Annotated in this window: 49 protein-coding genes and 3 pseudogenes (1 of these 52 running past the window's edge); 24 read left to right on the forward strand and 28 right to left on the reverse strand. The window is 69.7% G+C overall.

Annotated elements, in window-relative coordinates:
• From I4J89_RS34025 to I4J89_RS34045, 5 genes and pseudogenes are all read right to left on the reverse strand, one after another.
• On the reverse strand, positions 1 to 382 hold a 382-nt coding region (locus I4J89_RS34025), incomplete at its 3' end, for an IS110 family transposase (protein ID WP_196418390.1).
• Between the two features lie 252 nt (positions 383 to 634).
• Positions 635 to 1,416 (reverse strand): annotated as a pseudogene (locus I4J89_RS34030) (transposase family protein).
• A gap of 287 nt (positions 1,417 to 1,703) precedes the next feature.
• Positions 1,704 to 2,198 (reverse strand): hypothetical protein, encoded by a 495-nt coding sequence (locus I4J89_RS34035; RefSeq protein ID WP_196418258.1) that lies wholly within the window; start codon positions 2,196 to 2,198, stop codon positions 1,704 to 1,706.
• A 167-nt stretch (positions 2,199 to 2,365) separates the two neighbouring features.
• Complete coding sequence (locus I4J89_RS34040; protein WP_196418259.1) at positions 2,366 to 2,977, reverse strand: hypothetical protein; 612 nt, start codon at positions 2,975 to 2,977, stop codon at positions 2,366 to 2,368.
• Positions 2,978 to 3,405: 428 nt separating this feature from the next.
• Positions 3,406 to 3,837 carry an LIC_13387 family protein gene (locus I4J89_RS34045; protein WP_196418260.1) on the reverse strand — a complete coding sequence of 144 codons (432 nt, stop codon included), beginning with the start codon at positions 3,835 to 3,837 and terminating at the stop codon, positions 3,406 to 3,408.
• A gap of 68 nt (positions 3,838 to 3,905) precedes the next feature.
• Here I4J89_RS34045 and I4J89_RS34050 point away from each other — a divergent pair, with 68 nt between their 5' ends.
• Both I4J89_RS34050 and I4J89_RS34055 read left to right on the forward strand, forming a co-directional pair.
• On the forward strand, positions 3,906 to 4,478 hold the full coding sequence (locus I4J89_RS34050) for a TetR/AcrR family transcriptional regulator (protein ID WP_196418261.1): 573 nt from the start codon (positions 3,906 to 3,908) through the stop codon (positions 4,476 to 4,478).
• A gap of 316 nt (positions 4,479 to 4,794) precedes the next feature.
• Positions 4,795 to 5,358, forward strand: a complete 564-nt coding sequence (locus I4J89_RS34055; protein ID WP_196418262.1) for a dihydrofolate reductase family protein — start codon at positions 4,795 to 4,797, stop codon at positions 5,356 to 5,358.
• A 48-nt stretch (positions 5,359 to 5,406) separates the two neighbouring features.
• Here I4J89_RS34055 and I4J89_RS34060 read toward each other — a convergent pair whose 3' ends face one another.
• Positions 5,407 to 6,027 (reverse strand): molybdopterin-dependent oxidoreductase, encoded by a 621-nt coding sequence (locus I4J89_RS34060; RefSeq protein ID WP_196418263.1) that lies wholly within the window; start codon positions 6,025 to 6,027, stop codon positions 5,407 to 5,409.
• 236 nt (positions 6,028 to 6,263) lie between these two features.
• Entirely contained in the window at positions 6,264 to 6,539 is a 276-nt protein-coding gene (locus I4J89_RS34065; RefSeq protein ID WP_196418264.1) for a hypothetical protein, read from the reverse strand.
• A gap of 482 nt (positions 6,540 to 7,021) precedes the next feature.
• Between I4J89_RS34065 and I4J89_RS34070 the strand changes: the two genes are divergently transcribed.
• Complete coding sequence (locus I4J89_RS34070; RefSeq protein WP_196418265.1) at positions 7,022 to 7,561, forward strand: histidine kinase; 540 nt, start codon at positions 7,022 to 7,024, stop codon at positions 7,559 to 7,561.
• Positions 7,562 to 7,829: 268 nt separating this feature from the next.
• Positions 7,830 to 8,078, forward strand: a complete 249-nt coding sequence (locus I4J89_RS34075; protein WP_309238580.1) for a response regulator transcription factor — start codon at positions 7,830 to 7,832, stop codon at positions 8,076 to 8,078.
• A gap of 17 nt (positions 8,079 to 8,095) precedes the next feature.
• On the opposite strand, the gene I4J89_RS34080 is transcribed toward I4J89_RS34075, so the two are convergent.
• Positions 8,096 to 9,367: an MFS transporter gene (locus tag I4J89_RS34080; protein WP_196418266.1), complete on the reverse strand. Its 1,272-nt coding sequence runs from the start codon at positions 9,365 to 9,367 to the stop codon at positions 8,096 to 8,098.
• Between the two features lie 124 nt (positions 9,368 to 9,491).
• On the opposite strand from I4J89_RS34080, the gene I4J89_RS34085 reads away from it, so the two are divergent.
• From I4J89_RS34085 to I4J89_RS34095, 3 genes are all read left to right on the forward strand, one after another.
• A complete protein-coding gene (locus I4J89_RS34085; RefSeq protein WP_196418267.1) occupies positions 9,492 to 10,850 on the forward strand; it encodes an aminotransferase-like domain-containing protein in 1,359 nt (452 codons plus the stop codon).
• Between the two features lie 224 nt (positions 10,851 to 11,074).
• Complete coding sequence (locus tag I4J89_RS34090) at positions 11,075 to 11,842, forward strand: SAM-dependent methyltransferase (protein ID WP_309238581.1); 768 nt, start codon at positions 11,075 to 11,077, stop codon at positions 11,840 to 11,842.
• Between the two features lie 307 nt (positions 11,843 to 12,149).
• A complete protein-coding gene (locus tag I4J89_RS34095; RefSeq protein WP_196418269.1) occupies positions 12,150 to 13,121 on the forward strand; it encodes an aldo/keto reductase in 972 nt (323 codons plus the stop codon).
• 22 nt (positions 13,122 to 13,143) lie between these two features.
• On the opposite strand, the gene I4J89_RS34100 is transcribed toward I4J89_RS34095, so the two are convergent.
• The 4 genes from I4J89_RS34100 to I4J89_RS34115 all read right to left on the reverse strand — a co-directional run bounded on the left by I4J89_RS34100 (position 13,144) and on the right by I4J89_RS34115 (position 17,267).
• On the reverse strand, positions 13,144 to 13,869 hold the full coding sequence (locus tag I4J89_RS34100; protein WP_196418270.1) for an SDR family NAD(P)-dependent oxidoreductase: 726 nt from the start codon (positions 13,867 to 13,869) through the stop codon (positions 13,144 to 13,146).
• A gap of 274 nt (positions 13,870 to 14,143) precedes the next feature.
• Positions 14,144 to 15,499, reverse strand: coding sequence for a Pup--protein ligase (pafA, locus tag I4J89_RS34105; RefSeq protein ID WP_196418271.1), 1,356 nt, complete (start codon positions 15,497 to 15,499; stop codon positions 14,144 to 14,146).
• Positions 15,500 to 15,543: 44 nt separating this feature from the next.
• Positions 15,544 to 16,143 (reverse strand): TetR family transcriptional regulator, encoded by a 600-nt coding sequence (locus tag I4J89_RS34110; RefSeq protein ID WP_196418272.1) that lies wholly within the window; start codon positions 16,141 to 16,143, stop codon positions 15,544 to 15,546.
• Positions 16,144 to 16,256: 113 nt separating this feature from the next.
• Positions 16,257 to 17,267, reverse strand: coding sequence for a DUF4034 domain-containing protein (locus I4J89_RS34115; protein WP_196418273.1), 1,011 nt, complete (start codon positions 17,265 to 17,267; stop codon positions 16,257 to 16,259).
• A gap of 84 nt (positions 17,268 to 17,351) precedes the next feature.
• On the opposite strand from I4J89_RS34115, the gene I4J89_RS34120 reads away from it, so the two are divergent.
• Positions 17,352 to 19,718 carry an acylase gene (locus I4J89_RS34120; protein WP_196418274.1) on the forward strand — a complete coding sequence of 789 codons (2,367 nt, stop codon included), beginning with the start codon at positions 17,352 to 17,354 and terminating at the stop codon, positions 19,716 to 19,718.
• 100 nt (positions 19,719 to 19,818) lie between these two features.
• Positions 19,819 to 20,094 (forward strand): hypothetical protein, encoded by a 276-nt coding sequence (locus I4J89_RS34125; RefSeq protein WP_196418275.1) that lies wholly within the window; start codon positions 19,819 to 19,821, stop codon positions 20,092 to 20,094.
• Between the two features lie 7 nt (positions 20,095 to 20,101).
• Here the strand turns inward: I4J89_RS34125 and I4J89_RS51045 are convergent, their stop codons facing one another.
• Positions 20,102 to 20,689 (reverse strand): TetR/AcrR family transcriptional regulator, encoded by a 588-nt coding sequence (locus I4J89_RS51045; RefSeq protein ID WP_196418276.1) that lies wholly within the window; start codon positions 20,687 to 20,689, stop codon positions 20,102 to 20,104.
• A gap of 76 nt (positions 20,690 to 20,765) precedes the next feature.
• Between I4J89_RS51045 and I4J89_RS34135 the strand changes: the two genes are divergently transcribed.
• Both I4J89_RS34135 and I4J89_RS34140 read left to right on the forward strand, forming a co-directional pair.
• Complete coding sequence (locus I4J89_RS34135) at positions 20,766 to 21,173, forward strand: nuclear transport factor 2 family protein (RefSeq protein ID WP_196418277.1); 408 nt, start codon at positions 20,766 to 20,768, stop codon at positions 21,171 to 21,173.
• 18 nt (positions 21,174 to 21,191) lie between these two features.
• Positions 21,192 to 21,731: an ATP-binding protein gene (locus I4J89_RS34140; RefSeq protein ID WP_196418391.1), complete on the forward strand. Its 540-nt coding sequence runs from the start codon at positions 21,192 to 21,194 to the stop codon at positions 21,729 to 21,731.
• Positions 21,732 to 21,929: 198 nt separating this feature from the next.
• Here I4J89_RS34140 and I4J89_RS34145 read toward each other — a convergent pair whose 3' ends face one another.
• From I4J89_RS34145 to I4J89_RS34165, 6 genes and pseudogenes are all read right to left on the reverse strand, one after another.
• A complete protein-coding gene (locus I4J89_RS34145) occupies positions 21,930 to 24,518 on the reverse strand; it encodes an alpha-L-rhamnosidase (protein ID WP_196418278.1) in 2,589 nt (862 codons plus the stop codon).
• 25 nt (positions 24,519 to 24,543) lie between these two features.
• A pseudogene (locus I4J89_RS34150) lies at positions 24,544 to 24,918 on the reverse strand (family 1 glycosylhydrolase); the annotation flags it as partial.
• Between the two features lie 67 nt (positions 24,919 to 24,985).
• Positions 24,986 to 25,093, reverse strand: a pseudogene (locus I4J89_RS52045) (family 1 glycosylhydrolase); the annotation flags it as partial.
• Positions 25,093 to 25,938, reverse strand: a complete 846-nt coding sequence (locus I4J89_RS34155) for a carbohydrate ABC transporter permease (protein ID WP_309238582.1) — start codon at positions 25,936 to 25,938, stop codon at positions 25,093 to 25,095. The pseudogene I4J89_RS52045 and the gene I4J89_RS34155, both read right to left, overlap by 1 nt.
• The gene (locus tag I4J89_RS34160; protein WP_196418280.1) at positions 25,935 to 26,858 is read right to left on the reverse strand and encodes a carbohydrate ABC transporter permease; all 924 of its coding nucleotides are present in this window, start codon (positions 26,856 to 26,858) and stop codon (positions 25,935 to 25,937) included. Before I4J89_RS34160 ends, I4J89_RS34155 begins: the two co-directional genes overlap by 4 nt.
• A 70-nt stretch (positions 26,859 to 26,928) precedes the next feature.
• Entirely contained in the window at positions 26,929 to 28,245 is a 1,317-nt protein-coding gene (locus tag I4J89_RS34165; protein WP_196418281.1) for an ABC transporter substrate-binding protein, read from the reverse strand.
• A 232-nt stretch (positions 28,246 to 28,477) separates the two neighbouring features.
• Between I4J89_RS34165 and I4J89_RS34170 the strand changes: the two genes are divergently transcribed.
• Positions 28,478 to 29,563: a LacI family DNA-binding transcriptional regulator gene (locus I4J89_RS34170; protein WP_196418282.1), complete on the forward strand. Its 1,086-nt coding sequence runs from the start codon at positions 28,478 to 28,480 to the stop codon at positions 29,561 to 29,563.
• 205 nt (positions 29,564 to 29,768) lie between these two features.
• Entirely contained in the window at positions 29,769 to 32,702 is a 2,934-nt protein-coding gene (locus I4J89_RS34175; RefSeq protein ID WP_196418283.1) for a pectate lyase-like domain-containing protein, read from the forward strand.
• 57 nt (positions 32,703 to 32,759) lie between these two features.
• On the opposite strand, the gene I4J89_RS34180 is transcribed toward I4J89_RS34175, so the two are convergent.
• A complete protein-coding gene (locus I4J89_RS34180) occupies positions 32,760 to 32,999 on the reverse strand; it encodes a hypothetical protein (RefSeq protein WP_196418284.1) in 240 nt (79 codons plus the stop codon).
• A gap of 115 nt (positions 33,000 to 33,114) precedes the next feature.
• Between I4J89_RS34180 and I4J89_RS34185 the strand changes: the two genes are divergently transcribed.
• Together I4J89_RS34185 and I4J89_RS34190 are read left to right on the forward strand one after the other, a co-directional pair.
• A complete protein-coding gene (locus tag I4J89_RS34185; RefSeq protein ID WP_196418285.1) occupies positions 33,115 to 34,779 on the forward strand; it encodes an MFS transporter in 1,665 nt (554 codons plus the stop codon).
• Entirely contained in the window at positions 34,776 to 35,777 is a 1,002-nt protein-coding gene (locus I4J89_RS34190) for an RNA polymerase subunit sigma-70 (RefSeq protein WP_309238583.1), read from the forward strand. The genes I4J89_RS34185 and I4J89_RS34190 overlap by 4 nt, the downstream gene beginning before the upstream one ends.
• A gap of 6 nt (positions 35,778 to 35,783) precedes the next feature.
• On the opposite strand, the gene I4J89_RS34195 is transcribed toward I4J89_RS34190, so the two are convergent.
• Positions 35,784 to 36,770, reverse strand: coding sequence for a LacI family DNA-binding transcriptional regulator (locus I4J89_RS34195; protein ID WP_196418286.1), 987 nt, complete (start codon positions 36,768 to 36,770; stop codon positions 35,784 to 35,786).
• Positions 36,771 to 36,868: 98 nt separating this feature from the next.
• On the opposite strand from I4J89_RS34195, the gene I4J89_RS34200 reads away from it, so the two are divergent.
• The 8 genes from I4J89_RS34200 to I4J89_RS34235 all read left to right on the forward strand — a co-directional run bounded on the left by I4J89_RS34200 (position 36,869) and on the right by I4J89_RS34235 (position 48,006).
• The gene (locus tag I4J89_RS34200) at positions 36,869 to 38,224 is read left to right on the forward strand and encodes an extracellular solute-binding protein (protein ID WP_196418287.1); all 1,356 of its coding nucleotides are present in this window, start codon (positions 36,869 to 36,871) and stop codon (positions 38,222 to 38,224) included.
• Positions 38,225 to 38,227: 3 nt separating this feature from the next.
• Positions 38,228 to 39,148 carry a carbohydrate ABC transporter permease gene (locus I4J89_RS50140; protein ID WP_196418288.1) on the forward strand — a complete coding sequence of 307 codons (921 nt, stop codon included), beginning with the start codon at positions 38,228 to 38,230 and terminating at the stop codon, positions 39,146 to 39,148.
• Position 39,149: 1 nt separating this feature from the next.
• On the forward strand, positions 39,150 to 39,962 hold the full coding sequence (locus tag I4J89_RS34210) for a carbohydrate ABC transporter permease (RefSeq protein WP_196418289.1): 813 nt from the start codon (positions 39,150 to 39,152) through the stop codon (positions 39,960 to 39,962).
• A gap of 11 nt (positions 39,963 to 39,973) precedes the next feature.
• Positions 39,974 to 44,068 (forward strand): glycoside hydrolase family 38 N-terminal domain-containing protein, encoded by a 4,095-nt coding sequence (locus I4J89_RS34215; protein ID WP_196418290.1) that lies wholly within the window; start codon positions 39,974 to 39,976, stop codon positions 44,066 to 44,068.
• Positions 44,065 to 44,631 (forward strand): DUF7158 domain-containing protein, encoded by a 567-nt coding sequence (locus I4J89_RS34220; RefSeq protein WP_196418291.1) that lies wholly within the window; start codon positions 44,065 to 44,067, stop codon positions 44,629 to 44,631. Before I4J89_RS34215 ends, I4J89_RS34220 begins: the two co-directional genes overlap by 4 nt.
• A 32-nt stretch (positions 44,632 to 44,663) precedes the next feature.
• Positions 44,664 to 45,101 carry a hypothetical protein gene (locus tag I4J89_RS34225; RefSeq protein ID WP_309238584.1) on the forward strand — a complete coding sequence of 146 codons (438 nt, stop codon included), beginning with the start codon at positions 44,664 to 44,666 and terminating at the stop codon, positions 45,099 to 45,101.
• Between the two features lie 53 nt (positions 45,102 to 45,154).
• Positions 45,155 to 46,798, forward strand: coding sequence for a glycoside hydrolase family 9 protein (locus tag I4J89_RS34230; protein WP_196418292.1), 1,644 nt, complete (start codon positions 45,155 to 45,157; stop codon positions 46,796 to 46,798).
• Positions 46,799 to 47,136: 338 nt separating this feature from the next.
• Complete coding sequence (locus I4J89_RS34235; RefSeq protein ID WP_196418293.1) at positions 47,137 to 48,006, forward strand: alpha/beta fold hydrolase; 870 nt, start codon at positions 47,137 to 47,139, stop codon at positions 48,004 to 48,006.
• 93 nt (positions 48,007 to 48,099) lie between these two features.
• On the opposite strand, the gene I4J89_RS34240 is transcribed toward I4J89_RS34235, so the two are convergent.
• From I4J89_RS34240 to I4J89_RS34260, 5 genes are all read right to left on the reverse strand, one after another.
• Entirely contained in the window at positions 48,100 to 48,960 is an 861-nt protein-coding gene (locus I4J89_RS34240) for a hypothetical protein (protein WP_196418294.1), read from the reverse strand.
• Between the two features lie 9 nt (positions 48,961 to 48,969).
• A complete protein-coding gene (locus I4J89_RS34245) occupies positions 48,970 to 49,470 on the reverse strand; it encodes an RNA polymerase sigma factor (protein WP_196418295.1) in 501 nt (166 codons plus the stop codon).
• Positions 49,471 to 49,541: 71 nt separating this feature from the next.
• Entirely contained in the window at positions 49,542 to 50,600 is a 1,059-nt protein-coding gene (locus I4J89_RS50145; protein ID WP_196418296.1) for a HAMP domain-containing sensor histidine kinase, read from the reverse strand.
• Complete coding sequence (locus I4J89_RS34255) at positions 50,597 to 51,265, reverse strand: response regulator transcription factor (protein WP_196418297.1); 669 nt, start codon at positions 51,263 to 51,265, stop codon at positions 50,597 to 50,599. Before I4J89_RS34255 ends, I4J89_RS50145 begins: the two co-directional genes overlap by 4 nt.
• 19 nt (positions 51,266 to 51,284) lie before the next feature.
• Positions 51,285 to 52,934: a serine hydrolase domain-containing protein gene (locus I4J89_RS34260; protein WP_196418298.1), complete on the reverse strand. Its 1,650-nt coding sequence runs from the start codon at positions 52,932 to 52,934 to the stop codon at positions 51,285 to 51,287.
• A gap of 122 nt (positions 52,935 to 53,056) precedes the next feature.
• Here I4J89_RS34260 and I4J89_RS34265 point away from each other — a divergent pair, with 122 nt between their 5' ends.
• On the forward strand, positions 53,057 to 53,644 hold the full coding sequence (locus I4J89_RS34265; protein WP_196418299.1) for a TIGR03086 family metal-binding protein: 588 nt from the start codon (positions 53,057 to 53,059) through the stop codon (positions 53,642 to 53,644).
• Here I4J89_RS34265 and I4J89_RS34270 read toward each other — a convergent pair.
• Both I4J89_RS34270 and I4J89_RS34275 read right to left on the reverse strand, forming a co-directional pair.
• Entirely contained in the window at positions 53,602 to 56,976 is a 3,375-nt protein-coding gene (locus I4J89_RS34270; protein ID WP_196418300.1) for a neuraminidase-like domain-containing protein, read from the reverse strand. The two genes, I4J89_RS34265 and I4J89_RS34270, sit on opposite strands and share 43 nt — an antisense overlap.
• A gap of 287 nt (positions 56,977 to 57,263) precedes the next feature.
• Positions 57,264 to 57,671, reverse strand: the 3' portion of a protein-coding gene (locus I4J89_RS34275) for a class I SAM-dependent methyltransferase (protein WP_196418301.1). The gene runs 360 nt beyond the window's last position; only the last 408 of its 768 coding nucleotides appear in the window; the start codon falls outside the window, past its right edge; the stop codon is at positions 57,264 to 57,266.

Genomic DNA, 57,671 nt, shown 5'->3' on the forward strand with positions numbered 1-57,671 from the left:
GGTGATGAGCGTGATCCAGGCGCACGATCTCGGCCAGCACGTGTGCATCACCTTGATCCGATTTCGCCCCGGAGACGGAATGCCGTTCGCGGTAGCGCGCCACGGACAGCGGGTTGATCGCGAACACGTGATAGCCGGCCACCAGCAATGCCTGTACCCACGGACCGTGGTCCGTCTCGATGCCAACCCGTACCCGGGCCGCGGCCTGGACCGGGTCGAGATCACTCCACTCGGCGGGCATGTGCTCAGCGATCAACGCATGCAGCCGGGCGATGCCGTCGAGTCCTTCCGGCAACCGCTTACGAACCAGCCGCTTGCCGTGCTCGTCGACCAGCTCGACATCATGGTGATCTTCGGCCCAGTCGTCTCCCAGGAACAACACTGCACCCTCCTCCCCGATGGACACATCCCGTCGAGTCGGCAGCGCGGAAGAGACCCCAGCGATCTAATGGTCAAGTGCTCACCACGCACGCAGCCGGGGCACGTCATCCCATCAGTTGTCCAGTCTCCTCACGACCGGCAGGCGCACAGTCTGCCGCAAGGCCTTCAAGGCCCGATCCGAAGAGTGCTGACCCACCGGCCGCTACCGGAGCCATCCTGCATCAGCAGGCTGACAGAACCCATTGAGCCTTTTTCATCCTGCGTAGCGGGTGGCTTCGACGTGGTGCAGGACGAGGATGGCCTGCACGATCGCGGTGGCCCGGCGTGGGCAGCAGCGCAGCTTGGCCAGGATCTTCCAGGTCTTGAGCGTGGCGACCGCGCGCTCACCGCGGGCGCGGATCTTCGCGTGCGCCCGGTTGACCGCCCGCTGCCGGCGTGACAACTTCGGCCGGAATCGCCGCCGCTTAACGGTGTGCGCACGCTGCCGCCGGCACCTTGGTAGCCCTTGTCCGCGAAGGTCATCACGTCGGCGCTGGTCAGCGCGTCGATGATGCCGTGGGTACGGGCGGCGGTCAGGTCGTGCGTCGAGCCGGGCAGAGCGGCCGAGGCCCAGACGAGACGTCCGGTCGCGTCGGCGATGACCTGCACGTTGACGCCGTGACGGCGGTGCTTGCCGGAGTAGTACGGTCTTTGGCCGGCGACCCGGTCGATCGGGATCAGCGTGCCGTCCAGGATTGCGTACGCCAGCTGCCGGATGCGCCGCATCGCGCTGTCGAGGTCGTCGGCGACCGCGCTGAGCAGGGCGATCACTTCCTGGACGTAGCGCCAGGCGGTCGCTATCCCGATCTCGAAGCCAGCGGCGAGGCGGGTGTAGGTGTCGCCGTTGCGCAAGTGGGCCAGGGCGAGCAGGGCCTGCCGACCCGGGTTCAGTCGCCTCCATCGGGATTTGCGCTGCTGGCGGTGGCCGCGGATGCGATCGGCGAGGTGGTTCAGGGTCCGGCTGGACAACGAGATCGTGGCAGGGTAGGACAGCATGGCGAGGCTCCCGGTCGGGGCATCGGGTTTTGGTCGATTTGCTGTCCTACCTGGAGCCTCGCCCTCATCGATCACCGACCCGGTCGACCCCCCGCTGACCTGCAAGATCAGGTTGGAAAAGGCTCATTAGATCCGGATGCGTGCCGAGTTCAAAAGTGCCATAGCCGCCTCTTCCTCCGGCACTAGCAGGACTACTTCAGCGCAGGAAGATCGTGGTCTGGACCTCGGGCAGCGTGCGTCACGAGCGCAATCAGCGGCAGAAGTGCGCACATCATTCGTACTGCGGATCATTTATTCGGTGTCGTGTCAGGTGCGGCAGGGATTTTGTCACCCTTCGTGAAATACTTACCGAGGTCAGGAAAATCGAGCGGCTTCTCGCCGACGATCGTCTGAAATATCGGCGTCCGCACCATCTCCCGAGCGACGGGCGGCCACCCTTCGTCGTCCGGATCCGGAAAACGATCGCCCACGCGCAAGGCATGGTCAACAGCCCCAGCCATCTGGTCGGCCACGATGAGCGCGCGATCGAGGTCCTCCCCAGCGAGGTCTACAGGTTTCCGCGCGAAAATGTACGGCCTGAGTTCCGGCCTCTGGAAAAGCATGGCCAGGCCGGCGTCGTAACGCTCATTAGCGTGGTGCAGTGCGTCATATCTGCTGTACAAGTTGGAGATGTGTATCTGCCGCTGTAGCTTTCTTGTTTGCGACGATGCGTAGTAAATCGCGAAAATCACCCCAGCCAGGCTGATTATCTGGGCGACATCTTTGATCAGTGTCATGGCCATCCAATTATCGCTGCTAGAGAGCAGCGACGATATCGCCCGCCGTCAACCCGGCGATCGAATAGTGATCAACGAAGGTCGCACTCATCTCGGCTAGATCCGGTCGCAGCCAGGATCAGCTGATTACTGAAGGCGACCGCCAGAGGTGCTGCGATCGCGGCGGTTGCAGGTTAGCGTTTACGCCATTCCCGACGGTCGACCAGGGGACGCGCCAGAGCTGGCCGGTTCGCCGCACCGATATCGCTCAACGCCCTGCGCATGATCTCTTCCGCGTCCTCAGACAGTTCCTGGGCACCCAGCATCGGCAGCATCAGCAGCAGCCGCTGCGCCCAGGTCTGCCGCTTGTCCGGCAGCGCCGCCGCGGCGAGCAGCTCCGCCCAGGTCATCGCAGAGGTAAACCCATGGCCCTCGACGGAGGCGACCACCTCCGCCGCCCGGCCAGGCCGCTCCTGCACGAAGTCCAGCGCCCGCTCGTCCTCGTACTTCCGGTACACGATCCGCAGCCATTCTTGTGCGCCCAGCCGCACCGAGACGACCGGCCAGCGATCCAGGTCGTTAAGGACGGTCCACAGGGCGTTGCGGTCGTTGGCCGACACCTCGAACGCGGCCTCCGCCGCCGGGTAGGCACTCAGCGGGTCCGACAGGTAGTGCACCCAGAATGCCGGCAGCCGCACCAGGGCATCCGCGGCGTACACGATCGCGTCCCGCTTGACCTCATAGTCAGGCGGAATCGGGACGGTGTAACCGGGAATCGTGAACGCAGGTCCGACGGTCAGCGACATAGCCGCATTCAACACGACACCGGATCGGGGTCGTCCGTGCCCGGACGTGCATCGACGCCCCGAAGTCACCACTCGCCGGGCACGAGGTGTCGGGCCCACGCAGCGACGAGCCACACGACAAGTACCTCGTGGAATAGCCCGGCGCCGAATTCGTCGCCGCTTTCGTGCGTAGTATCGCCGTGCCCGCGTTGGCAAGGACGGCATTGAGTCTTCTGGCCTGGCCTACGCACTACTTTCGCCATGAGCGAGTTTCGCCACCTTGTCAGGTGGCAACGCTCTGTCACGGCCACGTCGTCGGCGAGTGGTCGCGCCTGCGGCCGGGTGCGGGCCCCCGCTAACGGCGGAGCGCCGATGGGTTCCCTGGGCTCGGTGTCTGGTTGCGGGAACGTCAAAAACGCGTCACACCGGGCGCATTGATATGGTCCGGCTCAGCGGGCGTGGGCCGCGCGGTCCCCGCGAACCAGCGCGATCCCGAACGCCACACTGGCCACCGAGAACAGCACGATCGGCGGCGATGGCAGTAGCGCCCCTGCCAGTCCGAGCATCACCACGGAGGCGACCAAGCCGATCAGGACCGCGGGCCGAGCCTGTCCCGCGGACGACGCGAGCCGCCCGACGTACAGAAGCAGCACCCCGACCGCCACGATCGCCACTCCCATCGCCAGGCTGATGCCCTGAATCACTTCGTAGCTGGTCCGCGAGATCCCGCCGAGTTCCATGACGTGGTCCCGGAGCACAGCGTCGACACGCTCCCCGTCAAGCTCCGGGGACAGCCGCATCGCGATGTCCAAGAGGCTGTGTCCCGCCCCGCAGACGATCCACGACCAGGCTCCGATGCGGGACGCGAGGGTTAACTGCATGGCGAGGCTCCGTAACTGCCGGCGACAATACAGGTGTAGTAAACACTACGGGTGTAGCATCCAGCTACATGAGCACCCGTGACCCCGATCGCAAGCAGTCCCTGACCGACGCCGCCTTCGGCATCGTCGGCGAGAAGGGCCTGCGGGCGCTCACCCACCGGGCCGCCGACGAGGCCGCCGGCCTACCCGCCGGCACGTGCAGCTACCACTACCCCACCCGCCAGGCGCTTCTGGCTGCGGTCCTGCACCGGATCGCCGACCTCGACCGGGCCGATCTCGACGCGGCGCTCGCCGGTCGCACGGTCACCGACTTCGACGCCGCCGCCCTGGTCGAAGACGGCACCCAGATGCTCGCCCACTGGCTCGGTCCCGCCCGAGCCCGCAGCCGGGCCAGAATGCTGCTGATGCTCGACCCGCAGACCCGCGCACTGACCACGGCAACCACCGCGGCGATCGCCGCCGACTTGGAAACCCTGGCCACCGCCGTCTTCGGTGACCCCGAACACGGCAGCATGCTGATGGCACTCGTCGACGGCATCCTCGTCGACGAACTCACCCACGGCCGCGAGCCCGTCGACACCGAACGGCTCCGCGCCCGGTTCAGTGCGATCGTCGGGCTGGCCCTCCGCCCGGCGCCCTGACCAGCGCACCGTCGTCCCAACCTCATCGCCGGACCAGGGCCATCAGGGTCCGCGGCAACGTGCAGCCGCCTCGGGCGGGTAGCTACGGTGCGTCATTGCCCTTCGGGTGGCGGGCACGGCCGGCACCCTCGACGAGCACGGGTGCTTCACGGGCGCGGAGCGGCGGAGTCTGAGGACGTTTCCGGCACGGTGTCGGATCTGCCGCAGGTCGTTCGTAGAACTGGGTGAGGGCAGTCGTTTTCTCCTCCCGAGACAAGGGAGTCGTGAGACGGCCCGATACTTGACCTGGTTCGATCGACCATCGAGAGGTAACGGCATGGCCAAGCTCATCTACGTGACGAACGTATCGATTGACGGCTACATCGAGGACGAACGCGGCGCCTTCGACTGGCGCCCCATGGACGACGAGTTGTTCGCGCTCTACACCGACATCCTGCGGCCTGTGGGCACGTTTCTCTACGGGCGGCGCCTCTACGAGGCGATGGCCGTCTGGGAGACCGACGCCGCTCTGGCCGCGCAGTCCGACCTCACGGCCGACTTCGCGAGCGCCTGGCAGGCGGCGAGCAAGGTTGTCTACTCCACGACCCTCGCCACGGTGTCAACTGCCGACACCCGACTCGAACGCCGTTTCGACCCCGCCGCGGTACACGAGCTGAAGGCCACGGCCAGCAGCGATCTCACCGTAGGAGGTGCGAACCTCGCGGCGCAGGCTTTCAAGGCCGGGCTGGTCGACGAGTGCCAGCTGTTCATCTGGCCCGTTGCCGTCGGCGGGGGCAAACCAGGGCTGCCGACCGGCATGCGCACCGACCTTGAGCTCCTCGATGAGCGCCGATTCCGAAACGGCGTCGTAAACCTCCGCTACCGCCCTCTCAAACAATGACCGACAACCCTGAGGCACCCGCTCATCGGCAAAGGTGTCTCGGCACTGCTAACTGACGCGCCGACGGTTCAGCGTCCACTCGGCCAGGTACGCGGTCGGGGCGATCGTCAGCCGGTATGGCACTCGTACCACCGAACTTGGCAGGTGCGGGTGCCGTTCCTCGAGAGCAACGCGGGCCCGGAGATGTTCTTTGGACATGACCCGGGGCTCCTCGGCGCGAAAGTCGATGGCGATGAGGTGCTTGACACTTTTGTAGCCGTACTGGCTCGGCGACACGAGCCGCAGGGGAGCACCGTGCCGCTCGTCGAGGGGAGCCCCGTTGAGATGGGTCGCCAGGAGCACGTTGTCGGCGATGGCGTCCTCCCAGAGAAGGGCGGCCTTGCGGCGATCGCCCGCTCGGGCCACCAGGTAGGGCGTCGGTGCGTCGACTATCCCGACCGAGGCGAGGACCTCTCGCAGCGGCACGCCGGTCCATACCAGCCCGGTGACCGACCACGTCGTGACGCAGTGGAAGTCGGCCGTACATTCGCGGGGGCCGAGCGCCTGCAGGTCAGCGGCACCGAGAGTGGCGACCAGCTCGCCCTGGTTCCTGATCTCCAGCTTGGGCTCGATCGGCATGGTGGGCGGCGGGATGTGGGGCAGGTCGGTGAACCGGGGCATCTCTGTCATGAGGCGTTGCCCCGGCGGCAGTCCAGCGGCACGCCGCGGCCAGTAACGCATCATGCAGCACCCCCTCGGTCAATGGCGCCGACGTGTCCGGCCGGATGACGGTACAACGTCATACCTCGGGCCTTGGAGGGACATGTCCTTGACGGTGGTGACGAGATCAGGGCGTCGCCGTGGCTGGGCTGCGCCAGAGGTACGCGTTAGGGGGTAACGGGAGAGGTCACCTATGAGTTTTTCGGCTACGCCCAAGCGACCCGGGTGATGACCAGCAGGAGCGCTATCTCGATCAGGGTCCCGACGATGTAGTAGACCCAGCTCTCACCGATGAGCGTGGCCGCCACGGTCACCACGTAGATCAGGCGGACGACGATGTTGGCGATCCGGTTGACCCGCGCCCGGGCGAGCAGCGAGACGACGACCATCAACGCCGCGACCACGATGTACAGCGTCGTGAGTACGAGGAACGTCTGGTCGATCGCGAATCCGGTGCCGGACACCTCGCCGGCGAGTGTCAACCAGGTCGCTCGTTCGGTTCACGATCGTCTCCTTCTGGTGCCCGTACCGTTGCTGGGTCCTCAGTCTCAGCCGGATCGCCGGCCGGGCGCCCGAGTCCTCTGGCCGACGCTTCCCTGGCCCATCGGCCAGGGAAGCGGCTGGTCTCGCGGCGGGGTTCCGGCATACGCCGGATCGCTACTGTCGCAATCGTGTCGAACGCTGCGACGACGTTGCGGGTCGCGGTGCGGCGCCCGTTGCCGTACACCTGGCGCGACTGGGCTCGCTGCGCTGGTGCTCACCGTTCTCGTGTTTGATGTGGCCTTCCGAGACCTGGCCTGGCGACCGGTAGCCGCCGCGTTCGGATGTGGTCTGGCGCTCGCGGTCCTGGTCCGGCGGGCCTATCCGCTGCCCGCGGTGGTGTTCGCCCTTCGGAGGGTTCGCGGTCCTGGACGTCGCCACGTTCGTCGTGGGCACCGAACCCGTGGTTCTGCACAGCGGATGGGTGGTGCTCGTGCTGGCCTACTCGCTTCCGCGTTGGCGTGCCGGCCGCGATGTGGCCATCGGGATGGCGGTCATGGCGGTGGGACTGACCGCCATTGTCAGCGTCGACTTTCCCGGGATCGCCGAGACAACCGCCGGGATCGCCCTGGTGCTGTTGGCCGCTGCCCTCGGGGCGTCCGTGCGCTACCGGAGCATCGCCCGCGAACAGCTGATCGTGCAGGCCAAGCTTCAGGAACGCGAACAGCTGGCTCGGGAGTTGCACGACACCGTAGCTCACCACGTCTCCGCGATCGCGATCCAAGCGCAGGCCGGCTTGTTCCTTGCCCGGTCATCGTCGCTGAGCGGAGCGACGGAGGCCATCGAAACGATCAACCGCGAGGCGGCCCGGGCGCTCGCGGAGATGCGCACGATGGTCAGCGCACTGCGCGACCGCCGGCAGCAGCCGCCTCTGATTCCCCAGCGTTGGCTCGCCGACATCGAAGGTCTCGCCGCCGACAGCACGAGGCGCTGCGCATCGGCGTCGAGCTGCGCGGTGACCTGACGAATCTGCCGCCGGCCGTCGAGGGTCCCCTCTACCGCGTAACGCAGGAATCGATCACCAACGCCCAGCAGGCGACCCGAGTCAGGGTCGAGGTGACCGGCAGCGCTACCGATGTCCAGCTGACGGTCAGCGACGACGGCGCCCGCATCGCGCCTGCTGCGGATCCCTCCGGATTTGGGTGTTCGACATCGGATGCCCGTCCTGGGCGGCATCGAGGCCACCCGTCTGCTCGCCGGACCGGAAATCTCCCATCCGGTCCGCCGTCGTCGTGATCACCACGTTCGCCACCAGCGGCCCGGCCACCCCACCGGCCCAGCCGGTCGACGCACTGACCGACCGGGAGGAAGACGTGCTGGGTAGGGTCGCGCTGGGCAGGACCAACGCCGAGACCGCGCGGGAACTGCACATCAGCATGAGTACGGTCAAGTTCCATCTCACCGGTGTCATGACCAAGCTCGGGGCCCGGAACCGCGTCGAACTGGCCATGTGGGCCTACCAGACCAACCGCGTTACGTGATGCCCGTCCCAGGTGTGTCAGTCGACGCGTCGCAGATCCGAGGCGCGTCCGGGTGCATGAAGCGCCTTCCGTACGTGGGCCGCCCCGGATACACGCCGCAACGACGCGAGGCGGCGGCGCCGTGGCGGACCGGCGGCCAGGTTCGCCGCCGCCAGGAGAAGGCCGAGGCAGAAGACCGCGACCCACAGCGCGTCCGACCCGAACCGGCTGGCCACCAGCCCGCCGACGGTCGGGCCGACGAACATCGCGGCGGTCAAGCCGAAACCGAAGACCCCCTGGTACCGGCCGCGAGCCTCGGGTGGGGCGAGCTGGACGGTCAGGGCGGAGTTCGCCACCGTCATCAGCATCTCGCCGACGGTCCAGACGGCGACGGTCAACGCGTACGCCCACAGCGTGTCAGCCACGGCGACCAGCCCGAACCCCGCCCCGGCGATGACGACCGAGGCGGCCAGCACGTGTTCGTGACGCCGGCGATCCGTCAGCCTGAGCAGGAAGAGCTGGCCGACCACGATCAACACCATGTTGACCACGATGACCTGCCCGTACGACGTCACGTCCAGGCCATCGGCGACGAGCGCGGCTGGCAGCATCTTGTTGGTTTCGATCATCGTCCAGCCGAGCATGGCGAGCCCGACGAAGGTCATGAAGATCCGGTCCCGGACGACGATGCCGAGCCCGACCGACCTGGTCGTCGTCGCCGTAGCAGTGGCAGGGCGTGTCTCAGGCACCTTCAGCGCCAGCAACAGGGTCGAGCACATCAGCACACCGGCGTTCGCTGCGAACAGCAGCGCCGGTTCCATCTTGACCAGCACGCCAGCGAGCAGCGCCGCCGCGCCCGAGCCGAGGTTGAACGCCCAGTAGTTCAGGTTCAGAGCCCGGCCCCGGTCCTCCTCGGCGACGACATCGATGATTGACGCGGTGAACGCCGGACGGACGATGCCGAGGAACAGGCCGAGCAACAACGCCAGGGCCAGAATGGCCATCTGGTCGGTGACCCAGCCGAAGGCCAACATCGTGATCGCCGCCGGGATGCCCGCTCCGAGCATCGCCGGACGTCGGCCCCATCGATCGGCGATGATCCCGCCAGGCAGCGCTCCGAGCGCCGTACCGATTCCACCGAGGCCGATGACCAGTCCGGCGTACGCGGCATCGAAGTGCCGCACCGATAGCAGGTAGACACCGAGGTAGAGCTGCGCCACGGCCCCGGTCCGGTTGATCAGGGAAGCAGTCCATAGGTACCAGAACGTTGCCGGCAGCCCGCCCGCGGTCTGGCGCAACCATCGACTCATGCCCGCACGCGGCCCGAGAGCAGGAAAAACACGCTTGGCTCCTTTGGCCTTTCAAGGGTTGGCGTCTGGGACGCTACTGCCGGCCGCGATCAAGGTCCTGATCCACTTCTGGCAAACTGGACCAATGCTGGAGATCCCCGGCCCGGGGTTCGCCTCCGTTCTGGGCGGGTGGCGGCAGGCACCGGGCCCGCTCGTCAACGCACTCGCCCTCGCCATCCGCTATGCCGTCATCGACGGGCGCATCCCGGTCGGCACTCGCCTACCCTCGGAACGTTCCCTGGCCGCTGCCCTCCAGGTCAGCCGTGGCACGGTGGTGACCGCACTGGCAACGCTGCGGGACACCGGTTGGCTGCGCACCCGGCACGGCAGCGGCAGCACTATCCAGCTGCCACCAGAAGTCACCGACCGCACCGCGCCGTGGTCGGTGGACCACGGCGACGGACTGGACCTCACCCGCGCGGTGCCCGCCGCCCCGCACGTCGCCTACCTGGAGGCATCCCGGCGGGCCGTGCAACGCTCGGCAACCCTGCTGGTGGACGCCGCCGAGCCAGACGCAGGCTTGCCGCAGCTGCGCGAACTACTGGCCGACCGGTACACCCGCGAGGGCCTGCCGACCCGCTCGGACCAGATCCTGATCACCGCCGGCGCCCGGGCCGCCCTGACCCTGCTGGTAGATCACCTACACGACCGCACGCGCCCGTACCTGGTGGAGAGCCCCACCTACCACGGCGCGCTCGGCATCCTGCGGCGACGCCGCGCCAGGCTCGCGGCTGTGCCCGTCACCTCCGACGGCTGGGACGCCGCCCGCCTGTCCCGCATGGTGGAGGCAGCACGACCGGCATTGGCCTACCTGACGCCCGACTTCCACAACCCGACCGGCGCCCTCATGCCGCCCGGCCTGCGCACGAGGGTGGCCGACCTGGCTGCCCGCCACAACATGACGGTCATCGCCGACGAAACGCTGCGGGACCTCGACCTGCGCGTCCCGGCCGAGCCCATCGCGCACCTGGCCGGACCCGGGATCATCGCCATCGGTTCCACCAGCAAGCTCGTGTGGGGCGGCCTGCGCGTCGGCTGGCTGCGCGCCGACGCATCACGCATCCGCGAACTCCGGCTCAACCCGCTTCAAGCACGGCTGTCACCGCCACCGCTGGAGCAACTCATCGCCTGCGAACTACTCAGCGACCCGCGCGACCTGCTCCGCGACCGCCGTGACCGACTCCGCGCCCAACGCGACCACCTCGCCGCCCTGCTCGACGGCGCCGGTGACTGGAGCTTCACCCTCCCACCGGGAGGCCTGTGCCTATGGCTGCGGCTGCACGACATCGACGCCACGGCGCTTGCCACCCGCGCCGCGGGCCGGGGCGTGAAGCTGTCCGCCGGACCGGCGTTCTCGGCCGACCGTACGCTCACCCACTACCTGCGAATTCCTTTCACAGGCACCCCCGAGACCCTGACCCGGGCGGTCGACGCCCTGGCTTGAGCGGGCGAGCGTCGATCGCCCACTGTGACGGCCCGCGGGGGGGGTGGGGCGCATGCCGCGCGACAGGACAGTGAGCGAGAGGGCTTCCGTAGTCAGGGCCCCCAAGCGGTGACCTTGCTTGGCCCACGCTCAATGCTGTCTCAACGGCCGCCAGACAGCACCCACGTTGGGCCGTCATCGAACTGACAGTCCTCATCGGACTTTCCGTGGACTAGGCTTTGGCCGTGGTCGACGACGAGCCCTCCGTTCCGCACACCGCACGGATCTGGAACTACCTGCTCGGCGGCACGGACAACTTCGCCGTGGACCGGGCGGTTGCCGAGCAGGTCCTGGTCGGCCAGCCTGCTCTGGCCGAGAATGCCCGGCTCAGCCGCGCTTTTCTCACCCGTGTGGTGCGTTACCTGGCCGGCGAGGCCGGCATACGGCAGTTCCTCGACATCGGTGCCGGGCTGCCGACCGCCGACAACACGCACGAGGTCGCCCAGTCCGTGGCGCCGGACAGCCGCATCGTCTACGTCGACAACGACCCGCTGGTCCTCACCCACGGGGGCGCACTGCTGACCAGTCACCCGGACGGCGCCACGGCCTATGTCGACGCAAGCCTGTACGACATGGCGTACGTACTGCGCGAGGCGGCCCGCACGCTCGACTTCGATCAGCCGGTGGCGGTGCTGTTCATGGGCGTCCTCGGCCACGTGGAGGACGACGCCGTAGCGAAGAACCTGGTCCGCGCGGCGTTGGACGCGGTGCCGTCCGGCAGCTACCTGGCCATCTGCGACGGCACCGACATCACCCCCGAGGTCGTCGAGGCCGCCCGGATCTGGAACGAGTCCGCCGCGCTCCCCTACCACTTGCGCAGCCCAGCGCGCCTGGCCCAATTCTTCGAAGGGCTGGAACTGGTCGACCCGGGTCTGGTCCCGGTGACCAGATGGCACCCGGAAACCGGCCTGCACGAGATCGACCAGTACGGCGCCGTCGGCCGCAAGCCATAGCCAGAAACGTGACCGCCGAGGTGGCCGCAATCGTCAGCGTCTATCGACGGAGGCCGGCAGTCGAGCCAACCACCCGCGAAGCGAACAACTCTGGCGACATCTCATCGGGCTCGGCCACCGGCGCATCGGAGTGATCACGGGAGCGAAAGGCGGACTGCTGTGCGGCCGCGCCCGGCTCGACGGCTATCGGGCAACTCTCGAGGCCCTCGAGTCGCCACGGATGGAACTGGGCACGCGACTGGTCGAAAGGGGAAGCACAGCTCCTCCGCCACGCTCCTGAGCACGGGCGCGGCGATAGGTTGAAATCATGGATTACACGCGTCTGGGAAGCTCAGGTCTCAAGGTCAGCCGGATCGCGCTCGGGTGCATGAGTTTCGGCGAAGCCGGGCGGGGCGCCGACCGGTGGTCGCTTGACGACGAGGCCGCCGAGCCGATCTTCCGGCAGGCCGTCGAGCTCGGGATCACCTTCTGGGACACGGCGAACGTCTACAGCCTCGGCTCGTCGGAGGAGATCGTCGGACGGGCCATCCGCAAGTACGCCGACCGCGACAAGATCGTGCTCGCCAGCAAGGTCTTCTTCCCGGTCCACGACGGCCCGGGCGGCTCGGGCCTGTCCCGCAAGGCCATCCTGGAGAACATCGACGCGTCGCTGACCCGGCTCGGCACCGACTACGTCGACCTCTACCAGATTCACCGCTTCGACCCCGAGACTCCGGTCGAGGAGACCATGGAAGCGCTGCACGACGTGGTCCGTGCCGGCAAGGCCCGCTACCTCGGCGCTTCATCGATGTGGGCCTGGCAGTTCGCGAAGCTGCAGCACGCGGCCGACCTCGGCGGCTGGACCAGGTTCGTGTCCATGCAGAACCAGTACAACCTGCTCCAGCGCGAGGAGGAGCGGGAGATGTTCGGCCTGCTCGCCGACCAGGGCGTCGGATCCCTGCCGTGGAGTCCGCTGGCCAAGGGCCGCCTGGCCCGCCCCTGGGAGGACATGACCACCCGCCGCGCCGAGGTCGACCCGCTGCACGCCCGCTACGCCGTCGAGGAGAACCGCCCCGTCGTCGACGCGGTCCGCCAGATCGCCGAGGCCCGCGGTGTGCCGATGGCCCAGATCGCGCTCGCCTGGGTGTTGCGCAACCCGGTCGTCGACGCCCCGATCGTCGGCCCCACCAAACCCCACCACCTGGCCGACGCGGCGGCCGCCCTGCGGATCGAGTTGACCGGCGAGGAAGTCACCGCCCTCGAAGAGCACTACACGCCGCGGCTGCCCTCCGGATACTGACGGCCGGCCCTGGTGCGTCTCGTTACAGCGCGGTGCCGGTCTCCTCGGCCAGCGCCTTCAGCAGCGCATCCTGGAACACCTCGTCGTGCACGGCCTCGTGCGGTTGCCGGCGCTCCTGGTGGTACCAGTAGCCGCCGCTGGTCAGCGCCTCCGGATCGTCGCTGACGGCGAGCCACTCCTGTGTCCGGTGGCCGAGTTCGAGATCGTCGGGTGCGCCCGGTCCGCCCATCCTCGTCGGCACCCAGCCCGGGTCCACGGCGTTGCTCAGCACATCGGGCCGCACCCGGGCCACCGCCGCGGCGAGGGCCGTCAGGAACAGCTTGCTGTCGCTGTACGAACCGGCCCGATTCCCCAGCCAGTCGACTCCGGCGAGCGAGGCACGCCCGCCGAAGTGCGAGCCGCTGCTGAGGTAGACGAGGCGGCGCGGCGCGGGCAGCAGGGCGGTCAGCAGGTACGGCGCGATCACGTTGACCGGCATCACCGCCGGCCCGGTGTACACGCCGGCATTGTGGATGACCGCGTCGAGCGGTTCGGCGTCAGCCAGCTCGGCGGCGATGCGGCGCACCGCGTCGCGCTCGCTGAGATCGCCGATCACGAGTTGTGCCCCGCGGCCGGCCAGTGCGGTGAGACTGGCGGCCCGTTGGGGGTTCCGGGCGTGCACCACGACCTGGTGGCCCTGGGACAGCAGCGCCTCCGCTGCGTAGAGCCCGAGGCCGTCCGCGGAACCGGTCACCAGAATTCGACTCACCAAGCATCCCTCCCCCGCTGCCCGGATCGCGCTGTGCGTAGGTCAGTCCCGTTTGCTGTTGTTCAGCGCATGCCGCAATGTCGTGCAGCTGGCCCGGGAACCCGACATCGGAGCTGGAGCGGATACTCACGCCCGCGACGGCGTACCCCCAAGGGTTGAAGGCCTGGGCGATCGGCCCGGCGCTGTCCTTGCCGTTGTCTCTCATCTGGCGTGCTCCCATCGAGGGCGATGTTGATCCCCCGTGGGTGCACGATAAGGCGGCTCGCGGCGACGATCACATGCTGGCGATCAGCCGCTCCACCCGCTCGTCATGGGCGCGGAACGGGTCCTTGCACAGGACCGTACGCTGCGCCTGGTCGTTGAGCTTCAAATGCACCCAGTCGACGGTGAAGTCGCGCCGCTTCTCCTGCGCGTGCTTGATGAACTCGCCGCGCAACCGCGCCCGCGTGGTCTGCGGCGGCGTCTCCTTCGCCTCGAAGATCCGCAGATCGTCGGCGATCCGGTCGACCTGCCTGCGCTTCTCCATCAACGCATAGAGCCCGCGGCCGCGACGGATGTCGTGGTACGCCAGATCCAGCTGGGCGATTCGCGGGTGCGACATCGAGATGTCGTGCTTGGCCTGGTAGCGCTCGATCAGCTGGTACTTCGACACCCAGTCGATCTCGCGGGAGACCGTGTCGAGGTTGCCGGCCTCGACCGCGTTGAGGACGCGGCCCCACAGTTCGACGATGCGCTTGGCGCTCTGGTCACCGTTGCGCTCGACGAATTCGGCGGCCTTGGCGAGGTACTCCTGCTGGATCTCGAGGGCGCTCATCTCCTTGTTGTTCGCCAGCTGGATCTTGCGGCGGCCGGTGATGTCGTGGCTGATCTCGCGGATCGCGCGGATCGGGTTCTCCAGGACGAGGTCGCGCATCGCCACGCCGGCCTCGATCATGCGGAGAACGAGATCGGCGCTGCCGACCTTGAGGAACGTGGTGACCTCGTTCATGTTCGAGTCGCCGACGATCACGTGCAGGCGGCGATAGCGTTCGGCGTCGGCGTGCGGCTCGTCGCGGGTGTTGATGATCGGCCGGGATCGGGTGGTGGCGCTGGAGGTGCTCTCCCAGATGTGCTCGGCGCGCTGCGAGAGGCAGAAGACCGCGCCGCGCGGCGTCTGCAGCACCTTGCCGGCACCGCAGATCAGCTGCCGGGTGACCAGGAACGGGATGAGTACGTCGGCCAGCCGGCTGAACTCGCCGTGCCGGGACACCGAGTAGTTCTCGTGGCAGCCGTAGGAGTTGCCGGCCGAGTCGGTGTTGTTCTTGAACAGGAAGATCTGCCCCGCGATTCCCTCCTCGTGCAGACGGTTCTCCGCCTCGATCAGCAGCCCCTCCAGGATCCGCTCGCCGGCGCGCTCGTGAGCGACCAGGTCCGTCAGCGAGTCACACTCCGGGGTCGCGTACTCCGGGTGGGATCCGACATCGAGGTAGAGGCGGGCGCCGTTGCGCAGGAACACGTTGCTGCTGCGTCCCCAGGAGACCACTCGGCGGAACAGGTAGCGGGCCACCTCGTCCGGGGACAGCCGCCGCTGCCCCTGGTAGGTACACGTGATGCCGTACTCGGTTTCGAGGCCTAAGATTCGACGTTCCATGCCAGCTCCATCCACTCGCCGGTCAGCTGTCGGGAAGTCAGCGCCTAAGTCGGCGTCAGGGCGGCCATGGCGTCGTCGAGTACCTCGCCGAACGGCTTGCTCTGATCGCCGGCGATCCAGACGTTCTTGGCGGCGATGAGGCAGGACAATGCGGCGCCCGCGAGGGCCGCGGGGCGCGGATCGGCGGCTGATCGCCGATCGAGGCGCCGGCCGATGAACTCGGCGAGCTGATCCTGGATCCGCGAGATCCGCTCCAGCTCTCCGGCGCCGAGCGCGGGGTTGTCCTGGACGACCTTCTCCATCGCCAGTGCACGGGAGAGCTGGGTCTCGTCGGTGAAGTAGTCGACGACGACGTCGAACGCCTTGCGCAGCGATTCCCACACCGGTTCCTCGCCCGGGCGAGCGGCGAAGGCCTCGACGAGCCTCTCGGCCCAGACGTCGTGCTTGCCGAGGACGAGGTCTTCTTTCGAGGTGAAGTAGCGGAAGAACGTCCGCTTGGAGATGCCGGCGGCGGCGACCAGGTCCTCGATCGTGGTCTGCTCGTAGCCCTTGTCGGCGAACAGATCCTGCGCCAGCACGGCGAGCTCGGCGCGCATGGCGTTGCGAGCCCGTTCACGTACCGAGATCGGCTGGCGCGGCTGCATGGTCCAACGGTATCACCCAGGGGCGTAGCTGGCCCTTGGTAGCATTTGTGGCACTCAGTAGCGCGCCGTCAGCGGACCTCTTCCGACCGGTCGACTTCGCTCGCGGTAGCCACCTATTTGGCGCGGTACGCGCAGAGGCGGGCGACCTGGAACGTACGTTCCTCTCCGCCGAAGTGCGCCCAGGCCGGGGTGGAACCGAGGTACGGGCCGATCTCGTCGTGCACCGGCCGGGCGAGGCGATCGCGATCGGACAGGTAGTAGGCCAGCGCCTGCCAGTGCCGGCAGGTCATCGTGCGGCCCAGCGCCTGGCGGCCGCCGGCACGCCATTTCGCGATGCAGTCGTCCACCTCGCGCAGCACGGCGGGCGTCTTCATGTACTGCTGGCAGAGGGCGAACCGGCGGTTGAAGTCCTCGACGCTCTCGCTGCCCCAGATGTGCTCGCGCAGCAGGTACTGGAAGTGTGCGAACAGCGGCAGCATCGCGGCGGTGGACCCGGCGGGCGCGTTCGCGGCGGCGGTACGCGCCACGGTGAACATCTGCTCGTGCGTACCGTGCCACTTCGCGCAGTAGAAGGTGGTCGCGGTCAGGTGCAGGTCGAAGCTGTGCGGGTCGCGGCGCAGCCCTTCGGCGTACGCGGCGGCGAACTGGCCCTGCACCCCTCGGAAGCCGGAGAGCATGGTGCCCAGCAGGGTGTTCCACGGCCCCGGGGCGCTGGGAGCCAGTTCGATGGCGCGGCGCGCGGCCTGGGCAGCCGATCCCGAATAGTCGGCGAACCCCTGGAACTGATCCTCGGTGGTGCGATCGGCTGACCTCGAGCCGCGGGCCTTCCCGGCGGCCGCGGCCAGGCGTTCGGCTTCGATCGCCCAGGCGGCCGGATCTTCCGGAAGCGCGGTCAGCCAGCTCCGCAGCCAGGTGTCGTCGTCGGTCGCCGCATCGCCCAGGACGACGACCCTGCGGACCTGGATCTCCCGGCTCGTCGGGGCGGCGAGCAGGCTCCGCGCCGCGGACCAGTCACCGGCGACCGCGCGGTCACGGGCGCCGCGCAGTTCCAGGTCGTCTTGAGCGAGATCACGGTCGATGGGCTTCGGTGCGGGCTGATCGCGGCGAAAGAGACGTCCGAACACCCGCAGATGGTATCGATCATCGAATCCGGGGTGTACGCGCGACGCCGGCGACGGCAGGATGGTCAACGTCGAAGGGATGCCGCCATGAGTCCTTTGTCCGTACGCCTCGGGTCAGCGGCGACCGTCCTCGGTCTCATCGTCGCGGGGTTGGGAGTGGGACCGTCGCCGGCATCGGGCCACGAGCGCGATCGCGGCTACTCGGCCCTGATCCGCCGGGCCTCCTACGGCGTTCCGCACATCACCGCCCGCGACTTCGCCAGTCTCGGCTTCGGCATCGGGTACGTGCAGGCCGAGGACAACATCTGCGTCATCGCCGAGAAAGTGGTGACGGCCAATGCCGAGCGGTCCCGGTGGTTCGGGGCGGCCGGGCCGGGCGACGCCAACGTACGCAGCGATCTGTTCTTCCGTAAGGCGATCGACGACGGCACCGTCGAGCGGCTGCTCGACGGCCGCCGCGACGGCGTGCGGTCACCGTCTGACGACGTCCGCGACCAGATCCGCGGCTTCGTCGCCGGGTACAACCATCACCTGCGCCGCACCGGTGTGCCGAATCTGAGCGACCCGGCATGCCGCGGCAAGCCCTGGGTGCGTCCGCTGACCGAGATGGACATCTGGCGTACGTCGTGGGCCAGCATGGTCCGGGCCGGCTCGCGCGCGCTGCTCGACGGGATCGTCGCCGCGGCGCCACCGGCAGGTGCCGGGCCCGCGGGCGCCGGCGACGCGGCCGGCGCCGCCGCGGTGGTCGCCGCCCGGGACGGGGCCGGCGCCGGGATCGGCAGCAATGCCTACGGTCTCGGAGCGCGGGCCACCACGGGCGGCGGGATGGTGCTGGCCAACCCGCACTTCCCGTGGCAGGGTGCCGAACGCTTCTACCGGATGCACCTGAAGGTGCCCGGTCGCTACGACGTGGAGGGCGCGGCGCTGATCGGGGACCCGATCGTCGAGATCGGGCACAACCGCACGCTCGCCTGGAGTCACACCGTCTCCACCGCGCGCCGGTTCGTGTGGCACCGCCTGAGCCTCGTGCCGGGTGACCCCACCTCCTACTACGTCGACGGCCGGCCCGAGAAGATGCGCGCGCGTACGGTCACGGTGCAGGCAGGCGGGACCGTCGCGGTCAGCCGGACCCTGTACGACACCCGCTTCGGCCCGGTGGTCGTGGTGCCGGGCACCTTCGACTGGACGCCGACCACCGCGTACGCCATCACCGACGTCAACGCGGGCAACAACCGCGCCTTCGACGGGTGGTTGCGGATGGGCCAGGCCAAGGACGTCCGTCAGCTCAAGGCGGTGCTCGACCGGTACCAGTTCTTGCCGTGGGTCAACGTGATCGCGGCCGACTCGCGCGGCGAGGCCATGTACGGGGACCACTCGGTCGTTCCCCGGGTGACCCATGCGCTCGCGGCCGCGTGCATCCCCGCATCGTTCCAGCCGCTCTACGCCGCCAGCGGCCAGGCCGTCCTGGACGGCTCGCGGTCGGACTGTGCGCTGGGCGCGGACCCGGACGCCGCCGTGCCCGGCATTCTCGGCCCGGCCAACCTGCCGGTACGGTTCCGCGACGACTACGTCACCAACTCCAACGACAGCCACTGGCTGGCCAGTCCGGCCGCGCCGCTGGAAGGCTTCCCGCGGATCCTCGGCAACGAACGCACCGAGCGCAGCCTGCGTACCCGGCTCGGGCTCGACCAGATCCAGCAGCGCCTCGCCGGCACGGACGACCTTCCCGGCCGGGGCTTCACCACCGGCAGGCTCTGGCACACCGTGTTCGGCAACCGGGTGTACGGCGCTGAGCTGGTACGCGACGACCTGGTCGCCCTCTGCCGGGCCCAGCCCACCGCGACCGCCTCGAACGGCGCGACCGTCGAGCTCGCCGCGGCCTGCACGGCGCTGGCCCGCTGGGACCTGCGTGTCGACCTGGACAGCCGTGGCGCGCACGTGTTCACCGAGTTCGCCCTCGCGGGCGGGATCAGGTTCGCCGACACCTTCGACGTCGCCGATCCGGTGCACACCCCGCGCCGGCTCGACACCGCGGATCCACGGGTACGCACCGCGCTCGCGGACGCCGTGCAGCGGCTCGCCGGCATCCGGCTCGACGCGAAGCTGGGCGACATCCACACCGACAGCCGCGGCGAGCGGCGCATCCCGATCCACGGCGGCCGCGGTGAGGCCGGCGTCTTCAACGTGATCACCAACCCGCTCGTGCCGGGTGTGGGCTATCCGAAGGTGGTGCACGGTACGTCGTACGTCATGGCCGTCGAGCTCGGCCCGCACGGCCCGGCGGGCCGGCAGATCCTGACCTACTCGCAGTCGACCGACCCAAACTCACCCTGGTACGCCGATCAGACCCGGCTCTACTCGCGGAAGGGCTGGGACACCATCAAGTACACCGAGGCCCAGATCGCGGCCGACCCGAACCTGCGCACGTACCGCGTGAGTCAGCAGCGAGGCTGAGCCTGCCGGCCAGCGGAAGGAGGAGCGGCAGTCGAACTACCTGCGTGTAATTGGCACCGTACTAGTGACCTTGGCCGCCGGGGTGGGATAGGCAGGAGCAATGATCGCCGACAACACCCCCGCGCCCTCGCCGCATCAGCCGCATCAGCCGCACGAAACGGTCAAGGGTGCGCTCCAGACCCCGGACGGGCACTGGCGGGTTGAGGTTGTCCGGCGTGGCCGTAGCGACTTCTTCCGGCTCATCAACGGCGACAACGTGATCGACGGCTTGGCGATCACGACCCTGCAACGGCTTCTCGCCGAGGCCGGTGTCGACATGGCCGACCTCGTCCCGGCCGACGACATGGGCCCGAACCAGCACGCCGGCGCCGCTTGAGTGGCGGCTACAGGGTCTTCGCTGATGTCGGTGGAGGCGTGGTCAGGCTCTGGAAGCATGGCCGCAGCAGGTCGATGATCTGCTCGGGTGAGGCGTCCGCGAGGTGTGTCAGGCGCAGCAGGTACCGCTCGGCTATCACGCCGTGAATGATCGCGCTGAGCAGGCTCGCGCGCAGGTCGGCGTCGGGCGTCGGTATCGCCGCGGTGAGTTGGTTGAGCTGGGGTTCCCCGGCGGTCCGGTAACGGTCGGCGGCGTCGGCGTTCGTGAGCATCGAGCGCAGCACCGCCAGCGAGCCCGCGGGCTCGCCGGTCAGCCGCCGGCCCAGCGACGCGAGTAGCGCTTCGGCCACCTCGCCCGAGGTACCGCCGGGCAACTCGTCGGCGGGCACCTCGACGGCTTGGGCGAAGAGCAGGTCCTTGCTGCCGAAGTAGTGCATGACCAGACCGGCGTCGACACCGGCAGCCGACGCCACGGCCCGGATCGTGGTCCGGTCGTAGCCGAGCTCGGCGAAGAGCCTGCGCGCCGCGTCGAGGATGCGCTCCTCGGTCTGGCGGCGCTGCTGCGCCCGGGTAGGGCGGGCGTTCGATCCGGTCACCCGTTCATTCTACGGTCGTTGACCGACGGTGCTCAGCCCTCTACGCTCAACAAGCGTTGAACGAATGGAGATGGCCATGACCGCCACGTCCCGCGAAGTCGTCGAGCAGATCCTGCGCGCGAGCCGCGAGCAGGACACCGAAACGTTCGTCAGCCTGTTCGCGCCGGACGGCTACATCGAATGGCCGTACCGACCTGCGGACATCCCCGGCCGCGTGCAGGGCCGCGACCAGATCCGCGAGTTCCTCACCGCGCAGGCCAACGGCCTCGTCAAGGTCGACGAGCACCGCAACACGGTGATCTACGAAACCACCGACCCGCAGGTGGTGATCGTCGAGTACGAGGCACACGGCACCGTGATCCCCACCGGCGCGCCCTTGCACCAGACGATCATCGCCGTTCTGCGGATCAGGGACGGCCTGGTCGTCTCGTACCGCGACTACCTCAACCCCTTGGTCCTGGCCGAAGCCCTGGCCAGCGATTAAGACAGCGGACTGCGGGTGATGATGAGGCAACCAACGCTGTTCCTGACAGTGGGACTCCCCTGCACCGGAAAGACCACTGCCGCGCGGCGCATCGAGATCGAGCACGAAGCCCTGCGTCTCACGAAGGACGAGTGGGTGAAGGCTCTCTACGGGCACGAGAATCCGCCAAGGGCTGGGGACGTGATCGAAGGACGGCTCATCCAGATCGGGCTGCGCGCCCTAGAACTCGGCAACAACGTCGTGATCGACTACGGCCTCTGGAGCCGAGACGAGCGCTCCGCACTACGCCAGGCAGCAGCCGACGTAGGCGCGACGGTGGAGATGCGCTACTTCGAGCTCACCCCGGCCGAGCAACGAAGACGGCTTGACCAGCGGCAAGCCGAAGCCCCACACACGACCTGGCCCATGTCCGACCAGGAACTCGCCGCGTGGGCCGCCACCATCGAGATCCCCACGCCAGGCGAACTCGACGGCAGCGAACCCATCGATGACCCACCGGCCGACTTCGCGACATGGGACGAGTGGCGCGGACACCGCTGGCCGCCATCGGTCTCCTGACGCCCGCCGACCAGCCAAACCCCTCTCGGCCTCTGCCCGCCGCCTAGAGAACCTTCGCGGTCAGGGCCTTGTCCGGCCCAACGTGGGTGCTGTCTGGCGGCCGTTGAGACAGCATTGAGCGTGGGCCAAGCAAGATCACCGCTTGGGGCCCCTGACCACGAAAGCCCTTTTACTGGGCAGGCAGCCCGGACGGCCGGATCAGAAGTGCCGGCGGGGCGGAAGGGGCTGGATCGGATCGTCATGCACGGGCCGGTACTCGACGGCGAAAGAGTGCTCGCCGCTGAGCACCGTGGTCGCCGCCTGTCCGGGAAGCTCGACGACCGCGTCGCAGCCTGGCGGAACGATCACGTCGACGTGCAAGGTGGTGCCGTCGCGGCGCCAGGCGACGGAGGCCGGACCGTACGGTGTGCGGTGAGCGGCCGACGCCGAGGAGAGGCCGCCGCCGGGGCGCGGGCGTACCCGGATGGTCCGGTAACCCGGCGCGGCCGGGGCCAGCCCGGCCACGGTCCGGTGCAGCCAGTCGGCAACCGCGCCGAGGGCGTAGTGGTTGAACGAGGTCATCTCCCCGGGATTGATCGTGCCGTCGGGCAGCATGCTGTCCCAGCGTTCCCAGATGGTGGTGGCGCCCATGGTGACCGGGTAGAGCCAGGACGGGCAGCCGGTCTCCAGCAGCAGCCGGTACGCCTCTTCGAGGTGTCCGGTCTCGGAGAGCGCGTCGAGCACGAGCGGGGTGCCGGCGAACCCGGTGCCGATCCGGAATTCCGCCTTGCGCACCAGGCGGGCCAGCCGGGCGCCGGCGTGGGCGCGCTGGTCCTCGCCGTCGAGCAGGTCCAGGCAGAGCGCCAGGGCGTACGCGGTCTGGGTGTCCGAGACGCACCGCCCGCTCGCGGTGACGAACTCCCGGCGGAAGCCGGCGGCCACCCGGGCGGACAGGGCTTCGTAGTCGGTGGCGTCGTCGCTCTTGCCGACCAGGCGGGCCTGGCGGGCGAGCAGCCGGGCCGAGTAGGCGAGGTACGCCGTCGCGACCAGGTAGGGATCAGTGCGGGCCTCCCCGGGGCGGTCCGGTGGGGCGGCCGGGTCCAGCCAGTCGCCGAGTTGCTGGCCCCGGGCGATGACGTCGCCGCCGTCGAGCAGCCGGCGGCAGCCTTCCACCCAGCGCCGGGCGGTCTCGTATCCGCTCAGCACCGGACCGAGGTCGCCGGCGCGGTCCAGCAGCACGAGCGGCACGACGGTGGTGACGTCACCCCAGACGGCGCAGTGGAACTGCGGGAACGGCGTGTCGATGTGCGGCACGTACAGCGGGACCAGGCCGTCGTCGCCGGTCTCGGCGGACACGTCGGCGAGCCAGTCGGCGATGCTGCCGGTGGAGTCGTACAGGAACGCCGCGGTGGGCGCGAAGACCTGTAAATCGCCGGTCCAGCCGAGCCGTTCGTCGCGCTGCGGGCAGTCGGTGGGCACGGACACGAAGTTGCCGCGCATGCTCCACCGGACGTTGTCGTGCAGCCGTTGCAGCAGCGGTTCGGAGCAGGAGAACGTACCGGTCTCGGTCATGTCGTCGTGGCAGACCACCGCGACCACCGCGCCCGGTTCGATCTCGCCGGGCCAGCCGGCGATCTCCGCGTAGCGGAAGCCGTGGTAGGTGAACCGCGGCTCCCATGTCTCCGGCCCGTCGCCGGCGAGCACGTAGACGTCGTGCGCGTCGGCGGTGCGGATGGGCCGGGTGCACAGCCGGCCGTCCTCGAGGACTTCAGCGTGCCGCATGCTGATCGCCGTGCCGGCCGGTCCGGTGACGGTGATGCGCAGCCGTCCGGCGAGGTTCTGCCCGAAGTCGAGCAGGTGGGTGGCCTCGTCGACCCGGGTGACGCTGCGCGGAGGCAGCTCCTCGATGCGGCGCACCGGTGGTCCAGCCGGGGCGGTCAACTCACCAACATCAAGATCCTTTTTCTGTACGGGAGTCCAGGCTCCCGCCACGATCCGCGCGTCGTGGTGCTCGCCGTCGTAGATGCCGGCCCGCAGGATCGGCCCGTACGCCCAGCTCCAGGTGTCGTCGGTGACCACCCGCTCGACGCTGCCGTCGGCGTAGTGCAGTTCCAGCTGCGCGAGCAGCGCGGTGTCGCGGCCGTAGCGTTCACCGATCCGGTTCCAGCCGTACTCGCCGCGCCACCAGCCGTCGGCGAGCCAGCCGCTGAGCGCGTTCGGGCCGGGTTGCAGCAGGTCGGTGACGTCGAGCGTTTGGTAGCGCAGCCGGTGGTGGTAGCTGGTCCAGCCGGGAGCCAGCACCTCGTCACCGGCGCGGGACCCGTTGACCTCCAGTTCGTAGACGCCGCACGCGGTCGCGTACACCCGGGCGTGGAGAAGCCCTTCGCGGACGGTGAACTCGCGGCGCAGCAGCACCGGCCGCCGGTCGCCGTCGCCGGTGTCGGTGGAACCGACGAAGGCCGCCTGCCACTCCCCCGCGTCCAGCAGGCCGGCCTCGACCGTGGTGGTGGCGCTCCACGCGGTGGGCTCCGCCTCGCCGGACCAGACCCGGACCCGGATCTCGACCCGGTCGCGGGAGTTCAGCGCGGGTCCCGGCCAGGGCACCAGGACGCTGTCCGGGGAGTCGATGACGCCGCTGCTCCACAGGCCGACGGCTTCGACCTCGTACGCCCGCTGCCGCCAGCCGGGTGTACCGGTCTCCACCTGCCAGGACAGTCGTGGAGTTCGTTCGCCGATGCCGAGGGGGCGGGTGTGGTGCTCGATGCGGGGAGTGCTGACGCGCGTACCCCGATGGTTCTGTGCAGACAAAGCTCTAGCCTTACCGCGCCGGCCGTCAGGCCGCGCATGACTCGCTGGGTTGGGGGGAAGTGAGGCCGCCTGCGGCGATGGTGCGGGCGTACCAGTGAGCGCTGGCCTTGAGCGTGCGCCGCTGCGTGGCGTAGTCGACGTGGACGAGCCCGAACCGTTTGGTGTAGCCCTCGGCCCATTCGAAGTTGTCCAGCAGCGACCAGACGAAGTAGCCGCGCAGGTCCACTCCGGCGCTCAGTGCCGCATGCGCCGCGCGCACATGCCCGTCCAGAAAGGCGACGCGCTCGGTGTCGTCCGGCTCGTCGTCGAACGCCGCGCCGTTCTCGGTGACGTACAGCGGGACCGGTCCGTAGTCGCGATGCAGGCGCAGCAGCAGTTCGGTGAGACCGTCCGGCTCGACCGGCCCAGGCCACCGCCCCGGTGTCACCTTTGCGGATCCGGCCCGGTGTCGCGCTGAAGGTGTCCCAGATCGACGGCACACGACCGTCGTCGGTGACCGCGCCCTCGATCTGGTACGCCGCGGTGCCCGCTCCCCAGGCGAAGTCCGCCGGGAACCGGATGGCCGGCGTGCCCATCAGCCCTTCACCGCACCGGCGGTCATGCCGGCCACGATGCGCCGGTTGAAGAACAGGAACATGATCAGCGGCGGGATCGTGATCAGCAGGATGTTCATGAACAGCAGGTTGTACTGGGTGCCGTACTGGCTCTGGAAGTTGTAGAGCGTCAGCTGCACGGTGGCGTTGTCGCTGCCGGGCAGGAAGTACAGCGGGTTGGTGAAGTCGTTGAAGACCGCCACCGACTGCACCACGATCACCGTGATCGCCACCGAGCGCAGGAGCGGGAAGATCACCCGGAAGAACAGGCGGACCGGGCCGGCGCCGTCGATGATCGCGGCCTCGTCGAGCTCGCGCGGAATGGTGGCGATGAACGCGCGGAACAGCAGGATGCTGAACGCCAGGCCGAACGCCACCTCGACGAAGATCAGGCCGGTCATGGTGCGGAACAGACCGATTCCCTGCAGCACCCAGATGGTGGGGACCACCGCGGGCGGGACGATCAGTCCGGACAGCACCAGGAAGTTGATGAGCGGGGTCCACCGGCTGCGGCGGCGTTGCAGCACGAAGGCGACCATCGCGGCCAGGATCACCATCAGCGTCACGCTGCAGACGGTCAGGATCGTGCTGTTGATGAACGCGATGATCAGCATGTAGTCGCGGGCCTGGACCACGTCGACGAGGTTCTGCACGAACTGCACGTTGCGCGGCCAGGAGAACTCCAGCCGGGACGCGTCCTGGCGGTCCTTCAGGGCGGTGAGCACGATGAACGCGAACGGCACCAGGAACACCACCGCCGACATGGTGATGGCGACCAGGCTGAGCAGGTGGTTCTTACGGGGGCGCCGGACGGTTGCCGTCGTCACTGGTCGACCTCCTTGCGGTTGAGGAACCCGTAGAGCGGGATCACGATCGCCGTGACGACCAGGAACAGGACCACGTTGCCGGCGGTCGACAGGCCGTAGAACCCTGCCTGGTACTGCTTGTAGATGACCGACGCGATGACGTCGGAGGTGAAGCCGGGTCCGCCGCGGGTCATCGCCCAGACCAGGTCGAACGAGCGCAGGCCGCCGATCAGCGACAGGATGATCACGGTGACGGTCGCGGGCCGGGCCAGCGGCAGGACGATCGCGCGGAAGACCGCGAGCCGGCCGGCGCCGTCGACCCGGGCGGCCTCGAAGTACTCGCCGGGGATCGACACGATGCCGGCGATGTAGATCAGGGTGGCCAGGCCGACGCCCTTCCACACGTCCACCAGCGCCACCGACAGCAGCGCGTAGCTGGGGTCGGTGAGCCAGGCCGGGCCGTCGATGCCGACCAGCGCCAGCGACTTGTTGATCAGGCCTTCGTCGGGGTGCATCAGCACGGTGAAGGTCAGCCCCACGCCGATGGTGCTCACCAGCACCGGGAAGAACACCACCGAACGCAGGTAGCCGCGGGCCACGATCTGCGAGGTGAGCAGCACTGCCAGGAGCAGACCGAGAACGATCTTGAGGCCGGAGGTGACCACCGCGTAGATCAGGGTGTTGACGAAGCCCTTGATCAGCGCGGGCTCCTGGAAGAACTGGACGAAGTTGTCGAGTCCGATGAACTCGTGCTCGAAGATGGTCCAGCGGGTCAGGCTGAAGTAGAACGAGGCGAAGGTCGGTGCCAGGAACAGCGCGCCGTAGACGACGGCGGCCGGCAGGTAGAACCAGTACGAGTACGGGCTCCGGACCCTCCGGGGGCGTGCGGCAGCGACGCTCGTCCGGCCGCCGTGCTCCTGGCGGACATCAAGTGCGGTCATGATCGACTAAGTCCTCTCGGCCGTGCCCGGCGGCAGCCCTGCTGCGCTGCCACCGGGCCGGGTTATCGACCTACCAGCCGGACAATCCGAGCTGCTGTGCCTGCTTCTTGACGTCCTGGTCGTAGAGGGCGGCGCCGTCGGCGGCCTTACGGATGCCGGATCCGACCTCCACGGTGATCTGTTCCAGCGTGGGCCCCTTGACCGGCGACAGGAACTCCAGCGCCGGGCTGGTGGCCTTGCTGTCGAAGTACGGCTGCATGTCCTTGATCGCTGCCGGCACGGTGTCCGGCAGATCGCAGCCCTTGACCACGAACGGCCCGGACGGGGTGGACGCGCCGGCCATGATGTCGCAGCCCTCCTTGCTCACCACGAACGTGATGAACTGGCGCGCGGCGTCGAGCTTGGCGCCGGTGGTGCTCTTCGGGACGTACAGGCCGCCCGGCTCCCAGACGGTCAGGCCGTTCTTGGCGGCGTCGTCGCCGGGCAGGGCGAAGAACCCGATGTCGTCGATCTTGTCCGGCGAGTTGGCGGCCAGGGTCGCCACCGTGAAGGTCAGCATCGGGAAGTGCGCGCCCTTGCCGTCGGCGAGCAGCTTCAGGCCCTGCTCCAGTTTGGCGGAGGCGAAGTCCTTGTTCAGGTACTTGGCGTCGTGCACGTCCTGCAGCCGCTGGAAGCTGCGCAGCGCGGCCGGCGTGGTGGCGAACTTGGCCTGGTTGGCGGTGAACTTCTCGGCGAAGTCCGGCTGGTCGGCGGCCACGTTGTGGTAGTCGGCCAGGACGATCACCTGCGACGTCCAGGTGTCCTGGTAGGCCTGCACCACCGGGGCGACCCCGGCCGCCTTGATCTTGGCGTTGTTGGCCATGAAGTCGGCCCAGGTCTTGGGCACCTGCAGGCCGAGCTTGGTGTAGACGGCCTTGTTGTAGAGGATGCCGCCGCCCATGGCGGCGCCGTTGGGTGCGCCGTAGAGCTTGCCGCCGGCGGTCACGGTGACCTTGAAGGCCGGGTCCAGGTCCCCGACGTACGGCTGGTCGTCCAGCGGCGTCAGGTTCTGCTCCGGCTTCAGCGCCTGGAACAGCGAACCCGAGTTGTACCCGAACACGTCGGCCATGTCGCCGGTGGCGAGCCTGGTCTTGACGATGTTGTCGCCCTCACCGCCCTGCGGCCGGGTCTCGATCTTCACCTGGATCGACGAGTTCTTGGCGTTGAAGGCCGAGACGAGCGCCTCGGCGGTCTTGACGGTCGACGCCTCGTTGTCGACCAGGTACGACACGGTGGTGGTGCCCTCCTCGTCGCTGGTGCCGAGGCTGCCGGCACTGCAGGCGCTGAGCACCAGGGCACCGGCGGCGAGGGCCGCCAGGGCGAGACGGCGGGACGGACGTATGGACATCGCGGGAGACCTCCGGGCCAGGGGTTTGTTACACGATGAAGAAGATTTGCGTGCTTTGAGAGCATTATTTGAATCGATTCACGGGCGACTGTAGGGGTGGATGTGATCCACGTCAACCATGAGGCGGTTTTCCGCTCTCGATGATCGCCACAGGCCTTGACATAAGGCTGATATCGGGCGTTCGCCTGAATCGGTTCACGGGCCTGATCACTACGGCACTACGCTGGCCGGCATGCCGAGGAACTCGCCGTCAGACGCCCGACGTGGCCGTCGCGCCGCCCAGGAAGGCGCCCGGCCCAGCGTGCAGGACGTCGCCAAGCTCGCCGGCGTCGCGGTCGGGACCGTCTCGAACGTGCTGAACAATCCCGACCGGGTCACCGAGTTCACCCGCCGCAAGGTGGAGGCCGCCATCGCCGAGCTGGGCTTCGTACGCAACTTCGCGGCCCGCACGCTGGTGGCCGGCACGACCAACACGGTCGGGCTGGTCCTCGTCGACATCGGCAACTCCCTGTTCGTCGACATCGCCCGCGGCGCCGAGGCGGCCACGGCCGCCTCGGGTCTCAAGCTCCTGCTCGCCAACAGCGACGTGGACCAGGCCAAGCAGGACGCCTACCTGGAACTGTTCGATCAGGCTCAAACCGCCGGGCTGCTCCTGGCGCCACTGGACGGACCGCTGGACGCGGCGCGGGCCATCGCCCGGCGCGGCCGGCCGATCGTCGTGGTCAACGCACCCGCCGCCGACCCGGACATGTGCTGCGTGGCCGTCGACGAGCAACTCGGCGGCTACCTCGCCGCGCACCACCTGATCGCCCAGGGCGCCCGGCGCCTGGCGTTCGTCGGCGGGCCGCTGCATCTGCACGCCATCCGTGATCGGCTCGACGGCGCCCGCCAGGCCGCCACCGAGGCGTCCCTGGACCTCACCGTCATCGAGACGCACGCGCTCAACGTGCGCGACGGCAGGACCGCCGGAGGCAATCTGCTGCGCCAGTCCCGGCGCGTCGACGGCATCGTCTGCGCCTCCGACCCGCTCGCCGTCGGGGTGATCAACGCCGCGGCCGAGAGAGGTGTCGGCGTCCCGGACGACCTGGTGGTCGTCGGCTACGACAACAACCACCTGGCGTCGGAGAGCCTCATCCCGATCTCCACGATCGCGCAGCCGGGACTGCGGATGGGCGAGGTGGCGACGCAGCTGCTGCTCGAGGAGACCCAGAACGACCCGGACCACCGGCATCAGACCGTCGTCCTGGAACCGCACCTGATCGCCCGGCGCAGTTCGCAACGCCGGCGGCCCACCACGAACCGGCTGCGGACACCGTAGGTCTTTGAACGGTTCAAACCGTTCTTTCGCAGGTCAGGCCGCACGCTGGCATTCGGCCACGTCGGGGGCTATTGACGTTCATCAGCGGGATGCTTACTGTGGCGCCACTCCCGTGAATCGATTCACGGTCTGAGCACAATCCCCTGCCCTGCAGAAGCCGGAGCACGCTGTGCCTCAACTTCCGATTCGCCACTTATATACCATCATGGCCGCCGCCCTCGTCCTGACCTCGGCCGCCGGCACCGTCGCCGCGCTTCCGGGACGGGCGCAAGCCGCACCCCCCGACTTCGGACCCCACGTGGTCGTCTTCGACCCGTCCATGTCCAGCTCGGCCATCCAGGCTCAACTCGACGCCGCCTTCACCACCCAGCAGAACAACGAGTTCGGCACCCAGCGCAACGCGTTCCTGTTCAAGCCCGGCAGTTACGCGGTGGACGCGAAACTCGGCTACTACACCACCGTTGCCGGTCTGGGCGCCGCACCGGGCGACGTCGCCATCACCGGAGCGGTCCGGGTGGAGGGCCGCAACGACGCCCTGACCAACTTCTGGCGCTCGGCCGAGAACCTGTCGATCACGCCCACCGGCGGGACCAACCGCTGGGCGGTGTCGCAGGCCGCACCCCTGCGCCGGGTGCACGTGCGCGGCAACCTCGAGCTGCACACCGCCGACTACGCGTACGCCAGCGGCGGCTACATCGCCGACACCCGGGTCGACGGCCATGTCGACGCCACCACCCAGCAGCAGTACTACACCCGCGACAGCGCCATCGGCAGCTGGAACGGCTCGGTGTGGAACATGGTGTTCTCCGGCACCACCGGCGCACCGCCGCAGAGCTTCCCCGACCCGCCGATGACCACCGTGGCGACGACCCCGGTGAGCCGGGAGAAGCCGTTCCTGACCGTCAACGCGGCCGGCGACTACTCGGTGTTCGTACCGGCGGCACGAAGCAACGCCTCCGGCCTGTCCTGGGCCGGCGGTGCCGGCATCGGCACCTCCGTGCCGATCAGCAGCTTCCACATCGCCAAGCCGACCGACTCGGCCGCGACGATCAACGCCCAGCTGGCCGCCGGCAAGCACCTGCTCGTCACCCCCGGCGTTTACCAGCTGTCCCAGGCCCTGCGGGTGACCCGGCCCGGCACCGTGGTCCTCGGCCTCGGCATGGCCACCCTGGTGCCCACCGCGGGCAACGCCGCCATCGCGGTCTCCGACGTCGACGGCGTCCGGGTGGCCGGGCTGATCGTGGACGCCGGTGCGACCCGATCGGCGAACCTGATGACCGTCGGCGCGTCCAAGACCTCCGTGCGGCACGCGGGCAACCCGACATCGGTGCAGGACGTCTTCTTCCGCATCGGCGGCGCCACCACCGGCCGGGCCACCAACAGCCTGCTGGTCAACAGCAACGACGTGCTCCTCGATCACATCTGGGCGTGGCGTGCCGACCACGGCGCCGGAGCCGGCTGGGCCAGCAACACGGCGGACACCGGCGTCACGGTCAACGGCGACTCGGTGACCGCGCTCGGCCTGTTCGTCGAGCACTACCAGAAGTTCCAGACGATCTGGAACGGCCAGAACGGCCACACGATCTTCTACCAGAGCGAGCTCCCGTACGATCCGCCGAACCAGGCGGCCTGGAAGAGCGCCAGCACCGTGAACGGGTACGCCTCCTACAAGGTCGGCGCCTCGGTGACCGGTCACGAGGCGTGGGGTCTGGGCGTCTACTCGTACTTCAACCAGAACCAGCCGGTCTACGCCGACCGCGCGATCGAGGTGCCGAACGCCGCCGGGGTCAAGATCCACGACGCGGTGAGTGTCTTCCTCGCCGGCAGCGGCGGCATCAACCACGTCGTCAACAACGCCGGCGCACCCGTCGCCACCGGTGCCGCCACCGCCTACCTGACCGAGTACGCCGCCGGCCCGCCGGTCACGCGTACCGCCAAGAAGGGCATCGCGACGATCAAGTACAGCACCGACCAGGCACGCCTGTCCGCCGCCGGTGCCGGCTGGTACTACAACTGGTCCCCCACCGGAACGGCCGGCGCCGGAGTGGAATTCGTCCCGCAGGTCTGGAACGACGCCGCGGCGAGTCCCGCCACCATCAGCGCGCTGACCGCCGGCAAGCAGCAGGGCAGATACACCCACCTGCTCGGCTTCAACGAACCCGACCTGGCCGAACAGGCCAACATGACGGTCACGCAGGCGCTCGACGCGTGGCCCGCCCTGCAGTCGACCGGTCTCACCCTGGGCAGCCCGGCACCGGCGAACTACTGGAGCGGCTGGCTCGATGAGTTCATGACCGGCGCCGCCGGACGCGGCTACCGGGTCGACTTCATCAACCTGCACATCTATCCCGACTGGACCAACCCCGGCGCGATCGAGGAGGTCCGCGGCACGCTCGCCGACGCCTGGAACAAGTGGCACAAACCGATCTGGCTCACCGAGATCGGCACGGTGGACACCTCGGCCTGGAAACCGATGTACGGCACACCCAGCCAGTCGGCCGCCGACACCTTCATCCAGAAGGTGGTGCCGCTGCTGGAGAACCTTCCGTACGTGCAGCGGTACGCGTGGTTCGCGGACAACTGCTCGGGCACACCCACCTGCCAGTACTCCACGCTGTACGACAGCGCCGATCAGCTGACCAGCCGGGGCGCCGCGTTCGCCGCCGGGAAGCCGATCGGCCCGGCCGGCCGGTTCCGGATCGTCAACAAGGCGCAGCCGGTGGTCGCCCTGCACGCCGCCGGGGAGGCGTACGGAAGCAACGGACACCAGGTCGCGGCCACCCCGGCGTCGTGGGGCTGGGACCAGCAGCGCTGGCAGATCAGCGAGGCGGGTGGCGGCTATTACACCGTCAGCAGCCTGGGCTATCCGGGGACCCGGCTCACCACGACCGGCGACGCCTACCCCGGCGGCACTGGCAACTACCGCCTGTCGGCCGCCCCGGCCGACGGCGGTGACGCCCAGCTGTGGCAGGTCGTGAAGACCTCCGACGGCTACTACCGGCTGATCAACAAGGCCAGAGGCACGGCGCTGCAGTCGACGTTCGAGGCGTACAACGGCCGGACGGATTCGTACCACGTCGCCGGAACCTCGGCGTCGTTCGCCAACGACCAGCAGTCCTGGGCACTGATCGCCGGCTGACCACTCGGTCCGGGCACGCGAAGAACGGGCGGCCGGCGGCTACATGGCGCCGGCCGTTCATTTCTGCTCGTTCAGGATTGCCGCGAGGGCGGACAGGAAGAACGAGGCCACCGTGATCCAGACGGTGGCCTTGATGACGACCCGGCCGATCCGGGCCATCCGGCTGTCGCCGGTGCCCTCGGCCAGCCGCCCCATCATCTCCGCCTGCGCCTCGACGGTGAACGGGCTGCCGCCCGTGTTGTCATAGCTGCGCTTCAACCAGTCGCGGTCGGGATCCGGGTCCTGAATCGTGCCCACGCCCCCAGTCTGCGCGGCCTGCGCAACGTCGTCGTGCCGGAGCTAAGTTTTCGTGCCGCACGCCGTCATACGCGTATGAGGTCCCCGCGATCGGGATCGGCGACGGGAGTAGCACATGACGTTCGGCAGCTCAGCCAGTACAGAGAATCAGGCAACCAAGGCGCACCAGCCCGGCGGTCGGCAGGTCGGCGGCGGCGCAGACCGGCATCGCAGGCTCGCCGGCGCGCCGGCGAAGGCCACCGTCCGGGAGTGGCTCGGGCTGGCAGTGCTGTGCCTGCCGACCATGCTGGCGGCGGTCGACGTCAACATCACGTTCCTGGCGTTGCCGCACCTGAGCGCGGACCTCGGCGCGAGCAGCACGCAGCAGCTCTGGATCTCGGACGTCTACGGCTTCCTCATCGCCGGCTTCCTGATCACAGCAGGCAACCTCGGTGACCGGATCGGGCGGCGCACGGTGCTGCTCGGCGGTGCGGCACTGTTCCTTGTCGCATCGATCGCCGCCGCGTACGCCGTCTCGCCGGAAATGCTGGTGGCGGCGCGGGCGGTACTCGGCGTCGCGGGCGCCACCCTGATCCCGTCGGTGCTGGCGCTGCTGCGCGAGATGTTCCAGGACCCGAGGCAGATGGGTGCGGCCATGGGCGCGTGGGGCACCTCGCTGATGGCCGGCATGGTGCTCGGCCCGGTGATCGGCGGCCTGCTGCTCGACTCGTTCTGGTGGGGATCGATCTTCCTCATGGCCGTACCGGTCATGGCGCTGCTCCTGCTGACCGCACCGCTGCTCGTGCCGGACTCCCGCGACCCGGCCGCGCGCCGGCTGGACCTGATCAGCGTGGTGTTGTCCGTGGCGGCGGCGCTGCCGTTCATCTACGGCGTCAAGACCCTGGCCCGCGATGGCTGGGACGTGGCGGCGGTGGTGGCGTTGATCGCGGGGCTGTGCTGCGCGGTGTGGTTCGTGCTGCGACAACGCCGGGTCAGCAACCCGCTGCTGGACCTGAGCCTGTTCAGCAACCGCGCGCTGTCCACCACGCTGGTGCTCGCCCTGCTCATCGCGTTCGTGATGGGCGGGGTCGGCCTGATGGGAACGCTGTACCTGCAGCTCGTCGCCGGCCGTTCGCCGTTCGAGACCGGGCTGTGGCTGCTGCTGCCGTCGGCGGTGATGATCATCGTCGGCAACCTGGCGCCGGCGATCGCGCGCAAGGTGCGCCCCGCGTACGTCCTCATGACCGGCTCGATCGTCGCAGCGGCCGGAATGGTCGTGCTGACCCAGGTCCCCGCCACGTCCGGCCTGACGATCCTGCTCGCCGGGATCACGATCGTCTACGTCGGAGGCGCGGCGGTCGGCCCGATGGCACCGTTCCTGGTGATGTCGTCGGCGCCCCCGCAGAAGGCAGGTGCCGCCGGCTCGCTGGCGTCGACCGCCGGCGAGCTGGGTGTCGCGCTCGGCGTGGCGATCCTCGGCGTCATCGGCGGCGCCGTCTACCGCAACCAGGTCGAGGTCCCCGGCGGTGTCCCCCACAACGCTGCGGCCGCGGCCCACGACAGCATCACCGGGGCGGTCACGGTCGTACCAGGACTTCCGGCCGATGCCGGTGCCGCGTTGCTGACGTCGGCGCGCACCGCATTCACCGACGGACTGCATATCATCGCGATCGTGTCGGTCGTCATCTTCGTGGTGCTGGCGGTGGTCGCGCGGCTCGGCCTCGGGCACCTGCCGTCGCTCGGCGACATGCCCATGCCGGGCACCGCGGCGGACGCCGACCGGGCGCCGGCGGGCCGGTGACTCCGGTGGAGGCGCTCGACGAGTCCACGTTCAGCGGCCTGGTGCAGCGGCACCGGCACGAGTTGCGGGTGCATTGCTACCGGATGGTCGGGTCGTTCACCGACGCCGAGGACCTGGTGCAGGAGACCCTGCTCCGGGCCTGGCGCAAGCGCGACACCCTTCAGGGGCCGGCGACCGCGCGGGCCTGGCTGTACCGGATCGCGACCAACACGTGCCTCGACTTCCTCGACCGTGCTCAGCGCCGGCCCCGCCCCGAGGGCGCGGCCGGCTCACCGGAGCGGATTCCGTGGCTCGAGCCGTACCCGGACCTGCTGCTCGACCGAGCCGCACCGCACGACGCCGAACCCGACGCCACCGTCATCGAGAAGGAGACCATCGAACTGGCGTTCCTGATCGCCATCCAGCATCTGTCGCCGACGCAGCGGGCCGTGCTCATCATGCGCGACGTCCTGGGCTGGCCCGCGTCCGGCACCGCCGGCATCCTCGGTCTCAGCGTCTCCTCGGTGAACAGCGCCCTGCCCCGGGCCCGCGCCGCCCTGCGCTCCCACCTCTCACCGAGCCGGCTGGAGTGGGCACCCGCCGCGGACCCGACGGAGGCCGAACGGACGCTTCTGCACCGCTACCTGGCGCTGCTGGACGGGCCCGACACCAGCGCCATGGCCGCACTGCTCCATGAAGACATCCGCGTGACCATGCCGATGCCGCAGCCGTGCACGTCCAGCTCCCGGCCGACGCTGTGGGTCGGGCGCGACACGTTCGCCGCAGCGCTCGCCGAGGTCCTGGACCGATCCGCGCCGGGCTACCTGGGACAGTGGCGCCGGCAGCCGACGCGGGCAAACCGGCAGCCGGCGGTCGCGCACTACCTGCGTCGGCCGGGCGACACCCGGTACCGGGCACAGGTGCTGGAGGTGCTGGGCGTCACCGACGGCCGGATCACCGAGATCACCTCCTTCGGCCCCCACCTGTTCGCCGCCTTCGACCTTCCCACCACCTGCTGAGCCGGGTCAGGATCTGCGCCCGCGGTGGACCAGCGTCGTCGGAAGAACGAGCCGGCGGACGTCCGCCGTGCTGCCGCCGATCCGGTCGAACAGCAGGGTCGCCGCCTGCCGGCCGAGCTCGACCGCGTCGTACGTGATCAGGGCGACCGGACGGGGCAGCAGGTCGACCAGCTCGACGTCGTCGAACCCGGCGATCCCCACCTCGCCGTGCGCCGCGGCCGCGTGCAGCACTCCCACACAGATCCGGTTGTTGTCGGCGAAGACGGCGTCAGCGTTCACCGGTGCCGTGAGCAGGGCGGCAGCGGATCGGGCCGCGTCTTCGACGGTGTGGTTGCCCAGGCTGATCAGCGCGGGGTCGCACGGCAGTCCCGCGTCGGCGAGTGCCTGCCGGTAGCCGGCCTGGCGCGCTGCGCCGGTGTGGACTGCCGGGTCGCCGCCGAGATAGGCGATGCGCCGGTAGCCGGCCGAGATCAGGTGCGCGGCGGCGCGCTGCGCGCCGCCGAAGCTGTCGAGCACGACGGAGTCGGCGGGTACGCCCGGCGGGACGCGGTCGATGAAGACCATGGGTACGCGGCCGGCGAGTTCGTGGTGCAGGTCGACGTGGTCGTGGGCGGTCGGCACGACGAGCAGGCCGTCGACGCGGCGGCGTACGAGGTCACGCAGCAGGTCGCGTTCCTGGTCGTAGTCCTGGCCGGTGCTGCCGACGACGAGCATGTGGCGGTGGCGGCGGGCGATCTGTTCGGCGCCGCGGATGATCGCGGACCAGAACGGGTTGCCGGGGTCCTCGATGACCAGGGCGACGGTGTTGGCGGCCTGGCCCGGCCGCAGCGTGCGGGCGATTTCGTTGCGGTGGAAGCCGAGCTCGGCGATGGCGCGTTCGACGGCGGCGCGGGTCTCGGGCCGGATGTAGCGCTCGTCGTTGACGACCCGCGAGACGGTCGCCGGGCTGACGCCGGCCGCCTTCGCGACGTCGCGCATGGTGGGCTGCCGCATGAAATCCCCTCTGTTGACCGCGCCAAGAGTCATTGATTAACTTCTCTGTATACGTTCTCAGAAACTCACAGGAGGCACCACACTCGAAGGAGACGATCATGCAACGACGCAGTACAGCTCTCCTTGCCGGACTGTTGACCTTGACCCTGAGCGCGACCACGGCGTGCTCCGGCGGATCGGGCGGCGACAGTGATGCGAAGACCCTCACCGTGGCGTACCAGAAGTTCGGCACCTTCATCCAGATGGACGACCTGATGAACAAGGTCAAGGGCGAGTACGAGGCGGCCCACCAGGGCTGGACCGTGAAGCTCGTGCCGATCGAGGCGTCCGAGAACGACTACTACACCAAGCTCACCCTGATGAACCGGTCCCCCAACACCGCACCGGACATCCTCTACGAGGACACGTTCCTGGTGAACACCGACATTCAGGCCGGGTTCCTCGCGCCGCTCGACGACTACCTGGGCAAGTGGGCCGACTGGAGCCAGTTCACCGACGCGTCGAAGGCGGCCGCGAAGGGCCTCGACGGCAAGATCTACGGCGTGCCGATGGGCACCGACACCCGCGCCCTCTGGTACAACAAGGACCTCTTCGCCAAGGCCGGGCTGCCGGTGCCGTGGCAGCCGAAGACCTGGGACGAGGTGCTCAGCGCCGCGCGTACGATCAAGCAGAAGTTGCCCGGTGTGATCCCGATGAACGTCTTCTCGGGCAAGGGCGCGGGCGAGGCCGCCAGCATGCAGGGCTTCGAGATGCTGCTCTACGGCACGGCCGACACGCTTTACGACGAGTCCAGCAAGAAATGGCTGGTCAACACGCCCGGCTTCCTCGACTCGCTGAACTTCATCAAGACCGTGTACGGCGAGAAACTCGGCCCCGAGGTGCAGGACGCGCTGGACCCGAACTTCGGCACCCGGTTGAACTCCGAGCTGATACCCGAAAACAAGATCGCCATCGACCTGAACGGCTCCTGGCAGAGCGGCAACTGGATCGAGACCGGCGCGAAGCCGTGGCCCGAGTGGTCCAAGGTGCTCGGCCAGGCCCCGATGCCCACCCAGAACGGCCAGGCGCCCGGCTCGACCAGCATGTCCGGCGGCTGGGTGCTGTCGGTCGGCTCGCACGCCGAGGACAAGCAGGCCGCGTTCGACTACGTCAGCCTCGCGCTGAACAAGGAGAACTCGCTCGCCTACGACATCGCGGCCGGCCAGATCGCCGAGCGCAAGGACGTGGCCGAGGACCCGAAGTACCTGAACTCGAACCCGACCCTGAGGTTCTTCACCGACCTGGTGCAGGTGACCCACTTCCGGCCCGCCTACCCAGAGTACCCGCGGGTCTCCAACGCCATCCAGGTCGCCATGGAGGCGGTGATGACCGGCCAGGCGACGCCCGAGCAGGCCATGGCCACCTACGGTGACGAGGTCAAGGCCGCGGTCGGCCCCGACAAGGTGAGCGGCTGAGCGGTGACGGCCACGACCCCGACGCTGCCCCCGGCGGTGCGCGGTGACACGAGCGCGCCCCGCCGGGACCGCGGCCGCGGCCTGCGCCGCCTGGTCCCCCTGCTCCCCGCCCTGGTACTGCTGGCCCTGTTCTTCGCCGGCCCGATGCTGTGGAGCGTCTACACCGCGTTCACCGACGCCGCCCTCAGCGGCAGCGGCGCGGTCGAGTTCGTCGGACTGGCCAACTTCGACCGGATGCTGCACGACCCGGCGTTCTGGAACTCGATCCTGCTGACCCTGATATTCGTGGTCGGCTCGGCGGTCATCGGCCAGAACACGCTCGGCCTGCTGCTCGCGCTGCTGATGCGCGGGCGCAACCGGGTCACCCGCAACGTGGTCAACGGCCTGGTGCTGGCCGCGTGGGCGGTGCCGGAGACGGTCGCCGGCTTCTGCTGGTACGCGTTCCTGCACCGCACCGGCACGCTCAACGAACTGCTGCAACACGTCGGATTGTCACAGAACTGGCTGTACACCGCCCCGATGGTCGCGGTCATCTTCGCGAACGTGTGGCGCGGCACCGCGTTCAGCATGCTCGTCTACGACGCGGCGCTCTCCGACGTGCCACCCGAGCTGATGGAGGCCGCCTCCATCGACGGCGCCTCCGGCTGGCAGAAGCTGCGCTACGTCACGCTGCCGCTGATCCGCCGCTCCATCGTCAGCAACCTCATGCTCATCACGTTGCAGACCCTTGCCGCGTTCGGCCTGATCTTCGTGATGACCGGTGGCGGCCCGGGCAATGCCAGCCAGACCACCCCGCTGTACATGTACGAGCAGTCGTTCAAGTTCTACGAGCTCAGCTACGGCACGGCGATGGCGCTCGTCCTGCTCGTCGTCGGCGCCCTCTTCTCCGCGATCTACCTGCGCCTGATCAGGTTGGAGGACTGACATGGCCCGTCGCCTGGCGATCTACTCGGCCCTGCTGCTGATCGCGGTCTGCTTCCTGCTCCCGTTCACCTGGCTGCTGATCTCCTCGGTCCAGCCCGGCTCGGGGCTGTCGGCGAAGGTGACCTGGGAGTTCTCGTTGGTGAACTTCCAGGACGTGCTCAACGCCGAGACCGTGTTCCGCCCGATGCTCAACTCGGTGATCATCTCCGGCAGCACGGCGATCTTCACGGCCGTCGTCGCCACGTTCGCCGCGTACCCGCTGTCGCGCTATCGCACCCGGTTCGGCCGCGGCTTCCTCTACATCATCCTGTTCGCCACCGGCCTGCCGATCACCGCGGTCATGGTGCCCGTCTACGCCATGTACAGCCGGTTCAACCTGATCGACTCGGTGCCGGCCACCATCGCGTTCATGACGGCGTCCGCGCTGCCGTTCGCCGTCTGGATGATGAAGAACTTCATGGACAGCGTGCCGCTGAACCTGGAGGAGGCGGCCTGGACCGACGGCGCGGGCTGGTTCCAGTCGCTGCACCGCATCGTGCTGCCGCTGATGGTTCCCGGCCTCACGGTGGTGTTCATCTTCACCTTCGTGCTGCAGTGGGGGAACTTCTTCGTCCCGTTCATCCTGCTGCTCAGCCCGGAGAAGCAGCCGGCCTCGGTGACCATCTACACCTTCTTCTCCCAGTACGGGCAGGTCGCCTACGGCCAGCTCGCCGCGTTCTCGATCCTCTACACCGTGCCGGTGATCCTCCTGTACTCCGCGGTGTCCAAGGTGCTCGGCGGGGCGTTCAGCCTCACGGGCGCCGTGAAAGGCTGAAAGGGACCAGCATGCGCATCGTGGCCGTGACCAGCACGGAGTTGTTCGTCGGCGACCCTTCGAACCCGCGTCAGTTGGTGCGGGTCGAGCTGGACGGACTCACCGGGCCGGCCGAGATCACCATCGAAGGCCCCGGTCTGCGCGGGTCGGCCATGGCCGAGGGCCAGATCACCGACGTCCCGATAACCACAGATCAAGAGCCAAATTCAAACATTTCGGTACGCGTGACAGCCGGCCCAGCCGTCTCGGACGCCACTGTCACCGTGGCCGAGCCCGGCTGGACGGTCTGGATGATCTCCCACTTCCACTATGACCCCGTGTGGTGGAACACCCAGGCCGCCTACACCGCGACGTGGGACGAGGCCGGCCCGGCCGCCGCCGAGTTCCGCGCCGCGTTCCAGCACGCCGGGTTCGACCTGGTGCGCGAGCATATGGAGACCGCGCGCCGCGACCCGGACTATAGGTTCGTGCTCGCCGAGGTGGACTACCTCAAGCCGTACTGGGACGCGCACCCAGCCGACCGCGCCTATCTGCGCCGGCTGCTCAGCGAGGGCCGCCTCGAGATCATGGGCGGCACCTACAACGAGCCGAACACCAACCTCACCTCGGCCGAGTCGACGGTCCGCAACCTGGTTCACGGCGCCGGCTACCAGCGCGGTGTGCTCGGCGGCGACCCGCGTACGGCCTGGCAGCTCGACGCGTTCGGCCACGATCCGCAGTTCCCCGGTCTGGTAGCCGCGGCCGGCCTGGACTCGTCGTCGTGGGCGCGTGGGCCGTACCACCAGTGGGGGCCGATGCTGTGGACCCACGAGCCCAAGCTCGACGGGTGGGGGGACCCGTCGGTCATGCAGTTCACGTCGGAGTTCGAGTGGCTGTCCCCGTCCGGCGACGGCGTGCTCACCCACTACATGCCCGCGCACTACTCGGCCGGCTGGCAGATCGACTCGAAGGCCACCCTCGCCGACGCCGAGGAGAGCGTCTACCACTTCTTCCTGCTGCTCAAGCGGGTCGCCGCCACCCGCAACGTGCTGCTGCCGGTCGGCACCGACTACACCCCGCCGGCGAAGTGGATCACCGAGATCCAGCGCGATTGGAACGCCCGCTACGTGTCGCCGCGCTTCGTCTGCGGCCTGCCGAAGGAGTTCTTCGCCGCGGTCCGGTCGCAGCGTTCGGTGTTCCCGCCGCAGACCCGGGACATGAACCCGGTCTACACGGGCAAGGACGTGTCGTTCATCGACACCAAGCAGGCGCAGCGGGAGGCGGAGTCGCTGCTGGTCGAGGCGGAGACGTTCGCGACCATCGCGGCGGCGCACGGGGCCGGCTATCCGCACGCACCGCTGGACCGGGCGTGGCGGCAGCTGGTGTTCGGGGCGCACCACGACGCGATCACCGGTTCGGAGTCGGACCAGGTCTATCTCGACCTGCTCACCGGGTGGCGCGAGGCGTGGGAGATCGCGCACGGCGTACGCGAAAGTGCTTTGAAGGTTTTGGCGCCGCAGGCGGGAACCGGCCGGATCGCGGTGTTCAACCCGTCGGCGTGGCCGCGCACGGATGTGGCCCGGGTGCGGGTGTCGTTCGCCTCGCCCGGGACGTCGTCGGTCGGCGTCGCGGGCGCGCCGTCGCTGCTGGAGAACGCGACGCTGCACCCGGACGGCGGCCTCGCCGCCGTCGACGTCGTCTTCCGCGCGGCGGACGTCCCACCTGTGGGATACCGAACGTTCGCCGTGGAGGCCTCGCCGTCCGGGTCCTGGGCGGAGATCGACTCCGCGCCGGTGATCGCGAACGAGTTCCTGCGCGTGCAGGTCGATCCCACCCGCGGTGGCTGTGTCACCGCGCTCGACGACGTGCGCACCGGCCGGTCCTATCTGGTAGCCGGTGACACCGGCAACGAGCTGCGCTTCTACGACGAGTACCCGGCACACCCGAGATACCATGAGGGACCGTGGCACCTGCTGCCCAAGGGTCCCGCCACCCACGTCTCCAGCCAGAATCCCGCTTCGGTACGCGTCGAACGCTCACCCCTGGGCAGCCGCCTCACCGTCACCGGCACGATCGACGGCGTCACCTACACCCAGCGGCTCACCCTGTGGGACGGCAGCCCGCGCCTCGACTGCTCCACCACCCTGGACGGCTTCACCGGCGCGGACCGGCTCGCCCGGCTGCGCTGGCCGGCCGCGATCCCGGGCGGCCTGCCGGTCAGCGAGGTCGGTGCCGCCGTCGTCGGCCGCGGCTTCGCCCACGTCGAGACCGACACCGACTCCGCACCGTGGACGCTGGACAACCCGGCCCAGAACTGGTTCGCGCTCTCGCACACCGCCCGCGTCGACGTATCCGACCCGTCCGGCGCACGCCTGCACAGCCGGGCCGTCTCCATCGCCGAGGTGATCACGTCCGGCGATCCGGCAGCGGCCCGGGACCTGGTGGTCGCCCTGGTCCGGCAGGGCGTCACCGCCACCACGTCGGTCGACACCGGCCCACGCTACGGGCGCCTCGCCATCGACTCGAACCTGCCCGATGTCCGCATCGCCGTCGGCGGCCCGTCCACGAACGCGTTTACCGCGGCGGTCCTCGCAACAGCACCACCCGAGTACGCCGCCGAACTCGACCGTCAGCTCGCCGCCTCCGGCTCCGCCCGGCTGTGGATCCCGGCCTTGTTGGGGCTGACTGAGGTGTGGCAGCCCAACGCTGACCTGACCGACGTCCGTGCGCTGCCCGTACTCGTGGTCGCCGGCGACCTGTCGATCCTGGACGGTTCCGTCCTCGCCGCAACAGGCCTGGCGGCCGGACCCGACCCGGACCTCGACCTGCGGACCGTGGCGCTGCTCAACCGCGGTATCCCCGGCTTCGCGGTCGACACCTCGGGCGCCCTGCACCTGTCGCTGCTGCGCTCGTGCACCGGCTGGCCGTCGGGTGTGTGGATCGACCCGCCGCGGCGGACGGCACCCGACGGGTCGAACTTCCAGCAGCAGCACTGGACCCACACCTTCGAGTACGCCGTCGTGGCCGGGGACGGCGACTGGCGGGACACGTCTCTGGTCCGCCACGGCCAGGAGCTGAACCATCCGCTGACCGCAATCGCGGTCGCGTCCGGCCCGGACGAACAGAAGTCGTTCGTCAGCGTCACCAACGCCGTCCTGGCCGCCTTCAAACCGGCGGGCAACCCGCTCGCCGCAGGCCGCCAGCCCTCCTCCGAGATCTCACGAATCACGGCCCGGCTGTACGAGGCTCACGGGCGCGACGTCTCGGCCCGGCTCGAACTCTGGACACCCACCACCGACCCGAGGCCCGCCAACCTCCTCGAAGAACCCTCCGATGCCGGCCTCGACCTGACCGCGATCCCGCTGCCCCCGTCCGCCATCCGGACACTCACCTTCAGCGTTGCGCCCACCGCCCCCGCTCCCGCCGCCCCAGCCGACGAGCCGCCCGCCTACGCGCGCTACTGGCTGCACAACACCGGGCCGGCGCCGACCGGCAACCTGCCACTGACCGTGCACGTCGACCCACCGCTCAGCACCGCCGACGGGTCTGTCCGGCTCACCGTGACCGTCGCCTCCTCCCTCGCTGAGCAGACCGCCACCGGATCGGTCACCCTCGGCCTGCCTGACGGCTGGACCAGCACACCCGCCACCGTGCCCTACGACCTGGCACCCGGCGCCCACCAGGTCACCGAGGTCGAGGTGACACCCGCGGCAGCTCAGGGCTGCCACTGGATCACCGCCCGGCTCATCCACGACGGCCGTACCGTCGAGGACGTCGCCCGCGTCCTGGTCGGCACCGGCACCCCGGAGACCGTGACCGCCGCCCTGCACGACACCCGCCTGCTGCTCAAACCAGGCGACTCGGCAACCCTCGGCCTCGACCTCAGCAGCGACGCCGCCGGCCCGATCCTGGTGCACGCCCAGCTGATCAGCCCCTGGCACACCTGGGAACTCTTCCCCACGGTCACCGACGCCATCACCCTGCACCCCGGCGCAAAATCCGAAACCCATTTCCCGGTACGCGTCCCGCCCGGCCATCCCGCCGGAACCTGGTGGGCCATGGTCAAACTCGCCCACGGCGGCCGCCTGCACTACACCGCCCCGGTGATCGTCGAGGTCCAGCCGTGACGGCCGTCGCCGCCTGGGTCGCGGGCCGACCGATCACGGCGGCCGTCGTCGACCAGCGGCTGGCCGCCCTCCGCAGCGGCCCCCTCGCCGCCCGCCTCCCACACCCGGAAACCGCCGAAGGCCGCAACCTGCGCCGCTGGGTATGCCAGGCGATCGTCACCGAAGCGGTGGTACGCCACGAGGCCGCCGCCCGCGGCGTCACCGCCACCGCCCAGGACGGCCCGCCCCGCCCGGTCACCCTCGCCCAAGCCCTGCGAACCGGCGGCATGACCGCCGCCGTCCTGGCCGCCGACCCGCTCGCCCGGGCCCTGCGCCGCCACGTCCTCCCACCGTCCACACCACCCGAACCGGAGCTGCACGCGTACTTCTCCCGCAACCGCGACCGGTACCCCGGCCCGTACCCCGAAGAACGCCCCCGCATCGCCGCCACCCTGACCGCGGCCGCCGCCGAACGCGCCTTCGCGCAGTGGCTCGACCAGCGCTGCGCCGACCTGGTCCGGCTGGCACCCGGCTACGAGCACCCGGCCGACCCGGCCCACCCCGACGCCACCCACCACCACTGAGCCACGGCGCTGTCCGGACGGCGTGCCGCCCGGTGGACTCCCGAATCCGTCGATCGGTTGGGTTGACGTCTCGACCGCTGACGGATGAAACGGCGGCGGCGACCAACCACGATGGTCACATGACTAAGAACGAAACCAGCCAGGCCAGGAACTTCCTCTCCTACCGGTCGAGCGGCTCGATCCTGAGCATCGGCTCCAAAGACTCCGTCCTGTCGATCGGCTGCGTCGGGTCGATCCTGTCGGTCGGCTCGTTCGGCTCCGTGCTGTCGGTCGGCTCCGTCGCCTCCTTCGGCTCCGTGCTGTCGGTCGGATCCTTCGGCTCGCTGTTCGCGATCGGCCTCTTCGGTTCGGTGCTGGAGATCGGCTCACCCGCGGTCAGCGCCGCGATCGTGCTGGCCGCCTGCCTCGCGGTGTTCCTGATCGGCCGGCAATCCGGCAGTGACCAGGAAGCCCCGCTGCGCGTTCGCTGAGTCGAGGTGGGCCGGATTGACAGCGCACCAGACCCCCTGGGAGCGTTCCCGGCATGTCTGGGGTCGCGATCAATCAGGTTGGCTATCTTCCGTCCGGGCCGAAACGGGCCACCCTCGTCACCGACGCCACCGAGGCGCTGCCCTGGCAGCTCGCCGACGGCACCGGCCGGGTGGTCGCGACCGGGACGACCGAGCCGCGCGGCACGGATGTCTCCTCCGGCCAGAACGTGCACACCATCGACTTCGGCACGCACCAGCAGGCCGGCACCGGCTTCACATTGATCGCGGACGGCGCGACCAGCCGGCCCTTCGCCATCGGCGCGGACCTCTACGGTCCGTTATGCGCCGACGCGCTGAAGTTCTTCTACTGCCAGCGCAGCGGCATCGAGATCCGCGAGGATCTGCGGCCCGGCTACGGCCGCCCGGCCGGGCATCTCGGCGACCGCGACGTCCCCTGCGGAGCGGGCGCCGGTGACTACCGGCTGGACGTGCGCGGCGGCTGGTACGACGCCGGCGACCAGGGCAAATACGTGGTCAACGGAGGCATCACGGTGTGGCAGCTGCTGCACGCCTTCGAACACCGGCGCGGCCTCGACGAGCTGACGCTCGACCTGCCGGAGAGCGGCAACGGGGTCCCCGACCTGCTCAACGAGGTGCGCTGGGAGCTGGACTTCCTGCTGCGCATGCAGGCAGTACCGAGCGGCCTGGTGCACCACAAGATGCACGACCGGGAGTGGACCGGCCTGCCGACCCTGCCGCACCTCGACCCGCAACCGCGCGAGCTGCGCCCGGTGTCCACCGCGGCCACGCTGAACCTGTCCGCCGTGGCCGCCCAGGCGGCGCGGATCTACCGCAAGTACGACGCGGACTACGCAGACCGCCTGCTGGCTGCCGCGCGGACCGCCTACACGGCGGCCGAGACCAACCCGATCCGGTACGCGCCGGTCGAGGACACCGTCGGCGGCGGCCCGTACAACGACGACGACGTGCGCGACGAGTTCTACTGGGCGGCGGCCGAGTTGTTCCTGACCACCGGCGAGCAACAGTACGCCGACGCGGTGCTGGCCTCTCCGCTGCACACCGTGGACGTGTTCGGACCGTACGCCTTCGACTGGGCCGCCACCGCAGCCGCCGCCCGCCTCGACCTGGCCCTGACCCCCAGCGAACTGCCCGGCCTCGCCGGCGTGCGCGCCTCGGTGATCGCCGGCGCGGACAAATACCTCGCCATCCAGCAGGCCCATCCGTACGCGGTGGCCTACGCCCCGCCGGGCAACCGGTGGGACTGGGGCTCCAACAGCATGGTGCTGAACAACCTGGTCGTGCTGGCTGTGGCGTACGACCTGACCGGCGAGACCCGCTACCGCGACGGCGTCCTGGAGGGCTTGGACTACATCCTCGGCCGCAACGCGCTGAACCTGTCCTACGTGACCGGCTACGGCACCGACTACGCCAAGAACCAGCACAGCCGGTGGTACGCCCACCAGCTCGACCCCACTCTGCCGCATCCGCCGAAGGGAACCCTGGCCGGCGGGCCGAACTCGGGGCTGCAGGACGAGGTGGCGCAGGCCCGGCTGACCGGGCAGGTGGGTCAGTTCTGCTACGTCGACGACATCCATTCCTGGTCGACGAACGAGCTGACCATCAACTGGAACGCGCCGCTGGCCTGGATCGCCGCCTTCGCCGCCGAACTCGGCTGACCGCTCCGTTTCCCTGCTGCGGGCATTGACTGCCTTACGACGTAAGGCGCGGGGAGGTGCTTCGGAATGCGGGTGTGCGTCGTAGGGGCCTCGGGCAAGCACGCTCTGGACAGCGGCTGCGAGGTGGTGGCCGTGTGCCGGGAGCAGAGCGTCGGCAAACTCGCCGATTTCGACGGCCGGATCACCGTAGTCCCAGGCACGACCGACGATCGGCAGTCATCCAGCGGGCCGTGGCCGACGACTCGCTGATCCAGGAGGCGCCGGCGATCGTCGGCTGCCGTACCCGGTCGGCGCTGGCGGCAGCGCGGCCCTGACCCGCGGGCGTGCCAGAATTCCGCGTGCCCTTCTATCCCTCGTACGACGGAACGCGGCTTCACTTCGACGAGGTGGGTGACGGGCCACCAGTTCTGGCACTGCCCGGAGGTCCCGGCACCGACGTACGGTATCTCGGAGATCTCGGTGGCCTCGCCGCCGGCCGCCGTCTGATCCGGATGGACGCCCGCGCGGCGGGCCGTTCCGAGGTTCCCGGCGACCATGCCACGGTGTCGTTCGTCGAGCAGGCCCGCGACGTCGAGGAGCTGCGCCGGTTCCTCGGGCTCACGCGGGTGGACGTGATCGCGCACTCGGCGGGGACGCTGACCGCTCAGGAGTACGCCGTGGCCCACCCCGGCCGGGTGCGCCGGATGGTGCTGGTCACGCCGGTCGGCCGGGCCGCCCGCGAACCGGACGCCGCGGAGCTGGCGGCGTTGCGGGCGTCGCGTGCCGAGGAGCCGTGGTACCAGGCGGCGTCCGCCGCCGATGCCGCCCTGCGGGCCGGCGGGCTCAGCCGCGAGGCCGAAGTGATGGCGCGGGCCCGGATGGTGCCGTTCTCCTGGCATCGGTGGTCGGCCGAGCGCCGCCGAGCGGAGTACGTGCCGGGCCACGCGACATCACTGCCGTGGTTGCGGGAAGCGTTCTACGACGGGTCGTCCACCGAGCCGGACCGGCTGGCCCGGCTCGCGGCGTCGCGGGTACCGGTGCTGGTGATCGCCGGCGCTTCGGACGGCCTGATCGGCACGGCCCCGGCACGCCTGGTGGCGGCGGCGTATCCGGACAGCCGCCTGGAGGTGATGCCGGAGGCCGGTCACCGCCCGTGGGCCGAGCAGCCCGACCTGTTCCGCACCCTGGTCGACGACTTCCTGTCCGCCGGACAGCCGCCACGGGTCTAGAGGGGTCTTGCTTGGCCCACGCTCAACGCTGTCTCAACGGCCGCCAGACAGCACCCACGTTGGGCCAAGACCCTGACCACTAAGGCTCTCTCGTTAGCGGGTGGGGGTGGGGTCGACCGGGACGTCGTCGTCGTAGTCCGGCTCCTTGCCGTCCGGGGACGCCCAGATCACCACGACGTCACCGGCGAGCGGTGCCACCTGGAACACGATCCACGTGCCCGGCACCTCGGCGGTGGAGGCCTCCAGCGACTTCGGGCCGACCCGGTAGCTGGCCGTCTGCCCGTTCGCGCTCAGCTGCCGGCGCGCATCGGACACCCGCATGCCGACCAGGGCGTCCAGTGCCGCCTGCTGGGTGGGAGTGACCACGGGCGCGTCGCCCTCGACGGACTCGCCGGGCAGCGGGGTACGGCCGAAGACGATCGTGGCGTGCCCGCGGTAGGAGAGCGGAACGCGGACGCCGACACCGCAGTCGCCGTCGGCGGCACAGTTCCCGGGGGCTTCCACCAGCTCGATCCCGCGGATGTCGTCCTCCTGGAAGACGACCCGGCCGACCTTGCCGGGCTCGGCGGCGGCCAGCGAGAGCTCGATGTCGAGGCCGCGCGCCTCTAGCTCCTCCCGGTATCGATGAGGATCGGCGGCCGGGTCCTGGATGCGGATCTCGAGGTAGTCGTCGCTGGAGGTGATCTGCAGTGCGGCGGCTCGCGCCGGGGTAGGGCCGACCGGCGCCGACTCCGGCAGCCACAGGGTGGCGGCCACCACGGCGGCGGCAAGACCGGTCACGAGCGAGCCGCCGACGGCCAGGCGAACACCCCACCGGCGGCGGTGCGCCGTCGGTGGCGTGGACATGACGCGGCGCAGCAGGTCGTCGGCGGCCGGGCCGGTCGGGTCGGCCGCGGTGTGCGGGATGTCGAGGTCGGGGGACAGAAGCTGGATCATGCGATCGGGTTCGGTCATGGCTGGCCTCTATTTCGTGATCGACGGGGACCGCAGCGCCGCGGCGAACCGGTTGCGGGCGCGGTGCAGGCGGATGCGGGCGGCGTTCGCGGAGCAGTCGAGCGCTACGGCGAGTTCCTCCGCGGACAGGCCCTCCCACGCAACGAGGCGCAGCAGTTCCTGGTCGGCGGCGTTGAGGGTGGCGAAGGCCGCGGAGATCTCGGGAGGCGCCTCGGGTGCGGTGACGATGGCGCCGCCGAGCTCGTGGCGCAGCCGGGCGGCGAGGTCGGCGTTGCGGCGTGCCGCGCGGTGCTGGCTGGCGAGCACGTTGCGGGCCACCCCGAACAGCCAGGCACGGCCGTTGCCGGGTGGGAGGTCGTCGAATCGCCGCCACGCGACCAGGAAGGTGTCCGCCACCACGTCGGCAGCTGTCTCCGGTTGGCTGGTGCGGCGCAGGGCGTACCGCAGCAGGTCCTCGTAGCACTCCCGGTAAAGCCCTTCGAAGGCGGCGGCGTGGGATGCGCGTGCCAAGGCGGCTCCTTCATGTGGGTGGTGCCGGCCAGATCCTGACCGGCACCCCCTACATGTCTGTCACACCGGGTCTATTTCATCGGAGCGCGAGCAAGTGTCAGCCGGAACGCGCAGCCGTCGCCGTCGGGACCGGGCGACGCGAGCGTGAGTTCGCCGCCGTGCGCCAGCGCCACCTGGTTGGCGATCGGCAGGCCGAGGCCGGAGCCGGCGACATCCGTACGGCTGCGCCAGAAACGCCGGAAGACGCCCTCCTGCTCGGCGAGCGGAATCCCGGCGCCGTGGTCGGTCACCACCACGGCGACCTCGTACGCCGACGTCTCCACCCTGATCTCGACGGTGGTGCCGGCCGGGGCGTACCGGACGGCGTTGTCGACAAGATTCGTCACCGCCCGCCGCACGGTCGGTTCGTCGAAGGCGCACTCCGCCGTCTCCGGGCCGGTGACCGACAGTTCGATCGTCTTCGTCGCGGCGATCACGCCGACATCGTCGGCGACCGCACGGACCACGGCCATGAGGTCGGCCGGGCGTCGCGCGATCGTGCGCGCCCGGCCGCGGGCGTCGACCAGCAGCTCGTCGACGGTCGCCTGGAGACGGGCGGCCGCCGTCGCGGTCTTCCGGAGCCCGTCCCGGTACACCTCGATCGTCGGGTGGGGATGGGCGAGCAGTACCTCGGCGTTGGCCATCAACACCGCCAGCGGCGTACGCAGCTCGTGGCTCGCCTCCTCGATCAGCCGGCGCTGGGTCTCGGCCGCCTGTTCGAGGCGGCCGAGCATCGCGTCGATGCTCGACGCGAGCCGGACGACCTCGCTCGGGCCACGGTCGAGCCCGACGCGCCGGGTCAGATCGACGGCCTCGATGTCCTCGGCGACGGCACGGACCCGGTCGATGTCGTGCACCGCCCGTCCGGCCAGGCCCCAGGCGAGCGCGGCGGCCACCGGCGCGAGGGCGAGCACTGTCCAGGTCACCCAATCGGTGCGGTGACCGGAAGTAGTCGTGACCAGTTCGCCGCGGCCGGTTGACACGGCCTCGACGTCGCTCACCATGACCACGCCGAAAAGCAGGAGCACGGGTACGTAGATGGCCAGGAATCCCAGCACCGCGAAGCGCGTACGCAGCGATCGCCAGATCACGGCAGCTGCAAGCGGTAGCCGGTGTTGGTGACCGTGACGATCAGCGCCGGGTCGCCGAGTTTGCGCCGGAGCCGGCTGAGGATCACCCGTACCGATGAGGTGAAGGGGTTGGCGTTGGCGTCCCAGACGTGCTCGAGCAGCGTCTCGGCCGGCAGGACCTCGCCCGGGTGGTGCATGAAGTAGCGCAGCAACGAGTACTCCCGGGCGGTGAGGTCGAGCGGCGTCGCGGCCCGCCAGGCACGGTGGGTGGCGAGATCGAGCGTCAGCTCGCCCACCCGCAAGGTCGATCCGGCGCTGTCCTCGCGGCGGCTCAGCGCCCGCAGCCGTGCCAGTAGTTCGGCGAAGTGGAACGGCTTGACCAGGTAGTCGTCGGCGCCCGCGTCGAGCCCGGCGACGCGATCGGCCACCGCGTCCCGAGCGGTCAGCACGAGGCAACGCCGGGGCCTGCGCAGGTACGGGTCGTCCGGTGCGCGCCGCAGCAGAGCGAGCCCGTCCCCGTCCGGCAGGCCGAGGTCGAGACACACCACGTCGTACGTCGTGGTGGTGAGCAGTTCCTCGGCGGTCGCATACGTCCCGGCCACGTCCACCGCGTACGCCTCGTTGCGCAGGCCCAGCGCGACGATCTCGGCAAGGTCCGGATCGTCCTCGACCAGCAGAACACGCATGGCGCGCTCCCTCCCCCATTCAGCGTTGCGACTTCCGGGCGGTCGCCGTTCCGGCCGGCCCGGAGACGGTCACCTTGCCGCCGGCGAAGTCGAGGGTCACGTCCGGGCCGGTTCCGGTCGGGTCGTCCGGGCGGTACCTGTTCGCCGCTACCGGTACCAGTGTCAGGGCCGGTGGATCGGTCGGCAGTTCCGCCCCCTCGATGTTGCTGTGCTCGTCGACCGCGTACCAGCCCAGACGCGGACCGTCGCGGGTGGTCACGGTGACGTACGTACGCATCTCGCCGTCGGCGACGACGGTGCCGCCACCGGCCACCGCGGCGATCGGTCCGTACTCGGCTTCCACGGCCTTGCGCTCCTCGCGGCCTTCCTTGGTCTGGCCGTCGAGCATGAGGAGTACGCGTTTCTCGTGCGCCCGCAGGTCGTCGGCGGAGAAGCGGTGGCGTGGCGGGAACAGCGCACCCACCGCGTCGGCGCCGACGGCCGAGATCCTCGGCTGGTTACCGGCAACGGTGACCTCGAACGACCCGCCGGTGTCCAGCCGGTACGTCCCGACGACTGCGGCCGGGTCACCACCTCCGGCCGGCGTGGTCGGCGTCGGCAGCGCGCCGCCGGCCACCAGCGACGGTACGGTCGCGGCCAGCAGCTCCTCGGCGGTGAGCACCGATCGGTTGGACGACATGACGATCACCTGGTCGCGCGCGGGAATCCACACGACCGCCGTGTTGTGGCCGACGTCGCCGCCACCGCCGGCGATGGCCACGATCGGCGTGCCGTATACCGGGGCGTCGAAGGCCATCCAGCCGCCCAGCGTGTGTGAGCGGCCGTCGCCCACCGGGTGCCCCGGATCGCCGGCGTGCTTGGCCAGCGCGCCGCGGAACAGCGCATACGCCCAGGTGGCCAGTTCCCTGGTGCTCATCGCCAGCGAGCCGTTGCCCTCCGTTGTCCAGTACGGACCGGGGAAGTCGTTCGAGCGGCCGGGCTTGCCGTCGTCGAGGTACCCGGCCGCGACGGGTCCGGCGGCGGCCGGCCGGCCGTGCCAGAAGCCGCCGGTGACGGCACCCCCGGGCAGCGTGAGGACGTTCCGGAGGGTGTAGTCGCGGTAAGACATGCCGGACACGGTGTCGATGATGATCGCCAGCAGCGTGTACCCGGCGTTGGAGTAGGCGTCGTCGGTGCCGGGCGGGAACGCCAGCTCCAGCTTGTTGATCGCGGCGATCGCGCCGGCCCGGTCGAGTGGCTGGTCGTCGGCGCCGATCGAACCGCCGATCCCGCTGGTGTGCAGCAGTACCTGGCGTACCGTCGCCTTGGCCACCGGCCCGGTGATCGCCGGCACCAGCTTGCCGACCGGGTCGTCGAGGGACAGCTTCCCGTCCTCGGCGAGCTTGAGGATCGCGGTGGCGGTGAACGCCTTGCTGACCGATCCGATGCTGTACACCGTGTCGGCGGTGTTCCGGGCGCCGGTGGCGTCGTCGGCCGTGCCGTAGCCGGCGAGGCACTCGAACCGGCCACCGGTCGACGCGGCGACCGCGCCGCTGAACCCGGCTCGCGCCCACGCGCCGAACGCCGCGTCCAGTTTGCTGTCACACTGCGGCGCGGGCTTCTCGCCGGTGGTACAGGCGGCCGTCGCGGCCAGCAGCACGCCGATCACCAGGGCTACGGGCATTCTCATGCCGTGAAGTTAGGGGCGGCGCTGCGAACGTGATGTAAACGAGAATGCGCGTGAGCGAGAAGGGCCACGCACGACGCGCCCGGCCTGCTCGGCACTCGCCTGACCTGTTGAAAGGACCGTTCGTGACCTTCACCGTACTCACCACCGCTCTTGACGCGTTGCGGCACGTCACCGCCGGTGCCGTCGGCACGGACCGGCTGGACGCCCCGACCCCGTGCTCGGAATGGACAGTGGCGCAGGTGCTGTTCCACGCCGCCGGGGACCAGCACGGCTGGGCGTCCACGGTCGGAGCGGGCGCGTTGCCGTCGTACGACCCGTTCGATCCGCCGCGCCGGCACGACGGCCTCCAGGACACGGTCACCAAGGCGATCGAGGTGGCCGCCGGTGCCTGGGCCGGCGTCGACCCGGCGGCGCCGTCGGTGCGCACCCCGCTGCCACCGGTGCCGGAGATGGCGCCGGCACTCGCGGCCGCGGCCTGCGCCCTCGACGCCGCCGTCCACGCCTGGGACGTCGCGGTGGCGACCGGCCAGCCGTCGCCGCTGACCGCCGAGCTGGCCGAGCAGCTGTTGCCGGCCGCGCAGGCGACGGCCGAACCGCTGCGCGGCTTCGCGTACGCCCCCGCCCGGCCCGGTCAGCCCGGCGACGATGCGGCCGTCATCCTGCTGCGTTACCTCGGCCGTGACCCGCTGTGGACACCCGACGGCAATTGACCGGTCCCGCGGATCTTTTGCAGCCGGTCCGCGATCCGGAACCGGTACTCGGTGAGCACCTCGTTCTCCGGGATCGTGAAGCCGGCCAGCTCGTCGAGCAGTTCCTGGTCCCAGGGTGGGGCGTCCAGCAGGCCGGCGCCGAGCAGGTCCTCCGCCAGCAGGTGGAGCAGCCGCGCCTCGGCCACACTGTCCCGGGTGTTCTGCCGTAGCAGCAGGTCAGCCCAGTCCAGCAGATTGTCGAGGTAGGCCAGCACCACGGCGTGCCGGTACGCGGCCGGGCGCAACCCGGCCATGGCGTACGGGTCGGACGGCCGCTGCCGGTACGCCGCGAGCAACTGCGCCCGCTCCCCCGGCGAGTCCGGGTTCAGCAACGGCAGCAACTGCCAGACCGAGGCGATGTCGGCCGGGTCGAAGACGTGCTCGTACCAGCGGCGGGCGTCGGCGAAGCGCTGCGTGGCGTGCAGCCTCTGCGCCACCAGCAGCGGCAGGTGACCGAAGATCTCCCAGTAGTACGGCCCGTTGGCGCCGCGGAAGTCCAGTCCCGAGCCGCCGGTCAGGCGGTGCGGGACGGTGAGCTGCACGTCGGTGCTGGCCGGCAGCTCACCCGCCTGCTGGGTCTCGCGGGACAGCAGCGCCGGCCGGCCACCGGTGAGCAGCTTGCGGGTGAGCTCGGCGGCGGTGCCGGTGGTCAGCCGGGTGAGCTCGAACGGCAACGCCGCCAGCTCGTACGGCCGGGGAATGGCCAGGTCCTTGGCGTGCCGGTGGTAGCTGTCCCGGACGAACAGGAACAGGCCATGGGCACTGTCGAGGACGGCGTCGAACGGCGTACCGGAGGAGCGTGGCAGCTCCGCCCAGGCGCCCGCCACGGGTTGTGCGGCTGGCAGCGTGCTCGGCTCCTGGCCGACCGGAACACGGCAGTAGCGGGCCCCGCTGAACAGGTACAGCTGGTCGCCGCGGCGGAACGCGGCGGAGACGTCGCGTGGCATCCGCTGCGGGAATCCCAGGTCGGGGAATTCGGCGATCGTCTGATCGGGGCCGAGCGTGTAGCGGAGGACCTCGCGCCCGCACGTCAGATAGAGCTTGTTGTCGATCAGCCAGGCGGCCTCGACCCGGGAGGCCTGCGCCACTTCGCTGGTGGCGTGCAACGGCCGGGTGGTCCGGCGGCCGTCCGGCGCGACCGTCAGCAGCGTACCGGCCCGGTTGTCGATGTAGTGGAAGGTGTTGTCCTGCTCCCAGAGCGCCTCGCTGATGGTGCGGTCGTCGGGCAGCCGGTCCGGGTTGTTGCGCAGCTCGCGCGGGTAGCCCGGGTCGAGGTCTTCCCGCCAGTCGCGTCCCCGCCGGTTGGAGTATCGGGCGTAGCGGGTCTCGCCGATGACGTAGGTGACCGGCCCGGCCACCAGCACCGTGACGATCCGGCCGAAGTCCGGGCTCAGGCCGAGCTGCCGCCGGAATTCGGCCATCGGGATCGGCATGTCCAGGGCGGTCGAGCTGACCACGAGGTCGGCCTGCTCCTGGTAGAACCATTCGGTGCCGTGCACGTCGGTGAAGGCCCAGTCGATCCGCGGCCAGGCCGGTAACCCTTCGGTCGCGGCGGCCTGCTCGATGCGCTGGGGATAGCCGGCGTCGACCCGGCCGAACGCCTGTCCGGTGTAGCGCAGACAGCTGTCGCCGATGAAGACGTAGGTGTACTGGCCGGCCCGGGTGAGGACGGCGTCGACCGGGCCGGGGACGGGCAACGCGGACGGCAGCCGGCCGAACCGGCCGTTGATCGGCTGCGGCGTAGGCCGGCGCCCGCCGCGCGCCGGTACGACCGCGAAGACGCCACGCTCGTTGTCGAAGAAGTATCGATCCCCGTTGGCCAGCTCGAACGCGGCGTCGACCCGGTTCCACTCGGGCAGCCGGTCCGGGTTGCCACGCAGCGGACGCAGCGGCGCGTCCTCCGGCTCGGTGACCACCACCGGCCGGCACAGGAAGCTGCCGCCTCGTACGTCGACGCTGAACCACGGCCACGACTCGGCCCCGGCCGGCACGTCGAAGCGCACCACGTCGGCCGCCGCGACCGGGTCCACGAAGATCCGGGCGACCCGGTCGGTGGTCGCCGCCGCCTCGGTGCTGGTCTCCAGTTCGGTGGCGAGTGCGCGAGCGGTGTCCGGCGGCGCCCGGTCGACGTACAGCCCGGGGTGCAGGGTGAGCAGCGTCGCCGCCCGCCGGTGACTCTGCCCGGCCGCCGACACGGTGTACGAGCAGGACACCGTGATCGAGGCCGTCTGCGGCCGTACCAGCAGGGTGATCGCACCGATAGCGCCGTCCTCGTAGGCACCGGTGCCGAGGGTCTGCGCCGGCACCCACTCGTGGTCGAGCTCCTGGTACGAGTAGCGGATCCGCACCTGCTGCGACTCAGGCACCACCCAGAACACGAAGAGCCGGCCGAACGCCCGTACCGGGTGCACCCGGTCGGCGTCGATCGGCACCTCGACCGGCAGCCAGGCCGCCCACCGCTCGTCCGGGCCGCCGAGCTCGGCGTGCCGGTAGTAGTAGCGCCGCGGCTCGGTGCGGGTGCGGCCGAACAGCACCAGCCGCCGCGCGGCGTCGACGAAACCACCGGCAACGATCAGCCGGGACACCTCGGTGTACGCGTCCAGATAACGGCGGTACGCCCGCTCGATCTCGCCGTCACCGAGTGAGCCGTCCCGCAGGTCGTGTTCCAGGGCCTCGAACGCCGGCGTCTTGTCCGGCCGAAGCCGCGGCCGCAGGTGGTTCTCCGGGTACAGCAGGCGTTTGCGGTCCGCCGCCCACTCCCGGTAGCTGCGCATCCCGGGCCACGCGGCCCGCACCCGCTCCCGCAGGTCGCCGTCGCCCTCGCGGCCGAGCAGGCAGCGCTGCAGGTAGAGCTGCACCGCGGCGATCCCCTCACGGACCCGCGAGGTCATCACCTCGGCGCCGGTCTCGACGTCGATCAGGAACCGGTCGGACAGCTCGCGGGGGTGCCGCATGCCCAGCTCGGCGAGCAGCGCGGCGACCAGCGCGTCCCGTGTCCGCAGGGTGGGCTCGCCGCGCGGGTCCCGGGCCGGCGCGCCGCCGCTGCGCTCGATCTCGCGCGTCAGGATCTCGTTGACGATGTCCAGGTACGGCACTTCGGCGCCGCCGTCCTCGGCAGCCGGAAGGCCGGCCAGGTCGGGCCGGCGCTCGGTCAGCTCTTTCCCGGCATCCGCCAGTTTCAGCAGATCCGCCAGGTAGGCCGCCGGCGAGTAGGCCGAACGGGTTGTCTCCGCGGCCGAATCGAGATGACTGACGGGCTGCTTATGACTGGACAGGGAATTCTCGGAGATCATGGAAAGCCTCCAATGATGATCCGGCGGTTGAGCGCGGGCACGCCGAAGAAAGGGATCTGCTCATCCCTTGGTCAATTGCGAATCGACGCTCGCCGGTGAATCGACGACACCGGCACAGCTGGAGTGTAGGCACGGCAACGGCTCGCGGACCTCCGCCGATCATCGGAGCAACGTCCGTCCGACTGATGACACCGCCGGGGACGGCTGGGGCATCGCCGAACGTACCGTTCTGATCGACTGGACCTATACCGTTCCGGCCGGGGCTTTCGGATCGGGCACCGGGTTGCTCACTCGCTTAGCCGTGCGGTCCACAGATCCTCGACCGGCCATTTCCCGGCCCATTCGGCGGTGGCGATGTCGTAGTACTCGTGGGTCTCGGCGTCGTCAGGGGCGTACAACTCGTGGAGGGCTTCGACGACGAACCCGCTGGCCCGCAGGACACGGATCCATTCGCCGTGACTGGGATGGAATTCGAACCCGCCGCCGGGCCATTGCCGTCGCGAGGTTCCCTTCTGCGGTCGTAACAGCCGCTCCCCCGCGTGTCCCCCTTCTTCGGGCACACACAGCATCGCCTGGACGCTGTTGGTCAGGAATACGAGTCGTCCACCGGGCCGCAGCAGTCGTGCCGCCTCCGGGATCCAGCGTTCGGGGTCGCACCACACGCACGCCCCGTACTCGCTGACGGCCAGATCGAA

It is taken from the genome of Actinoplanes aureus (assembly GCF_015704865.1).
Classification (GTDB): Bacteria; Actinomycetota; Actinomycetes; order Mycobacteriales; family Micromonosporaceae; genus Actinoplanes; species Actinoplanes aureus.

Coding starts and splice junctions, on each gene's coding strand:
- I4J89_RS34035 (WP_196418258.1), bottom strand. CDS start 2,198: ATGGCCATGACACTGATCAAAGATGTCGCCCAGATAATCAGCCTGGCT.
- I4J89_RS34040 (WP_196418259.1), bottom strand. CDS start 2,977: ATGTCGCTGACCGTCGGACCTGCGTTCACGATTCCCGGTTACACCGTC.
- I4J89_RS34045 (WP_196418260.1), bottom strand. CDS start 3,837: ATGCAGTTAACCCTCGCGTCCCGCATCGGAGCCTGGTCGTGGATCGTC.
- I4J89_RS34050 (WP_196418261.1), top strand. CDS start 3,906: ATGAGCACCCGTGACCCCGATCGCAAGCAGTCCCTGACCGACGCCGCC.
- I4J89_RS34055 (WP_196418262.1), top strand. CDS start 4,795: ATGGCCAAGCTCATCTACGTGACGAACGTATCGATTGACGGCTACATC.
- I4J89_RS34060 (WP_196418263.1), bottom strand. CDS start 6,027: ATGACAGAGATGCCCCGGTTCACCGACCTGCCCCACATCCCGCCGCCC.
- I4J89_RS34080 (WP_196418266.1), bottom strand. CDS start 9,367: ATGAGTCGATGGTTGCGCCAGACCGCGGGCGGGCTGCCGGCAACGTTC.
- I4J89_RS34085 (WP_196418267.1), top strand. CDS start 9,492: ATGCTGGAGATCCCCGGCCCGGGGTTCGCCTCCGTTCTGGGCGGGTGG.
- I4J89_RS34095 (WP_196418269.1), top strand. CDS start 12,150: ATGGATTACACGCGTCTGGGAAGCTCAGGTCTCAAGGTCAGCCGGATC.
- pafA (WP_196418271.1), bottom strand. CDS start 15,499: ATGGAACGTCGAATCTTAGGCCTCGAAACCGAGTACGGCATCACGTGT.
- I4J89_RS34110 (WP_196418272.1), bottom strand. CDS start 16,143: ATGCAGCCGCGCCAGCCGATCTCGGTACGTGAACGGGCTCGCAACGCC.
- I4J89_RS34120 (WP_196418274.1), top strand. CDS start 17,352: ATGAGTCCTTTGTCCGTACGCCTCGGGTCAGCGGCGACCGTCCTCGGT.
- I4J89_RS34125 (WP_196418275.1), top strand. CDS start 19,819: ATGATCGCCGACAACACCCCCGCGCCCTCGCCGCATCAGCCGCATCAG.
- I4J89_RS34135 (WP_196418277.1), top strand. CDS start 20,766: ATGACCGCCACGTCCCGCGAAGTCGTCGAGCAGATCCTGCGCGCGAGC.
- I4J89_RS34140 (WP_196418391.1), top strand. CDS start 21,192: ATGATGAGGCAACCAACGCTGTTCCTGACAGTGGGACTCCCCTGCACC.
- I4J89_RS34160 (WP_196418280.1), bottom strand. CDS start 26,858: ATGACCGCACTTGATGTCCGCCAGGAGCACGGCGGCCGGACGAGCGTC.
- I4J89_RS34165 (WP_196418281.1), bottom strand. CDS start 28,245: ATGTCCATACGTCCGTCCCGCCGTCTCGCCCTGGCGGCCCTCGCCGCC.
- I4J89_RS34170 (WP_196418282.1), top strand. CDS start 28,478: ATGCCGAGGAACTCGCCGTCAGACGCCCGACGTGGCCGTCGCGCCGCC.
- I4J89_RS34175 (WP_196418283.1), top strand. CDS start 29,769: ATGGCCGCCGCCCTCGTCCTGACCTCGGCCGCCGGCACCGTCGCCGCG.
- I4J89_RS34185 (WP_196418285.1), top strand. CDS start 33,115: ATGACGTTCGGCAGCTCAGCCAGTACAGAGAATCAGGCAACCAAGGCG.
- I4J89_RS34195 (WP_196418286.1), bottom strand. CDS start 36,770: ATGCGGCAGCCCACCATGCGCGACGTCGCGAAGGCGGCCGGCGTCAGC.
- I4J89_RS34200 (WP_196418287.1), top strand. CDS start 36,869: ATGCAACGACGCAGTACAGCTCTCCTTGCCGGACTGTTGACCTTGACC.
- I4J89_RS34210 (WP_196418289.1), top strand. CDS start 39,150: ATGGCCCGTCGCCTGGCGATCTACTCGGCCCTGCTGCTGATCGCGGTC.
- I4J89_RS34215 (WP_196418290.1), top strand. CDS start 39,974: ATGCGCATCGTGGCCGTGACCAGCACGGAGTTGTTCGTCGGCGACCCT.
- I4J89_RS34230 (WP_196418292.1), top strand. CDS start 45,155: ATGTCTGGGGTCGCGATCAATCAGGTTGGCTATCTTCCGTCCGGGCCG.
- I4J89_RS34240 (WP_196418294.1), bottom strand. CDS start 48,960: ATGACCGAACCCGATCGCATGATCCAGCTTCTGTCCCCCGACCTCGAC.
- I4J89_RS34255 (WP_196418297.1), bottom strand. CDS start 51,265: ATGCGTGTTCTGCTGGTCGAGGACGATCCGGACCTTGCCGAGATCGTC.
- I4J89_RS34260 (WP_196418298.1), bottom strand. CDS start 52,934: ATGAGAATGCCCGTAGCCCTGGTGATCGGCGTGCTGCTGGCCGCGACG.
- I4J89_RS34270 (WP_196418300.1), bottom strand. CDS start 56,976: ATGATCTCCGAGAATTCCCTGTCCAGTCATAAGCAGCCCGTCAGTCAT.